The sequence below is a fragment of the Thalassotalea sp. G2M2-11 genome, assembly GCF_017168195.1.
Taxonomy (GTDB): Bacteria; Pseudomonadota; Gammaproteobacteria; order Enterobacterales; family Alteromonadaceae; genus Thalassotalea_E.
Genome location: NZ_JADNYL010000004.1, coordinates 403,699 through 461,369, shown reverse-complemented (window position 1 = coordinate 461,369; position 57,671 = coordinate 403,699). Strand labels below are relative to the sequence as shown.

At 39.5% G+C, this 57,671-nt stretch carries 48 protein-coding genes (2 of these 48 only partly in view); 15 read left to right on the top strand and 33 right to left on the bottom strand.

Annotated elements, in window-relative coordinates; genetic code table 11:
• The 6 genes from purD to prmA all read right to left on the bottom strand — a co-directional run.
• Positions 1–568, bottom strand: the start of a protein-coding gene (purD, locus tag IV514_RS15970) for a phosphoribosylamine--glycine ligase (protein ID WP_206486303.1). The gene continues 719 nt to the left of window position 1, outside the view; 568 of the gene's 1,287 nt are visible here — the first part of the coding sequence; it begins with the start codon at positions 566–568; its stop codon lies beyond the left edge, outside the window.
• 51 nt (positions 569–619) lie between these two features.
• Positions 620–1,405: a class I SAM-dependent methyltransferase gene (locus IV514_RS15965; protein WP_206486327.1), complete on the bottom strand. Its 786-nt coding sequence runs from the start codon at positions 1,403–1,405 to the stop codon at positions 620–622.
• Between the two features lie 243 nt (positions 1,406–1,648).
• The gene (purH, locus tag IV514_RS15960; protein ID WP_206486302.1) at positions 1,649–3,250 is read right to left on the bottom strand and encodes a bifunctional phosphoribosylaminoimidazolecarboxamide formyltransferase/IMP cyclohydrolase; all 1,602 of its coding nucleotides are present in this window, start codon (positions 3,248–3,250) and stop codon (positions 1,649–1,651) included.
• A 210-nt stretch (positions 3,251–3,460) separates the two neighbouring features.
• Positions 3,461–3,748 carry a DNA-binding transcriptional regulator Fis gene (gene fis / locus IV514_RS15955; protein WP_206486301.1) on the bottom strand — a complete coding sequence of 96 codons (288 nt, stop codon included), beginning with the start codon at positions 3,746–3,748 and terminating at the stop codon, positions 3,461–3,463.
• A 17-nt stretch (positions 3,749–3,765) separates the two neighbouring features.
• Positions 3,766–4,731, bottom strand: coding sequence for a tRNA dihydrouridine synthase DusB (dusB, locus tag IV514_RS15950; protein ID WP_206486300.1), 966 nt, complete (start codon positions 4,729–4,731; stop codon positions 3,766–3,768).
• Positions 4,732–4,914: 183 nt separating this feature from the next.
• A complete protein-coding gene (prmA, locus tag IV514_RS15945; RefSeq protein WP_206486299.1) occupies positions 4,915–5,796 on the bottom strand; it encodes a 50S ribosomal protein L11 methyltransferase in 882 nt (293 codons plus the stop codon).
• A gap of 3 nt (positions 5,797–5,799) precedes the next feature.
• Here prmA and IV514_RS15940 point away from each other — a divergent pair, with 3 nt between their 5' ends.
• The gene (locus IV514_RS15940) at positions 5,800–6,672 is read left to right on the top strand and encodes an ABC transporter substrate-binding protein (RefSeq protein WP_206486298.1); all 873 of its coding nucleotides are present in this window, start codon (positions 5,800–5,802) and stop codon (positions 6,670–6,672) included.
• Positions 6,673–6,690: 18 nt separating this feature from the next.
• Positions 6,691–7,656 (top strand): NAD(P)-dependent oxidoreductase, encoded by a 966-nt coding sequence (locus IV514_RS15935; protein ID WP_206486297.1) that lies wholly within the window; start codon positions 6,691–6,693, stop codon positions 7,654–7,656.
• 43 nt (positions 7,657–7,699) lie between these two features.
• Here the strand turns inward: IV514_RS15935 and IV514_RS15930 are convergent, their stop codons facing one another.
• From IV514_RS15930 to IV514_RS15895, 8 genes are all read right to left on the bottom strand, one after another.
• Positions 7,700–9,877, bottom strand: a complete 2,178-nt coding sequence (locus tag IV514_RS15930; RefSeq protein WP_206486296.1) for a TonB-dependent receptor — start codon at positions 9,875–9,877, stop codon at positions 7,700–7,702.
• Positions 9,878–10,092: 215 nt separating this feature from the next.
• Entirely contained in the window at positions 10,093–11,070 is a 978-nt protein-coding gene (locus IV514_RS15925) for a sterol desaturase family protein (protein WP_206486295.1), read from the bottom strand.
• 98 nt (positions 11,071–11,168) lie between these two features.
• Complete coding sequence (locus IV514_RS15920; RefSeq protein WP_206486294.1) at positions 11,169–13,394, bottom strand: TonB-dependent receptor; 2,226 nt, start codon at positions 13,392–13,394, stop codon at positions 11,169–11,171.
• Complete coding sequence (locus IV514_RS15915) at positions 13,394–14,635, bottom strand: imelysin family protein (protein WP_206486293.1); 1,242 nt, start codon at positions 14,633–14,635, stop codon at positions 13,394–13,396. The genes IV514_RS15920 and IV514_RS15915 overlap by 1 nt, the downstream gene beginning before the upstream one ends.
• 93 nt (positions 14,636–14,728) lie before the next feature.
• Positions 14,729–16,462 (bottom strand): DUF4856 domain-containing protein, encoded by a 1,734-nt coding sequence (locus IV514_RS15910; RefSeq protein WP_206486292.1) that lies wholly within the window; start codon positions 16,460–16,462, stop codon positions 14,729–14,731.
• A 322-nt stretch (positions 16,463–16,784) separates the two neighbouring features.
• Entirely contained in the window at positions 16,785–19,541 is a 2,757-nt protein-coding gene (gene prsT, locus IV514_RS15905) for an XrtA/PEP-CTERM system TPR-repeat protein PrsT (RefSeq protein WP_206486291.1), read from the bottom strand.
• Positions 19,542–19,664: 123 nt separating this feature from the next.
• Positions 19,665–21,860: a ferrous iron transport protein B gene (feoB, locus tag IV514_RS15900; protein ID WP_206486290.1), complete on the bottom strand. Its 2,196-nt coding sequence runs from the start codon at positions 21,858–21,860 to the stop codon at positions 19,665–19,667.
• Positions 21,860–22,084 (bottom strand): FeoA family protein, encoded by a 225-nt coding sequence (locus IV514_RS15895; RefSeq protein ID WP_206486289.1) that lies wholly within the window; start codon positions 22,082–22,084, stop codon positions 21,860–21,862. Before IV514_RS15895 ends, feoB begins: the two co-directional genes overlap by 1 nt.
• Positions 22,085–22,286: 202 nt before the next feature.
• Between IV514_RS15895 and IV514_RS15890 the strand changes: the two genes are divergently transcribed.
• The 4 genes from IV514_RS15890 (at position 22,287) to IV514_RS15875 (ending at position 25,804) form a co-directional block, all read left to right on the top strand.
• Positions 22,287–23,048 (top strand): transporter substrate-binding domain-containing protein, encoded by a 762-nt coding sequence (locus tag IV514_RS15890; RefSeq protein WP_206486288.1) that lies wholly within the window; start codon positions 22,287–22,289, stop codon positions 23,046–23,048.
• 114 nt (positions 23,049–23,162) lie between these two features.
• Positions 23,163–24,863: an RluA family pseudouridine synthase gene (locus IV514_RS15885; RefSeq protein ID WP_206486287.1), complete on the top strand. Its 1,701-nt coding sequence runs from the start codon at positions 23,163–23,165 to the stop codon at positions 24,861–24,863.
• 191 nt (positions 24,864–25,054) lie between these two features.
• Positions 25,055–25,273 carry a hypothetical protein gene (locus tag IV514_RS15880; RefSeq protein WP_206486286.1) on the top strand — a complete coding sequence of 73 codons (219 nt, stop codon included), beginning with the start codon at positions 25,055–25,057 and terminating at the stop codon, positions 25,271–25,273.
• A gap of 3 nt (positions 25,274–25,276) precedes the next feature.
• The gene (locus IV514_RS15875; protein ID WP_206486285.1) at positions 25,277–25,804 is read left to right on the top strand and encodes a hypothetical protein; all 528 of its coding nucleotides are present in this window, start codon (positions 25,277–25,279) and stop codon (positions 25,802–25,804) included.
• A 333-nt stretch (positions 25,805–26,137) separates the two neighbouring features.
• Here the strand turns inward: IV514_RS15875 and IV514_RS15870 are convergent, their stop codons facing one another.
• From IV514_RS15870 to IV514_RS15850, 5 genes are all read right to left on the bottom strand, one after another.
• Positions 26,138–27,877 carry a carboxylesterase family protein gene (locus IV514_RS15870; protein WP_206486284.1) on the bottom strand — a complete coding sequence of 580 codons (1,740 nt, stop codon included), beginning with the start codon at positions 27,875–27,877 and terminating at the stop codon, positions 26,138–26,140.
• Between the two features lie 66 nt (positions 27,878–27,943).
• Positions 27,944–30,214, bottom strand: coding sequence for a TonB-dependent receptor (locus IV514_RS15865; RefSeq protein WP_206486283.1), 2,271 nt, complete (start codon positions 30,212–30,214; stop codon positions 27,944–27,946).
• 90 nt (positions 30,215–30,304) lie between these two features.
• On the bottom strand, positions 30,305–31,669 hold the full coding sequence (locus IV514_RS15860; RefSeq protein ID WP_206486282.1) for a hypothetical protein: 1,365 nt from the start codon (positions 31,667–31,669) through the stop codon (positions 30,305–30,307).
• 17 nt (positions 31,670–31,686) lie between these two features.
• Positions 31,687–32,466 carry an enoyl-CoA hydratase-related protein gene (locus tag IV514_RS15855; protein ID WP_206486281.1) on the bottom strand — a complete coding sequence of 260 codons (780 nt, stop codon included), beginning with the start codon at positions 32,464–32,466 and terminating at the stop codon, positions 31,687–31,689.
• Positions 32,467–32,567: 101 nt separating this feature from the next.
• Entirely contained in the window at positions 32,568–33,404 is an 837-nt protein-coding gene (locus IV514_RS15850) for a helix-turn-helix transcriptional regulator (protein ID WP_206486280.1), read from the bottom strand.
• Between the two features lie 281 nt (positions 33,405–33,685).
• Here IV514_RS15850 and IV514_RS15845 point away from each other — a divergent pair, with 281 nt between their 5' ends.
• The gene (locus IV514_RS15845; protein WP_206486279.1) at positions 33,686–35,095 is read left to right on the top strand and encodes a Na+/H+ antiporter NhaC family protein; all 1,410 of its coding nucleotides are present in this window, start codon (positions 33,686–33,688) and stop codon (positions 35,093–35,095) included.
• A 59-nt stretch (positions 35,096–35,154) separates the two neighbouring features.
• Here the strand turns inward: IV514_RS15845 and IV514_RS15840 are convergent, their stop codons facing one another.
• Entirely contained in the window at positions 35,155–36,786 is a 1,632-nt protein-coding gene (locus tag IV514_RS15840) for a Na+/H+ antiporter NhaC family protein (RefSeq protein ID WP_206486278.1), read from the bottom strand.
• A gap of 179 nt (positions 36,787–36,965) precedes the next feature.
• Between IV514_RS15840 and IV514_RS15835 the strand changes: the two genes are divergently transcribed.
• The 3 genes from IV514_RS15835 (at position 36,966) to IV514_RS15825 (ending at position 38,821) form a co-directional block, all read left to right on the top strand.
• Entirely contained in the window at positions 36,966–37,511 is a 546-nt protein-coding gene (locus tag IV514_RS15835) for a hypothetical protein (RefSeq protein WP_206486277.1), read from the top strand.
• Positions 37,512–37,739: 228 nt separating this feature from the next.
• On the top strand, positions 37,740–38,216 hold the full coding sequence (locus IV514_RS15830) for a sigma-70 family RNA polymerase sigma factor (RefSeq protein ID WP_206486276.1): 477 nt from the start codon (positions 37,740–37,742) through the stop codon (positions 38,214–38,216).
• Positions 38,216–38,821 carry a hypothetical protein gene (locus IV514_RS15825; protein WP_206486275.1) on the top strand — a complete coding sequence of 202 codons (606 nt, stop codon included), beginning with the start codon at positions 38,216–38,218 and terminating at the stop codon, positions 38,819–38,821. Before IV514_RS15830 ends, IV514_RS15825 begins: the two co-directional genes overlap by 1 nt.
• Positions 38,822–39,121: 300 nt before the next feature.
• On the opposite strand, the gene IV514_RS15820 is transcribed toward IV514_RS15825, so the two are convergent.
• Positions 39,122–39,514, bottom strand: a complete 393-nt coding sequence (locus tag IV514_RS15820; protein ID WP_206486274.1) for an MmcQ/YjbR family DNA-binding protein — start codon at positions 39,512–39,514, stop codon at positions 39,122–39,124.
• Positions 39,515–39,842: 328 nt separating this feature from the next.
• On the opposite strand from IV514_RS15820, the gene IV514_RS15815 reads away from it, so the two are divergent.
• Positions 39,843–41,477: a methyl-accepting chemotaxis protein gene (locus IV514_RS15815; protein ID WP_206486273.1), complete on the top strand. Its 1,635-nt coding sequence runs from the start codon at positions 39,843–39,845 to the stop codon at positions 41,475–41,477.
• A gap of 84 nt (positions 41,478–41,561) precedes the next feature.
• Here IV514_RS15815 and IV514_RS15810 read toward each other — a convergent pair whose 3' ends face one another.
• Both IV514_RS15810 and IV514_RS15805 read right to left on the bottom strand, forming a co-directional pair.
• Complete coding sequence (locus IV514_RS15810) at positions 41,562–43,688, bottom strand: TonB-dependent receptor (protein WP_206486272.1); 2,127 nt, start codon at positions 43,686–43,688, stop codon at positions 41,562–41,564.
• 152 nt (positions 43,689–43,840) lie between these two features.
• Positions 43,841–44,599, bottom strand: coding sequence for a class D beta-lactamase (locus tag IV514_RS15805; protein WP_206486271.1), 759 nt, complete (start codon positions 44,597–44,599; stop codon positions 43,841–43,843).
• A 267-nt stretch (positions 44,600–44,866) separates the two neighbouring features.
• On the opposite strand from IV514_RS15805, the gene IV514_RS15800 reads away from it, so the two are divergent.
• Positions 44,867–46,120 (top strand): serine protease, encoded by a 1,254-nt coding sequence (locus IV514_RS15800; RefSeq protein WP_206486270.1) that lies wholly within the window; start codon positions 44,867–44,869, stop codon positions 46,118–46,120.
• Entirely contained in the window at positions 46,111–47,076 is a 966-nt protein-coding gene (locus IV514_RS15795; RefSeq protein ID WP_206486269.1) for an FHA domain-containing protein, read from the top strand. Before IV514_RS15800 ends, IV514_RS15795 begins: the two co-directional genes overlap by 10 nt.
• Positions 47,077–47,117: 41 nt before the next feature.
• On the opposite strand, the gene trpS is transcribed toward IV514_RS15795, so the two are convergent.
• Together trpS and rpe are read right to left on the bottom strand one after the other, a co-directional pair.
• A complete protein-coding gene (trpS, locus tag IV514_RS15790) occupies positions 47,118–48,122 on the bottom strand; it encodes a tryptophan--tRNA ligase (RefSeq protein ID WP_206486268.1) in 1,005 nt (334 codons plus the stop codon).
• Between the two features lie 57 nt (positions 48,123–48,179).
• Positions 48,180–48,848 carry a ribulose-phosphate 3-epimerase gene (rpe, locus tag IV514_RS15785; RefSeq protein ID WP_206486267.1) on the bottom strand — a complete coding sequence of 223 codons (669 nt, stop codon included), beginning with the start codon at positions 48,846–48,848 and terminating at the stop codon, positions 48,180–48,182.
• A 269-nt stretch (positions 48,849–49,117) separates the two neighbouring features.
• Between rpe and IV514_RS15780 the strand changes: the two genes are divergently transcribed.
• Positions 49,118–49,780: a TorF family putative porin gene (locus tag IV514_RS15780; protein WP_206486266.1), complete on the top strand. Its 663-nt coding sequence runs from the start codon at positions 49,118–49,120 to the stop codon at positions 49,778–49,780.
• A 138-nt stretch (positions 49,781–49,918) separates the two neighbouring features.
• Positions 49,919–50,110 carry a DUF2970 domain-containing protein gene (locus IV514_RS15775; RefSeq protein ID WP_206486265.1) on the top strand — a complete coding sequence of 64 codons (192 nt, stop codon included), beginning with the start codon at positions 49,919–49,921 and terminating at the stop codon, positions 50,108–50,110.
• Positions 50,111–50,114: 4 nt separating this feature from the next.
• On the opposite strand, the gene IV514_RS15770 is transcribed toward IV514_RS15775, so the two are convergent.
• The 8 genes from IV514_RS15770 to IV514_RS15735 all read right to left on the bottom strand — a co-directional run.
• Positions 50,115–50,930, bottom strand: coding sequence for a Dam family site-specific DNA-(adenine-N6)-methyltransferase (locus IV514_RS15770; RefSeq protein ID WP_206486264.1), 816 nt, complete (start codon positions 50,928–50,930; stop codon positions 50,115–50,117).
• 43 nt (positions 50,931–50,973) lie between these two features.
• Positions 50,974–52,407 carry a hypothetical protein gene (locus IV514_RS15765; protein ID WP_206486263.1) on the bottom strand — a complete coding sequence of 478 codons (1,434 nt, stop codon included), beginning with the start codon at positions 52,405–52,407 and terminating at the stop codon, positions 50,974–50,976.
• A gap of 16 nt (positions 52,408–52,423) precedes the next feature.
• Positions 52,424–53,488 (bottom strand): 3-dehydroquinate synthase, encoded by a 1,065-nt coding sequence (aroB, locus tag IV514_RS15760; RefSeq protein WP_206486262.1) that lies wholly within the window; start codon positions 53,486–53,488, stop codon positions 52,424–52,426.
• A 4-nt stretch (positions 53,489–53,492) separates the two neighbouring features.
• A complete protein-coding gene (aroK, locus tag IV514_RS15755; RefSeq protein ID WP_206486261.1) occupies positions 53,493–54,011 on the bottom strand; it encodes a shikimate kinase AroK in 519 nt (172 codons plus the stop codon).
• 144 nt (positions 54,012–54,155) lie between these two features.
• Complete coding sequence (locus tag IV514_RS15750; protein ID WP_241242412.1) at positions 54,156–56,207, bottom strand: type IV pilus secretin PilQ family protein; 2,052 nt, start codon at positions 56,205–56,207, stop codon at positions 54,156–54,158.
• On the bottom strand, positions 56,207–56,743 hold the full coding sequence (locus IV514_RS15745; protein WP_206486260.1) for a pilus assembly protein PilP: 537 nt from the start codon (positions 56,741–56,743) through the stop codon (positions 56,207–56,209). Before IV514_RS15745 ends, IV514_RS15750 begins: the two co-directional genes overlap by 1 nt.
• A complete protein-coding gene (locus IV514_RS15740) occupies positions 56,740–57,336 on the bottom strand; it encodes a type 4a pilus biogenesis protein PilO (protein WP_206486259.1) in 597 nt (198 codons plus the stop codon). Before IV514_RS15740 ends, IV514_RS15745 begins: the two co-directional genes overlap by 4 nt.
• On the bottom strand, positions 57,333–57,671 hold the 3' portion of the coding sequence (locus IV514_RS15735; RefSeq protein WP_206486258.1) for a PilN domain-containing protein. 237 nt of this gene lie beyond the right edge of the window; the window shows 339 of its 576 coding nt (coding positions 238–576); its start codon lies off the right edge, out of view — the gene reads right to left on this strand; it ends in the stop codon at positions 57,333–57,335. The genes IV514_RS15740 and IV514_RS15735 overlap by 4 nt, the downstream gene beginning before the upstream one ends.

The window sequence follows — 57,671 nt, the reverse complement described above, 5'->3', positions numbered from 1 at the left end:
GGAATTCTTCAATCACCACGCGGTGGCCAGCATCACCAAAGGCATTTCCAGCAAGCATATCTTTAATTGCATCTTCTGCTTCTGCCAGAGTCATTGCGACAATAACCCCTTTACCTGCCGCCAGGCCATCCGCTTTGACAACAATGGGAGCACCTTGTTCTCTGACATAAGCAATTGCAGGTTCTATTTCAGTAAAATTCTGATAAGCGCCGGTGGGAATATGATGACGTGCTAAAAAATCTTTAGTGAACGACTTTGAACCTTCTAATTGAGCAGCTTTAGCTGATGGACCAAAAATATTGAGCCCTTCTTTTTGAAAAGCATCAACCACACCATCCACTAATGGTTGTTCAGGTCCAACGATAGTTAACGCTATGTCATTCGTTTTAGCAAAATCAACAAGTGCAGGTATGTTTCCCACCGCTATATCAACATTTTCTAATTTCGCCTCAGTGGCCGTTCCCGCGTTACCAGGTGCAACAAACACTTGCTCAACTTGTGTTGATTGCGCCGCTTTCCATGCCAATGCATGCTCACGACCACCACTACCAATGACTAATACCTTCATTTTTTAATTCCTAAAAAGTCGAAGTAAATAGCGCTAACTATCCACTATGTTTTATTTTACAAATTTTAACGTCATGCGATCGCTTTCGCCTATCGCTAAATATTTTGCTTTGTCTTGCTCACCCAAGGCTAAACTTGGCGGTAACGTCCAAACACCTTTAGGATGTGTCGCCGTATCTTTTGGATTTGCATTAATTTCACTCGTTGCCGCTAAGGTGAAACCAGCAGCTTGTGCATATTTTACCGCGAGAGCTTGAGGCACATAACCACTCTTTTGGTTTTCTTGCCAAGGTTGTGACGCTGGCATACGGTGTTCAACTACCCCTAATACACCACCTTTTTTTAACGCTTTATAAGCATCTTTGAATACTTGCGCCATGCCTGCTTCGCCCCAGTTATGTAGGTTACGAAACGTTAAGACTAAATCAGCAGTACCAGCAGGAGCTAAGTCACTGCCAGCTTTTGGATCAAAATCAGTTAGCTCAACCTCATTGAACACCATATCACTTGCTAGCTTTTTTTCTAAATTACGACGCGAACGAGTGTAATAGTTGTCTTCACCGGTGTCAGGATAATGAGCACCGTAAAGTTTGCCTGTTCCTTTTAATGCGGGAGCTAATATTTCAGTATACCAGCCACCACCAGGGGTAATTTCTACCACCGTCATATCAGGGCGAAAACCAAAAAAAGCTAAGGTCTCTGCGGGATGACGATATTGATCACGCGCCTTACTTTTTGCACTACGGTGCGCACCTGACATTGCTTTTTTAACTAACGCAAGCTCATGCGCTTTCGCGACTTGTGAAGTTTCATTGACTGGTGTAGCACTTGCGGTCATACCAATTGTTGCCGTTGAAGCAATAATTGCACTGATTAACTTATTTCTTATTGTTTTCATTACACTCTTCCATAAAATTGACACATTGTATTTATAACAGAATATAAGACCGAAAACAGAGGAAACAATATTCATTACCAAGAAAACAATTAAAAAAACGTCAGAAAATATTTCTAACGTTTAAACTCATTGCATCAACTGACCTTTCACGATGTGAAAGGTCAAGCCAAGTCACAGTAGTAATTAATGGCGGAAGTGACGCATCCCTGTGAACACCATAGCAATATTGTGTTCATCGGCCGCGGCAATCACTTCTTCATCACGCATTGAACCACCTGGTTGAATAACCGCAGTAATACCAGCTTCAGCTGCTGCATCTAAACCGTCACGGAATGGGAAAAATGCATCAGATGCCATTACTGAACCTTTCACTTCAAGGTTTTCATCGGCCGCTTTAATACCAGCAACCTTGGCAGAATATACACGGCTCATTTGTCCCGCACCCACGCCGATTGTCATGTTATTCTTCACATAAACAATGGCATTGGATTTGACAAATTTTGCCACTTTCCAACAAAACTTAAGATCACGCATTTCATCTTCAGTTGGTTGACGTTTAGTTACCACTTTTAAATCAGCATCAGCTACACGACCTTGATCTCTGTCTTGTACTAATAGGCCACCATTGACGCGTTTATAATCAACACCTGTAGTTTGAGTATCCCACTGACCACACTCGAGTAAACGTACATTTGGCTTAGCAGCAACAATTTGTGCCGCAGCATCTGAAATAAGTGGTGCAATGATCACTTCAACAAACTGACGAGAAACGATAGCTTCGGCAGTATCTGCATCTAATTCACGGTTAAAGGCGATAATACCGCCAAAAGCAGAAGTAGGATCGGTTTTAAAAGCACTTTCATATGCCGCTAAAATATTCTCAGCAATAGCCACACCACAAGGGTTGGCATGTTTAACAATCACACAAGCTGGCTCGTCGAATTCTTTCACGCACTCTAATGCTGCATCGGTATCAGCAATATTGTTATAAGATAATGCTTTACCTTGAAGTTGGCTGGCGGTTGAAACCGATGCTTCTTCTGGTTGAGCTTCCACATAAAAAGCAGCATCTTGGTGTGAATTCTCACCATAACGTAAATCTTGCTTTTTAATGAACTGACTATTGAAGGTACGTGGGAACTTGTTTTTTTCTTCAAAGCTTACCGTTTGATTGTTATCAGCATGCGCCGATAACATTTTGCCAAAGTAGTTGGCGATCATGCCGTCGTAAGCAGCTGTGTGCTCGTAAGCCGCAATCGCTAAATCGAAACGCGTGTTATAAGTTAATGAATCACCATTATTATTCATTTCTTCTAATACACGATCATAATCACAAGCATTGACAATAATAGTGACGTCTTTATGGTTTTTTGCCGCCGCACGCACCATAGTAGGTCCGCCGATGTCGATATTTTCAATAGCATCTTCTAACGTGCAATCATCGTTAGCAACGGTATTAGCAAATGGATATAAATTCACAACGACCATATCAATAGCATCAATGTTGTTTTCTGCCATCACTGATTCATCAGTACCACGACGCGCTAAAATTCCACCGTGAATTTTTGGATGAAGTGTTTTAACACGACCATCCATAATTTCAGGATGACCCGTATGATCAGAGACTTCTGTCACCTGAATGCCGTTATCAGCTAATAATTTAGCCGTACCACCTGTTGATAAAATATCAACGCCTTTTTGCGCAAGATTGCGAGCAAAATCTACAATACCAGTTTTGTCAGATACACTTAACAGTGCACGTTTGATCGGGCGTGGAGTATCCATTGCTTTATCAGTTACCTTTAAATTTAAAATAATGTCTGGCCTTTGACATATGTCCTTGGCTGATAATACGCCGCGTAACTTAGGGTATTATCTTGTCCTGATTATTTGTAGAGATAATTAAAAGTTTTTATCGCTACAAACATATTCAATCTATCATAAGTAAAAAAGCACCCTAAGGTGCTTTTTCAGTGCAGGCTAACCTGCGTCATTTTAGTTCATACCGTATTTTTTAAGCTTCTTGCGTAAAGTACCACGGTTAATGCCTAATAAATTAGCGGCACGTGTTTGATTACCGCGGGTATACTTCATCACCTCTTCTAACATTGGCGCTTCGATTTCAGATAGGACAAGGTCGTACATATCGTCAACATCGTTACCATTTAATTGAGATAAATAATTGCTAATAGCAATCTTTGCTTGGCTGCGTAAAGGAGATGCCTCAGTTTGAGTTTGCATGTTACCTGTAACGAATGGAGATGAAATATTTTGTTCAAACATAAAGTTCAGACTCTTTCTTAAATTAAATTATCAAAATATCTAGTCAATGCTTCGAGCTGTTGTTGTTCAGACTCTAACGCATTAAAAATAGAACGAAACTGTTTTTCTGGGTCTAGCGTTTGCAAGTACCAAGAAACGTGCTTTCGGGCAAATCGAACACCCATAAAGTCACCATAAAATTTGTGTAACTCTTGTACATGCCCAATTAAAATTGAGCGGATCTCTTCCATTGAGGGTGACGCTAACTGTTGGCCGGTTTTCAAATAATGATTTATTTCCCTAAAAAACCATGGACGCCCTTGAGCCCCCCTACCAACCATAATGGCATCAGCTCCTGTGTAATTAAGCACTTGTGATGCTTTTTCTACGCTGGTGATATCACCATTAGCGACAACAGGAATAGAAACAGCCTGCTTAATTGCTTTGATCGTGTCATATTCAGCATCCCCTTTGTAAAAGTCGCTGCGAGTACGACCGTGAACAACAAGGGACTGTATGCCATTAATTTCTGCAATTTTTGCTATTTCAATACCATTTCGCGAGTTTTCGCACCATCCTGTACGAATTTTCAATGTTACTGGTACATCAACCTTATTAACCACAGCTTGAATTATCTGTTCAACTAAGGCTGGCTCTTTCAATAACGCTGAACCCGCTAATTTTTTATTTACCTTTTTTGCTGGGCAACCCATATTGATATCGATAATTTGTGCACCATTATCAACATTTATCTGGGCGGCAAAGGCTAACTCTTGTGGATCAGACCCTGCTATTTGCACTGAGCGAATACCAGCATCTTCACTATGCACTAAACGGCGTTTAGATTTATTAGTATTCCATACCTTAGGGTTGGCAGATACCATTTCTGATACCGCTAATCCAGCCCCCATCTGGCAACATAATTGCCTAAATGGTTGGTCGGTAATTCCGGCCATTGGGGCAAGCATAGTATTACTTGCTAACGTATAAGAACCTATCTTCACACTGTTGCTTTTTTGAGCTACCTTTCAAAAGGGCGCTAAGTTTACGCGTTTTTTGGGCGATTGAAAAGCATATAAATTGTACAAATGCGGCTTTTTTTCAATATTTTTTTATTGACATTTTGCAAACTATTGATGCGTGCAGATTTTGTACAATTTAGTCTCAAAGTCTGCACAATTTTTAAGTTATTTTTTCTGGCCTGAAAGACGCACCCATTCCTCTTGCACCATGATCGGATCCATATGACACCATTGCCCATATAAGTTTTGTAACTCTTGCGCTTGCACCTCAAGTACCCCTGATAACGCAAGTAATCCATGCTCACCAACAAATGACATAATGGTAGGTGCTAATTCTTTTAATGGGCCAGCCAGAATATTTGCAACCACCACATCAGCCGTTAACGTAGGTTGATCTTTGGGTAAGTACAATTCTAATCTGTCTTCGACACCATTTCGCTTGGCATTTTCCTGACTGGCTTGTAGTGCTTGAGGGTCGATATCAATCCCGATAACTTTTTCTGCCCCCAGTTTTAATGCCGCTAATGATAAAATCCCCGAGCCACAACCAAAATCGACAAGGGTTTTACCGGTTAAATCTAAGCCATCAAGCCATGTAAGGCACAATGCCGTAGTTGGGTGTGTACCTGTACCAAAGGCTAAACCAGGATCTAACATCACGTTGACAGCTTCAGGCTCAGGTACTTCACGCCAACTTGGACAGATCCACAAACGTTTGCCAAATTTCATCGGATGGAAATTGTCCATCCACTCTCGCTCCCAATCTTTATCTTCAAGCTGCTCAAGTTTATAGCACATTTGCTCGCCATCAGGATGGATACTTTTAAGATAAGTTAACACTTTATCCATATCATGCGAGGCATCATAAAGCCCCATCACAATGGTGTTTGACCAATAGGTCACTTCATCGCCCGGTAAAGGTTCATAAATTGGCGTATCTTTCGCGTCAATAAAGGTTACGGCTTGTGCGCCACAAGCGCTTAACCAATCACTGTATTTCTCAGCCGTTTCTTCATCTGCGCTCAATCTTAATTGTATCCAAGGCATTTTTTGTCTCTATCGCTATACTTTAGTGGTAGTTTACCTTGTTCATCAACAAAACTCATTGCAATTTCATGGTTAACACAACAAACTGAATCATCGAAACGAGCAAGAGGGAAAAAAATGCTGAACCTAAGTCGTCAATTGTTCTCGCTATTTATTTTTGTTTGCTTATCCTTTTATGCACATAGCCAACAAGTCATATTTTTCACTGAAGATCTACCGCCATTACAAATAGCAAACGATGAGCAGCACAACACTTCTGGCGCATTAGTTGAACTGATGGAACTTGTCATTAAAGAAAGTCAGATTAATGGCAAAATTCAATTTTATCCATGGGCAAGAAGCTACGGTTTATCACTAGAACAACCCAATACTTTTATATTTTCAATGTTAAGAAGTGAAGAACGCGAACAAAAATTTATCTGGATCGATAAGTTATATACCATTCGCTCTTATTTCGCCGCGTTAAAAACACGAAAAGATATTGCCATTAATTCTATTGATGATGCTAAACAGTATTCGGTAGGCTCAATCCGCCATGATTTAGCGGAGGACTATTTATTGCAAAAAGGCTTTACCCTTAACAAAAATTTATACCTCAGTAGTAAATATTCCATTTTATGGGAAGCCTTATATAGTGGCCGAGTCGACATTGCCTTTACCAACAGCGTAATATGGAAACATGAAATAATAAAAACAGGATTAGATGCTTCAATGTTATCATTAATATTTGATATTCCTGACTTTGCTTCCGATATGTACTTAGCAGCGAACTTACACACTGACCCTGAATTAATAAAAAAAGTGAAAAACAGCTTAACATCAATAAAAGCTGATGGACGTTATGATAAGCTGTTGGAAAAATGGCATTTAAAATAACAAATAAACGACAACGTTATGAATTATTTCCCAATCTTCCTTACTGGCAGCAAACTTAACACCTTAATTATTGGTGGTGGGGATGTCGCTGCACGAAAAATTGAATTGTTATTAAAAACCACCACCAAGATCACTGTGATGTGTGAACAGGTGTCTGAAAGTGTTGAACGCCTGATAGACAGCCACGGGCTCCACCGCTTAGCCCATAACTACCAGCCTGGTTTATTAGCACCCTATAACTTAGTGATAGCGGCCACCGATGATGAACAAGTAAACAAAGCTATTTATCATGAGGCTGATGATCTTAACATTCTGATCAACGTGGTAGACCAACCTGAATTATGCAGCTATATCACACCAGCTATTATCGATCGTTCTCCGATGATCATTGCCATGTCGAGTTCTGGCAGCGCCCCCATTCTATTAAGAATGCTGCGCGAACAAGTTGAAAAAATTCTGCCTGATGGCTATGGCAAATTAGCCGAATTCTCCTTCAAATTTCGTGATCATGTTAAAGCCCGTATTAAAGGGATCAGAAATAGACGGATTTTCTGGGAGAACACTCTGCGAGGTACTATTGGCAATGCCATTTTACAAGATAACACCCAACAAGCAGAGCAACAGTTAATTGCCAGCTTAAAAGAAGAAACACCGCCGCCGCTCGGAGAAATAACCTTTATACATACGTTAGATGGCGATCCTGATAAGTTAACCCTAGCCGCGCATCGAGAAATGCAATTTGCCGATGCGGTTTTTTATGACGAACTTGTCAATGAAAACCTCATTGAATATGTCAGAAGAGACGCTGATAAATTCCCTCAATCGGTTCCTTCGACTATGTTAATAAACTTTCAACACGCACTAGAATTAGCCGAGGCAGGCAACAAAATTATTTACCTTCTCTCGGGGCATCAACCATTACCTCACAACTCAGCGCTATCTCTTAGCCAAATAAATGTACAAGAGTTTGTTAGCGGCGCATAAAAAAAGCGAGGTGATACCTCGCTTTCTCAATACTTAGTTAATCTTAAAAGCTATATTTATAACCTAAGGTGACACTTCTTGGCTTACCCACCATGATTGAGCCATGAGTTCTGGTTGAGATATATTCTTCATCAAGTAAATTATCGACATTTAATGTGATTTCTTGATTGTCAGCAATATTATAATGTGCAGCTAAATCAACCACAGTACGGCTATCGATAGCTTGGGATGAAATAATGCTGCCTTGCCCCGCAGTTGTTCGCATTTCATCCATGTAGCGCACAAGTAAATCACTGCGCCAGTTTTCGCCAACCATGCCAACAGTAAATTGCAACTGATTTTGCGGCACATAAGGTAATTCATCACCTTTTACCACACTACCCCAAGTATCAAGTTTTGAAGAAAAACTATTTAAAAACTCAGTTTCTGTAAAGGTATAAGTCAAATTAACAGGTACAAGCAAGTTACTTACAGCAAATTCATAGCCTGTTTTTACTTCTAAACCAGATACTTCTACTTCACCCGCATTATATTGATTACCTATGTTGTCATCTTCACAACCTTGACTTGCCGTACAGTTACCATGCATATTCTCATAATCTGAATAGAAGAATAAGGCTTCACTGTTGAAGGCTGCACGATTAAAACGCAAACCTAATTCATAGTTAACGCTTTCTTCGTTATCACTGTCTTCATTACCTGGTGCTGGCGGCGCAAAGCCTTTTTGCACACCACCTAAAATAATCAGCTCATCATTGACGCGGTAAGTTAACGCAAGTGAAGGAAGTAAGACATCAACACTATTCTTTTTATGTGTAGGATCATTATCGCGAGCACTATCTGATTTACCCCAGTCATGTCGCTCTATTGTCATATCTTCATAGCGAAGACCAGCATTAATAATAAACTCTCCGATGGTGTATTCGTCATGAACAAATACCGCAAGCGCTTCCGCACTGTCGATACGATTTGAGTCAGAACCAGGCACGCCTGCACTTGTTTGGCTCATTTGATAAGTTGAATCAAGCGCATATTTATCTACCCACTGAAAACGATCCATCTCATCTTTATGTAAACGAACACCGAACTTCACTTGATGATCATTTAAGTCTGCATCCAATGTTGTTTGTAGGCCTTTTGATAAGTAATTACGGTTATTGGCTTTGATATCCACTGAGATTTCATCAAAAGGCAATGCCCCTTCATCAAACGCTGCGGCGTTTTCAATGCCACCTTTGCTTAAGCTATCACCATTGACTTTACTCGTTTTATACCAGTTACGGCTAAAATCGTTGTAATATAAAGAGGTACCTAAAGTGAAGCGCTCAGATAATTGAATATGATGGTTAATTTGTGCTTGTTTATGCTCTGTTGCCATATTATCTAACTGCGATGCAGAATAGCGCGTATACGGAGCAGCTTTAAAATCTGCTTGAGTTAATCCCATGTAGGTTTCATCAGAATCTTCATCAGAAAACTTCAACTTAAATTCAAGCTCCTGATAATATTTTGCACTATTATCACTGTGCACTAGCACTTTTGCTAAAACATCATTTTTCACAAACCCTGTTTCGCGATCACTATGGTTAATATCTTTAAAGCCATCGGCTTGATAACGAAACACTTCAAAAACAGATGAAACATTATCCCCAGAGCCACCTACATACGCATGAGCTTTGGCATAACCATCTTGACCAACATTAACATTGACTTGACCTGCTAATGATTGTTCAGGAATTTGACGAGATAGTAGGTTGACCACACCACCGGTAGTACGTGGACCAAACATTGCACTTGATGTGCCTTTTAACACTTCAATCTGCTGCATACGACCAGCAGTAGGGAAATAATAAGCTGACGGTGCAGCATATGGCGCTGGAGCTGCTAAAACCCCATCTTCCATAATAGTCACTTTTTCACTACGGTTTTGCCCAGTGCCACGCATACCAATATTAGGGCGAAGTCCATAACCATCTTCTTCTAATACATAAACACCAGGTACCGAAGTTAAGGTGCGCATAATATCGGTAAAGTCGAATTTTTCTAACTCATCCTGAGAAATCAAATGAGCACTTCCTGGCACATCATTAACAACGCCATCAGAACCAAAAATGGTCAGATGTTCCATATCATCATTATCGTTTGCATAAGCAATAGAGCTCATTGCACTTAACACCGCAATTGATAACAACGCTGGTTTGAAAGAAGATAAAACGTTCATAGAAAACCTTAATTAAATACTACTGAAATAGAATTGGTGCTATTAAAACACACAACCAAATAAGAATCGTTATTATTTATATTTAAAATACATTTCTTTTGATCATGATCACAAAAATTCAATTGTTGCTTTCAAAAATATTTAAAGTAGATGCCATCAGTAGCAAGCAGATAAAGTTAAATATGTTATTTTTAGCAAGAAACGGCTTGCGCTGATTACTTATTGGTTAAAACAAGCGCACCTTTAATACGCCGCCATGCATGCTTAAAAGGAGCTATATAAATATTGAGCAATTTATCGTGTTCTGCCGTTTGCTCACCGATACCAAATGATAGTTTTTTGACTTGCGAAGCCAAGGTAAAACAGCCTGCCACTCTATCCCAGATAGCTAAGGCGGAGCCGAAATTTGAATGACATAGTTTTGGGTTATCACTGTGGTGGATTTGATGTTGTGCTGGACTGATAAACCAATGCTCTATTTTATCACCCCATGATAGCCAAATGTGGCTATGACGTAAGTTAGATCCCATAATGTTAAAAGCAAAGACAAACATGTTAGCGCCAACAATATCGATCATTTTCAACGTTGGCCCTAAAAAGTAGTAACAAACACCCACCACAAATCCTTGAGTAAGTGCCATGCGACATGCATACAAATAACTTTCGACAGGATGAGAGCGGTAGATGGTAAATGGCGTTAATACTCGCGCTGAGTGATGCACTTTGTGGAATTCCCACAATATTGGGATACGGTGTAAGAGATAGTGAAGATAAAAACGGGTAAAATCATCGACAAGAAATAGTACAAGCGTAAAAACGATCATTACGGAGCTAGCTGATAATTGCAGATGTTCTATTGTACCAAATAAATTCTCCATACTATTTGTCACCCAAAGAGCAATGGGTGCCATCGTGAGAATGATTAACGGAAACAATGCCGCCTTTAACAGTTTATTGACGATAAATAGGAAGTAGTCATTACGTGCAGATTGCGACAAATAGATGCTTTTCGGAAATAAAAAAGAGAGAAAACCAACGACTGACGCCTGTTTCTCTTGTTGCTTCAATTGCAGCAGAAATATTGGTACCGCCAGCATTACTGCCGACAACAAATACCCCCAATAAATTCTCTTATTTGCATCAAACAAGTACATAGAGAGCTCTTGTACATTAGCAAATAAAAAATCGATCACATCACTACCTTCAATTATTTTGAACTGCTTGTTGCCATTATATCGCTAGATAAAGAGGAGTCATTTGAGCTACTCCTCAATACAAAGCTACCTGTCATTTAGAAGCTATATTGATAACCGATAAACACCTGTTGTGGCTTACTAGGTCTTGCTCCATAAGGACGTCGACTGATGATCTCTTGCTCATCTAACACATTATCTATTTTTAAATAAACGTTGCCCATATCGCCCAATTCATAACTTGCCGAAAAGTCTAATACGGTATGAGCTTGCGTCTTAACCCCTGCCAACAACACGCCATCACCAGAGGCTTCCAGCATATCATCAACATATCGAGCAATGAAATTAACCTGCCAGTTATTGGCGACTAAGCCAGCGTTAACCGTCAGTTGATGTTCCGGTTGATAAGGTAAAGTGTCACCCTCTTCTATACTTCCCCACATAGGAAAGTCTGAAGCAAAGCTGGCATCAAATTCGGATTCTGTCAGGGTGTAGGTAAGTGAAAGCGGCATATCAACAATACGGCTTACGGCAAAAGTATGAGCCATAGTAAGTTCTAATCCATACACTGTCGCTGCACCACTGTTAAATTCCGCATCTAAATTATCACCACAACTTGCAGCGGCAGAAAATGAACAGCTTTCTTTGAGGTTATTGATATCATTATAAAAAACCACAGCCTCCGCTTGGCTACCGTTATTTTTATAACGCGCACCTAATTCATAATTAACACTCTTTTCTACCGATACAGACGGATGCTCTTTTGGACTAGTCGGTATAAACCCTTCATGTACACCAAAAAATAGTCCAGAGAGCTCTGATAATTTATAAAACGCACTAAAACTGGGCAACCAAATATCGGTTTGCTTTTTCAACCAATCATCTGCTTTACCTTCAGCCTGATTCTGATATAGCGACTCAAACAGCTCGCCACGCAAACCAAAAGTCATTTCAAGATCATGCCAAAAAATTCGATCTTTAATAAAAATCGACACAGCATCAGTTTCTTCTAAATTCGTCGTAGTCGCTACCGTTGCACTACCATCTGAGACTAATTGCGCACTTTGCATCAAAAATGCATCTTCGGTATGACGACGTTTAATTTGATCCTGATGAAACCTAAAACCGGCATTAAATTCATGCATCAATCCCGCAACTTCAATATCCAAATAAAGCTCCGATTGAATGCCTTGAGAATAATATTCACGAGCATTATCACCTAGCATGATTTTTTCGTATTCTTTTCCAGTATTACGCTCACCAGTTAACAGTTGATAAAAGCTAGCATTGATTTCATCCGTTGGATTAAACAAAATTTCTTGCAAGTCACGATGCACCAAGCCATTTTTAAAACCATTAATTTTAAACCAAGAACGTTCAAAATCGTTACGATATAACCGTGTGGTAATATCGAATGCATCATTACCAATAAAGTGTGTCAGTTGTATTTGTTGGTGTTGCCAGTCCATTTTATCCAGCTGACTGGCGACATAACGACGATTAGCACTGTGTTTAAAATCATCGTCGGTTAATCCTAAATAGGTTTCATCCGAGATTTCATCCGCGTAAGAAAGTTTTAATTCAAAAATTTGGCTATAGTCGTTAGTAGATAAGTCATAATTGAACTTCGCCATGATGTCGTTTTTATCAAAGCCGGTATCACCACCGCCATCGAGCACTTTAAAGCCATCCGATTGAATATGAGTACCTTCGAGTAAATAACCAAAATTGCCATTCGTGTTGCCATAATAGCCTTTAGTTTTCACATAACCGTCGGTGCCAAGCGAAAGATCAATCATTCCTTCACTACCATCGGGTATATGACGAGTGGTCATATTTAATGCCCCTGCAACAGTATTGGGCCCATACTTGACGGCCGCTGGCCCCTTAAACACTTCTAAAGCCGTCATTTTACTCATCATGGGAAAATAATAGGCGGCTGGAGCAGAATAAGGCGCAGGACCAATTAATACACCATCTTCCATAACCGTTATTTTCTTACTACGTTCAGGCGTTGCACCACGAAAGCCAATATTAGGACGTAAACCAAAACCATCTTCTTCACGAATATTAACCCCTGGCACACTGTATAATACTCGGTTAATATCATCGAACTTAAATTTTTCTAATTCCGCTTCACCAATTAAGGTTGCTGAACCTGATTCTGTACGTAACTTTTCATCATGACCTATGATCTGAATACGTTCTAAATAGTCTTTTTCTATATCAAGATCCTTGGCGCTATCATCAGCATTTACATTGAAGCCAACAGATAATACGGCAAGTGCTATTGCGCACTTTTTAAAAGTCGATGGTGCCATCATTAATCATTATCTCCTGCTGAGGTTTTCGGTAATTCAAGGGCAAGGTTATTGATGAAATCCGTTTTTAGTTTATCCGTTATTGCTTTGATATCAGTGTGGGTTTGTACCACTTGCTCACGGTTTTCAATTAAGGTAGTAGATAAACTTTGTTGATACGCTTGGGCACCACTGATAGCTGTTTGCACATCACTGGTCATGTCATCAGCAACCTCACTGGCATCATTGTTGATAAGAAAATCAACAAAACCTGTGCCATTGTCCCCCGTTAACAGGCGATCAAAGCCAATTAAATTATTAATAATGTGTGAAATGGATTGTTGCGCATATCTTGACTCAACCGCTTCGACACAGGCACCGGTTCCACATTCATTAACTAACAAGCCCAAAGGTTCAGCCAATTTACCGTCTTTGGTTGATTTGTCGAGGTAGAACATCGCATCACTTATCCGATTTACCGCTTCATGTTCACTATTAAAAACACTATTGGCGCTACCAGCTGTTTTTAATTGCTCCGCATAGCCTCCAACATTACTCCAAGCGAAGACTAAATCATTAGCATTATTATGAATATCTAGTGCGACTTCCACAGCAAACTGACAGCGCGCAATTTTACGATAACTCTCAGATTGATTATGCCAGCCATCAGGACCTGCCGATTCACAACTCGTTGCGAGATCATCATTAAATAAGAGATATTCTAACGCCGCTAAACCTTTTCGAGATGATGTTCGTTTGGTGATGTCATAGGGAGAGCCGTTCACCTCTCCCGTTTGGAAAAACATTACGTCGTAATCAACCGCACAGGAATTTACAATCGGCCAAGAATAAATGTTATTACGAAGTAAGTTATCATTTTCAAGCAATGGACCTAATAACATGGTTTCGGCTTGTTGCCAGGTACTCATTGCTACTTTCCAGCCTTCACGGGCAGCATCTTTAGCCTGTGCAACCGCAGAAGCATCGCTTAAACCATCAGCAAAACTTTGTTCAGCCTGACAATAAGCATCAACTAGCTGTGTTTGTTCGTTAGATTCGTCAACAAAGCGATCAAATGTCGGGGATATGACATTATCTACCAAATTAGCAATTAATGCTTGCTCGTCAAAACCTGTTTCTATCGGCTGTTGATCAGCATAGCCTTCGCCAGATGAACTACTAGTGCTTTCACCACAGGCACTCACTAACAGGACTGTTGTTATGGCAATGGTGATTAAATGTTTTTGCTTAACGTTTTTTATCATGATGACCTTTTTACTCTTAAAAACAGCAAAGCTTGACTAGTCACAGTCAAGCTTTTTATTCATTGAACACTCATTCAATTGGGGCAAATGAACTTACCAATTTGCAACGTTTTCAGCATCAAAATCAAGCGCTTGTGCTAATATCTCTCTCGCACTAGCAAGTTGAGTCAAGTATTGCTCTACAGTTACTGAGTCTAACACTGGTGCTTCTCCAATATGTTGATGTAATTCAACAAACTGCTCAGCGGAAATAGGTGAGTAAGGGTTAAATTGTAAACCTAAAGCAAAACCTTTTAACTCAGACCAATGCTTAGCAGTAGTTGAATAACTGAAATCGTTGGTGTCTAACGCTGATAAGTCAGCAGTTAGTTCATTAATATAATGAACCGCTGTCGCAGCTACCGCTTTTTCCCATGCTTGAACAGCACTATCACGATAACCTTTCAATGCTTCCATTTGTTCAGCAGTAAGCGCATTACCTGCATTGTCATTGATCAAGGCACGTCCAGCAATTAATGCCGCCATCGCATCAGTAGTGTAGTCAGTCGGATTAGTATTTGATTTAGTACCGCGATCACGTTTAGCGGCATTGGTTGAATTACCAAAGTTATACTCAGCTAATAAATCAATCTCACCATCACCATTGCTGTCATGCTTACCATTCCAGTCTTCGCGTCCATCTTCGGTCGATTTCACTTTACCAGCGATTTCATTATCGTTGTATTCCATATAATCACGAGCTGCACCAAAATAACCAAAACCTTCATCAAATTGATGCTCTAGATTAGTGTACGGTTTGCCTGAAGCGGCGCCGGTATTGTCAGTTGTTAATCCTTTACCTTCGGTTTCATGACCAAAGTAATCATCGGTAGCTTGTGAATAAGCAACACTCATTAATAAGAACTTTTGGATTAGCTGTTTAAGATCGGTACCGTCAGTATTCAAATAAATTGCCGTGATATCATCACCGGTTGCAGATTGGCGAACCACACCATTTAAGTGTTGCTGTGCATTATCCGCTAGCTGCTCAAAGAACATGTCAATCAGGCTTTCAGGTGTGTAACTGCCTTGTGCGCCCCAACCAGCGAAATCACCATTGTTCCAATCTTTATGCTGGCCTTTGGTATCGTTACCTGCAATTTTACCCACCAAATTTTTATGGCTACCTGAAATATCAGCCATGTATTGTTGCTTAGTATTTGCATCAAAAGATTTTAATTCAAAGTTATCGTATTGCAGTTCAGTAGTGCGGAAAAATTTATTTAATCTATCTAAAACATCTTGCTTTGAGGTTAATGTGCCGTCGTCTAATTCGCCTTTTAAGGTGTTGCCAATATAATGATTTAATTCAGCGATTAGTACATGACGCGCAATTTGTCCTGAGTAAGAAACACTGGAACCATCAATAAACTTACTATCAAAGCTATAAGTATCTAGCACATCATTGACATTAACCGTGATTTCTTTGCTATAGGATAAACCACCATTATCAGTCACAGTAACATTGACCGTATGTGATACTGCTTGTTCAAAGTTTGCTTGGGTATCGGCCGCTAATACGAGCTGATCACCATCTACCACAAACATGTCACCATCCACCGTATAAGTGAAGGTGTCACCAGCATCAGCATCTGTTGCTGATAATGTCCCGACGACTGCTGCAACTGCATTTTCGTCAACACTGTCGTTACTGATTGTGATATCTGTTGGCGCAGAGTTTTTGACAACGTCTTCATTTTTATTACTAGAAGAACCACTACCGCCACACGCAGTTAAGGTAAATAATGTTGCTATTGTTGTTGCTAATAAGCTTTTGTTAAAAGTCATACCGATTCCAAGTGTAAAATCTATTGTTATTCATTTAATGGTGAGCATGCTACCATAAAAAAACACTAATGCAAATGCGAATAACTATTATTTAGAATAATATACCCATTTGTTGATTTAGAACAAAAATTGAAGGATAACAATTTGGTATAGACTGAAAAGTTCGATCTAACAGTATGATTTGACTATAAATAACGAAGAAAAACAGCGGTAGTCGATGAAATACAAGTGGTTTAGTTGTCAGAAATTATCGACCATTTGATAACTTGTCACATAACAAGAAGGGCAAAAAAATTTACCCTTCTTTCATTATCAGGTGCTTTTAAGGTAATAAATGATAGGTTTTTCTGAGCTGCTCAGCTCGCGTTTTAGACTTGAGTTCTGCAAATTCTCGTTGGTTTAATTTGCGCTTAGCCAGTGTGACTTCATTATTGAGTAATAATGCTTCAACATAATTTAAATAAATCTCTTCCTTCACCACTCCCGTTGACTGGTTAACGGCTTTGGTCAAATGCTGCAGCGCTTGGGAATACTCTTCTTTAGCCATATAAATTCTACCGGCCGTATCTAACACGTCGGGCATATTAGGGCGAATCGCTAGCGCTCGTTCAACATATTGTTGCGCCTTATCGATATCATTTCGTTGTAAGGAAAAATAGGCGAGATTATTTAACGCAATAAAATTTTTGTCATTGATGGTTAACGCATGTTGATAACTCTTAATTGCACCATCAATATCGGTGGCTAATTGCAATTGTGCAAATTGCATTAAACTTTCACCATCATTAGGGAAGTTGTCGACATGGGCTCTTAAAAAATCATCCGCCGCCTGCTGCTTTGACATACGGTTCAAACAAAGATAAACCAAACGCATATTGCGCGCAGATGGCTGTGCTTTGTAAGCAGTTTCTAAATTGGGTAGTGCCTTGGCATATTGTTTATCAGCCACTTGTAACTGCCCTAATATGCCCTTGGCAAAGGCAGAGTTTTTCGCTTGTTCAGGTAAAGCGGTAAAATTTGCTTTTGCTGATTTCATATCCCCTTTGATCAGCAAGAAATGCGTATAAAACAATCGCACTGCAATATTATTTTTATCTTTTTCGAGAAAACGCTGACTCAATGCTAATCCTTGCTCATACTCTCGCTGGCTGTTTAGCAAGATCAAATTACTGATCACCGCTTCTTTATTATTCGGTCGTTGCTCCAACCATTGTTGATTCAGCTTGGTCAGTTGCTCGAACTGTTTATTTCCGTAATAAGCCTGACTTAGCGTTTTCCAATATACTTGCGGAGCATTCTCTTGAGGAAAATTTGTCAATACTTCAATACTATCTTGGTATTGCTTTTCATGCAGGTACACTTTGGCTAATAACAGCCTCAATCCTTGGTGATCAGGTTGTTCATCAAAGCGCTGTTGAAGCAGTTGCATCGCTTGTTCTGCGCTATTATTTGCCACCGCCAAAAGGTAATATTTCACTAACGCCCCCATATGGTATGGTTGCTGCTTTAAGACAGTGTTCACATAATGCGTGGCGTTAGCATAGTCTTGCTCAGAGATAGCTAATTGAGCCAATGCAAGATAAGCATTCGCATCATCAGGAGCAAAGGTTATCGCACGTTGAAAAGTTTTTTTAGCAAGTGCTAACTTACCCTGATGAGCATAAACGCTCGCCTCTAAGGTGATCGCTTGGATATCTTGCTCATTTTCACTTTGCCACTGTTTGGCTAAAGCCAATGCTTTATCATATTTTTTGCTTGATAAGTAAGCCGTTGCTAACGTTTGACGAGTAAATGGTTGATCGGGTTTTTTATCAAGCGCTTGTTCTAATTTAGCGATACCGGAGACATCATTTAGCGACAATTTCAACAAACCTAGGCGCGTTAAATCTTCTGCCGTTTGAGCAGATAATTCATCTGATTTAGTAAGCATAGAGCGTGCTTTATCTATGTCGCCTTGGCGCATTAACGCTAAGCCAATGGTTGACACTAGTGCATTGTCTTTATCTGATAAACCATCGAGTGCAGCGATGGTGTCACCTGCTTGTTCAGTTAATCCTAGTCTCAGTTGGCTAACCGCTAACATACGTAACGCTTGGTGATCTTGGGGTAAATCTTGCGCTATCATAGATAAATACTGGTTGGCTTTTTCAAAATCATCCAACTGATAGGCCGAATAGCCTGCTAATAATCGTAATGCCGGATCATTTGGGTCAGCGATAATCGCTTTTTCGGTATATGTTAAGGCATTTTCAAGGTCTTTAGCTTTATAACGCACAATACCTTTTAATTGATTGAGCAAGCCATTATCCTCATTCACCGTTAACAAGGTATCAATTAACGGCTCAGCTTCTACTGTTCGATCTAATTCAACTAGTAGCCGAGCGGTAATAAAGCTCACTTCTAAATCATTTGGAAAATAAGAAACATAGGATAAATAAGTATCGGCAGCTGCTGCTAATTCTCCCGAACGAGCTAATAAAATCGCTTTTAATTTTAAGGCATCAGACTGATCCTCATGCGCAGCAATGATGCTATCCAATTGCTCAAGCGCTGCGTCTACTTGTTGATTCATCACCAATGAATAAACAAAAGCAAGCTGCTTAAATACTGAGTCTGTATCTAATAATTGAATTTCTTCGATCAGTGCGTTTACTTTTTCTTTTTGCTCCAAGCGAAACATGGCTTGTAACTTATAAAAAGCCACTTGAGCTGATTGCGCGAGTGATAAGCCTGTATCTTGATGATCTAAGTCGAGCAAGGCCACATCTGAACGAGATTTTTGATACGCTTGCGAGAGCAAAGGCAATACCTGGGCACTTGGGTACTTTAATGCTAATGCCTTATTTAACTCTTTCTCCGCACTTTCATAAGCGCCCTGGCTCAGATAAACCTGACCTAACAGAAAACGCGCTTGTGCCATATCAGGTGACTGTTTGATGGCATTTTTTAGCTCAATGACCGCCGCTTGATAGTCCTGATTTTCCATCAGTTGTTGAGCAGATTGAAGGTAACTTTCACTCGATTGCGGCGAACAAGCCCCTAATAATAACACCACACACAACAGAATAATTCGCTTCATAATATCCTTTTAACCTGTCACTATCATTTGTTTTAATTGATGTTACATCACTTTAACACAATTAAAGCATAGTGCTCATTTTAAGCGAATGCTAATTGCTGTAAACAGCTTGAAAGGCGTTGTTTAGCTATAATAAACTTTCGTTGGGATCGTTAAAATTTTACTACCAGCATTTTTAAGCCAGTAATAAATCAAGGTAAAAATAATCAGTACTACAGCCAATATGATCAGCGAACGCAGCGGTTGAACAGCAATGTTACCGAGCTGAAAACATGCACTGGCAACAAGATAGGCTAACGTAAAACTCCAAAGCGCGGCAAAGCCTGCCCATTTACTACCCACTTCATTCTTTATCGCTCCCATAGCTGCGGCACAGGGCGTATACAGCAGAATAAATAATAAATAACTAAAAGCACCTAACTGACCTGCAAATGCCACTTGCATGGTTGTTAATGTGGTCACTTCAACCGCTTGCTCTTGTGCGGCTACTTCAACACTTGAGACATCACCAATATCAGTACCTAAAGGATCATCAGGCGCAATGCCTAATAAATTTTCCCGAATACTATTCGTTGCTTGCTGCCATCTATCCAACAGTGTTACTTGTTCAACGTCCCCTTGTTCTTTTGGTGAATAAAGACTATTAAAGGTGGCGACTAACGCTTCTTTAGCAAAAATACCCGTGATAATGCCGACGCTTGCCTGCCAATTATCTTCTTTCACACCTATTGGTGCTAGCAACGGCGTCACTATCTGCGCTCCCTGACTTAAGATAGAAGAGTCGGTATCGTGATGACCAAATTCACCATCCATACCTAAAGAGTTTAAAAAGTTTAAACAACAAACTACTATCACTATAGTTTTACCCGCGCCAGTAATAAACGAATAAGTACGCCTAGAGACACGCTGTATCAAGTAAGACACTTTAGGCAGCTCATATAATGGCAATTCCATAATATTATATGAACTTTTGCCTTGCAGTACGGTTGCCTTTAATAACAGGCCGGTAAATATCGCCGCAAAAATACCTATCAGATACAATAAAAATACCAGATTTTGCCCTGATTCAGGGAAAAACGCCGCGGCAAATAAGGCATAAACAGGTAATCTGGCACCACAAGACATAAATGGTGACATCATCACAGTGGTTAAACGCTCACGTTCACTATCGAGAATTCGAGCGGACATGACCGCCGGTACCGTACAACCGAAACCAACTATCAAAGGCACAAATGCTTTACCCGGCAAGCCAATTTTTTGCATTAAACTATCCACAACAAAAGCCGCTCGCGCAAGATAACCACTGCTTTCCAATAATGATAAGCCAATAAATAAACTCACAATAATAGGAATGAAAGTCGCCACGGTTTGCATACCAATGCCAATACCTTCAATCAAAGTTAACAGCCATTGAGGCCAACCAAACTGACTAATAAATTGTGTCGGATAATCAACAAAAATTGCGCCTGCCAAAATATCAAAAAAGTCAATAAATGCGCCGCCAACATTGATGGCAAACATAAAGAGTAAATACATCATGCCAAGAAAGATTGGTAAGCCAAGTAACGGATGCAAAATAACACGATCTATTTTGTCACTGATCCGATTGACATCACTATCACTGATATTCGCTTTATCAAGCAGCTGGTGAATAAACTGATGGCGGGCATGCATAATAGCGGCAACATCGCCTGAACAACGGCATTGGTTTTCTTGGCTACTTTGTAACGTTTGTTCATATGCAAGTAATGACGATGCATTATCTGTCAATGTTTGTTGTAACTTGGCGGGTAGTGGTAGCTTTATCGGATACTGCGTATGCTGTTTTAACCCAGCAAGTGCTTGTTTGACTTGCTCTTTGGTCTGTTTATCAAAATTATTAACTTGTATAACTGGACACCCTAACTCTTGCGCTAAGTTATCCACATTCAACGTTTGAGCTTCTTTGCGATCTGCTTTAGTTAACACCACTAGCATAGGTATCGCCAGCTCTCTAAGTTGGGTTGTTAAATAAAGCTGACGTTTTACCTGAGTGGCATCTACAACATTAATAAGATAGTCAACCTGATGTTCTTGCAAAAAAGACTGGCTAATAGATAAATCTTTGCTCTGTTGCTCGCGTTTGGCTAACGAAGAAATTCCCGGCAAATCAGATAGTTGTACCTGTTCATTATCAAGTGACAGTGGCGCCTGCTTAATATCTACGGTAACACCGGTCCAATTGCCCGTTTTTTGCTTTTGTCCAGTTAAGGTATTAAAAAACGTTGTTTTTCCTGCATTAGCAAAGCCCACTAATGCGATTTGACTAGCTTGTTTCATTAAATGATTTGCACACCAACTTGCTTGGCAACGTCGCTAGGCACACAGACTTTTGTACCATGTAAATAAAAGGCTAACGGCCCATTAAAAGGCGCTTTGTGCGCTAAGGTGACCTCTGACGATAAAAAAAAGCCCTGTTCAATCAATTTAGTAGACAATTCAAGACTATCTGGTAAATAGTTTATCTTTGCTCGTTGCGCTTTCGCTAGCTGATGTAATGTCATACCAAACTCGCTAAGTGATAATGATTATCATTTATTCTACGATAGTTCTTTTAGTTGGGCAATACAAAACTGACAATTCATTGATTTATATCATGAGTAAACAGTGTTGCCGTTACAACATAATTTACCGTTATCATTGATAAACATCATAAAAATTTAACTGTGCTATAGTTAATGCATTGTCGTATTTTTGTTGTTGGCTATGCTAGGTAGGCATTCTCTTATTATTTTGTTGATCTTATTGTTTTTGCCTAGTGTAACTTGGGCAATAACTTCGCCAGTGTTTCTCCATATCGTTACCGAGCACTCTCCTCCTTACCAAGAACAAAAGAGAAATAGACCAGTTCAAGGATTAACCACCGAATTAGTGAAGGCCGTGTTAGCAGGAACACCTTATCATTACCAGATCAACATTTATCCTTGGTCACGCGCATTTATGATGGCAAAAGAGCGACCTAATACCTGTATCTATTTAATGTCTCGAAATGAACAACGAGAAAAACATTTTCAGTGGATTGCCCCTATTTTATCGGTCAATGACTACTTAATTGGTTTAGCTGATCGTGATGGTATTGCGCTAAATTCTCTTGAAGATGCAAAAAATTATAATGTTGCGGTGTTAAAAGATGACAGAACCTATTATATGTTGCTTGATCAAGGCTTCGAAGAGCACAAAAATCTTTATGTGATCAACAATACCTACTCTTTATTAAAACTTTTACTGACCAGAAAAAATATCGACTTTATCATTGCAGATACCATTAATGTTGAATATCGAGCAAAATACAACGGCATGGACCCAAATCTGTTCCGTGCTTACTATAAAATAACGGAAAACCCTGTCGATCTATATTTAGCTTGCAGCTTAACAACCCCAAAACCCATTATTGAAACATTGAAAAAAAGCTTAGCCACAATAAAACATAACGGCGTGTATGACCAAATAATGAATTACGTTAAATAAGTACTTACTTTTATTGCTCGTAATAAACAAAACCACGATTTATTCAAGCAAACCGTGTAAAATACTCCGAGTTCACTGGCCCAATATCATATTATTTTACATTAAACCTTCACTATGTCTGCATCCACACAAGTTCCACATTTCACGGCTTTTGAGCACAACGAGTACTTAGCACAATTACCTAAACAATTTACCTTTCCATTTTATTATCAGCCTCATCCCCTTGCCAAAAGGGCAGCTCAGGTATTACAGCAACATTTATCCAACCAGCAACCAGTAAGCACAAATGAACAAGGAAGAATGTACGGTGTATTAGTGGTTAAAAACGCTCAACAACAGCTTGGTTTTATTAGTGCTGTATCGGGCACTGAACTTGCCAAAAATGCTAACAATACAAACAACCTATTGGTACCACCAGTGTTTACTGGCTTTGAACCAAGCCATGAATTTTTTGAAAAACAACGCTTGGTTAATCAAATCAATGATGAAATAAGCCAGCTTCAAACCAGCTTAGTCTACCAACAACAAAAACAACTCTTAGTCAGTGAACAGTCAGCGGCACAGTTTCAAATAAGCCAGGCGCAAGCTGTCATGGCCAACAATAGACAATTACGCAAACAAGTACGCCAAAAGCTGGCTCCATTACTTGAGCCAATCAATGAGCAGGATAGCCCCTTCCAATTTGCACAAGCGACCAAACAAAGCATTGAACTTGCCCGTCAAAGTGTTGCCGATAAAAAGCAATTAGCGCAACTAAAAGCCTACTGGCAACAAAGAATTAATCAGGCAGAGCAATGCTTGAGCAAATATGAACACGCGATTAAACAGTTAAAAAAATCAAGACAGAAAATCTCCCACCGCTTACAAAAACAATTGTTTCGCCAATACCGTTTATTAAATGCCAAGGGCGAAGTGAAAAACGTAATGGATATCTTCCATGAATTCGCTCAAATAACGCCGCCAGCAGGAGCTGGAGATTGCGCGGCCCCCAAACTATTGCATTATGCCTATACTCATCAGTTAATACCTATTTGTATGGCCGAATTTTGGTGGGGCCAACCAGCGCAGTCAGAAGTAAGAAAACATTTACATTATTACCCCGCTTGTCAGGGCAAGTGTCAGGCTATTTTAAATCATATGTTAACTGGGCTTGAGGTTGAAGAAAATCCATTATTAATAAATCCGGCACAAGATAAGCAGCTAGAGATTATTTATCAAGATCAACACCTTGTCGTGGTCAATAAACCCGCAGGCATGCTCTCGGTACCTGGTAAGCATATTAAAGATTCAGCCTATACTCGGATAAAATCCATGTGCCCAAATGCCCAAGGCAGTTTAGTATTGCATCGTCTTGATATGGCGACTTCGGGCTTATTATTATTTTCATTGAATGAACGCGCGCATAAACACTTACAGCAGCAATTTATCAATAAAGACATTCGCAAACGCTATATTGCTGTAATTGAAGGTCAGTTATCACAACCAACGGGAGTGATCGCTTTACCCCTGATCACAGACATTAATGATCGCCCCCGACAAAAAGTGTGCTACCAACATGGCAAGCCTGCAGAGACCCGCTGGCAAGTGTTATCAAGCACAGAAAATACCACGCGTGTCCAATTAAACCCGGTCACCGGTAGAACACATCAGCTAAGGGTGCATTGCGCACATCCGCACGGCTTAAACAGCGCAATTGTCGGGGATGGCCTCTATGGTAAAAGTGCTGACAGATTACACCTGCACGCAGAGCAGCTGAGTTTTATGCACCCTGTAACAAAAAAACTCATGTCTTTTCAAGTTGCTGCCGAATTCTAGCCATTTGAAATATTACCTATTGTAAGCTCTGACAATTGACTTTGTTTACCTTTCACCCTAGGATAACTGCCAGGTTGCAGAGACGCCTATTCCGCTAAAGATGAATTCACTCTGATATCAACATATTAATCAGTTCAGTACGAACTAAGTAGGCTTTGCGGAGTGCCAAATTTACTTAGAGGTTATTGAATATGATCCTTATCAAACGACAGCTGGCAAACAGTCGCTTCCCAACACCCAAGCTAAAACATTGTGTTTATACAAAATCCACACAACTCACGTTATTGTTCGGTTGTATATTTGTACTCACTTATTTTAGCCCGAGTGTGACCACGCAAATTCATGCATCACTGTCATTCTCATTAGATAGTGCACATGTGCAGTTACAACTAGATATCAAACAGGGGTAACTGATGAACTTGGCATTAAATGAAAGTAAAACACAAGCAAAACGGTTATTGAAATCGCTTAAGAGTACAGAGATTCTGCCAAATGAAATCGCAGGTATGCTAAAAAAGTTAGGAGTAACATCAATTACACAGTTACAACTTAAACACTGTTTAGCGCTGATTGCTCAACGATTAGGCTTTGCAAGTTGGCATCATGCGCAGGAATTATTTTCAGGTAAAGCATCTATTGCCGATCAGCCTGATATGGGAACACTCTTCTATAAAGGGACATGTAGCACCTTTTTGAATTTGTGGTTTTCTGATTATCAAGAAGCAAAACAAGCATTAACCACTAACCCAGAAAACACTTGGTTAGTGCCTTATAAAAAACAATTTATCGTGGTAAAACGTGAATACTTAACGGCCTTACAGTTAACGGAAGAAAATATCGCATTACTTAATAAAGTGCAGCATGATCTCTATCACAGTTATAACACTGAGTGTTGGGATCGCACCGCATGTGCGGTAATTCGTAAACAACCTTTATTTTAATCATTAAGCCGTGTGTTTTCGCCCAAGCGAGTATTTGCTAGCTTGGGCTTTTCAATCAGCTTTTTGCCGCTCACTTTCAACACTAACCAACACGCAGTAACTGATACGAAAAAGCGCTTATCCACAACAAAAACTGATAATAAAAAATATAAAATAGAGTGACCCCAGATACCTAACGCCGCGTATAAGTATTCATAGTCCAAGCTTAATTTCACAAGACACATTAATCAAAAGTTCAATTAAGCACTGTTCATCATTGGACTAGGCAATTTGCTTAGAGCTAGAATCAATCTCGGATCATGTATAAATGCTAAATCATTAAATATGATTAAATTAATTTTGACTCGCGTGTAAACTTAATAAAGCGTGTTCAGGCCCCTGAAATTGACTAACAAAGGCATTGATCAAAGGAAACAGTGTTTTTTTCTGTTCTAGCGAAAATGTTTGGTCAATTTCTGCTTTTATTTCCGCAATACTTTTTAGCCTGTCGATACTTTTCGCTTTTACAGCACTCGTTTCGACGTCTACATCAAATAACAGCCTATTTATTTTACTTCCAGTAGAAATTTTCGGCCATACAACTGCGCCTTTATAGTTAGGGTGCGAGTGATTGGCAAAATGAACGAAGCGTAACATCATCTCTTTACTAAGGTTTTTTCGTGCAATGTCATTATTATCCGAGAAGGTTAACTGTTGCCAAAAGCTTTGTACCATATGTTGCCACCGGCCAAAGTGAAATGAGGTATCTATTGTATGGAAAGCGCCGATACAATCGCCAAGTTCATCAGGTAAAGGAGAGCGACCTTGTTCATCAGGCGAACCGTAGCCCATTTCATAAAAGTATATCGGCCACGATGACGAGTGTTGACTTGCATGATAAAAAGTCTCAACCGTTAACGCTGTCAGCAATTCTGTTGCATATTGCCCCACTAAGCTTGCATCTGCCGGACTGAGCCAATTAAAAACATTATAGGCTCGATCACAAGTCCAAGCTTTAGCTTCGTCCTTGGTTAACCCTACCATTATTGGCACTTTATTTATCAGGTTACCATCACTAATGAGTTGTGCTGTTGGCGTCAATGGCATGACGACACCATCTCTTACGGCATTAAAATCTGGGTTTATCTTCATACCAGCATCTACTATTGCCTTGGCAGGGATATCTAGCATTTGTTTATCAATATCTTTAGCACTCATTTGAAGATATTTCTTGCCAAGCAGGGTCTGTTCTAATTTCACAGATGCCTGCTTTGCTTGTTCTTTAGAATAGTCGATCGGAATACCCGATTGAATAAAGGCTTTGTGAAATAAACCACTAGCCATATTTGTCGCCAGCAGGTTAAAAATGTTTTGTGCCCCTGCGGATAAGCCGCCAAGCGTGATATTATTAGGATCCCCACCAAAAGAGTGAATATTATTTTTGACCCATTTTAAACTTTCAATAATATCTAATAAACCTAAGTTACCTGAGTTATCTAACTCATCGATTGACTTATCTTCATGGCTATAAAGCCAACCTAAAAAACCTAATCGATACTGCATGGTAACAACGACCATATCCCCTTCCTGAGCTAGTACATCGCCCAAACGTGCAGGATTGTTTATCATTCCCTGCTCATTTGAGCCACCATGGATATAAACATGCACAGGAAGTTGGGGTTGGTTGTTATTTGGTCGCCAAATATTTAAGAACAAACAATCTTCAGTGCCTATGTATCTTTTCGAATCAAGTTCATCGGTATATTGGGGACAAGCTTGAGGGTGTTGCGTTGCTGAACGAACACCTTTCCATGGTATGACAGGTTGAGGTGCTTTCCAGCGTAAATTTCCAATTGGCGCTTGAGCATAAGGAACCCCAAGCCAAGTAATAACCGCATTATCCTTTATTAGTTTCCCGCTAATTTGGCCTGCGGTTGTTACCCTAAGTTCTGCCTTATCTAACGAGGCTTGGTTTAGTTGTGTTTTATTGTGCGCACTACTGACGGGGCTAAAAATTAAGAAAATAGCGCTGAACACAATGGCGACAATGGATTTACTATTCATCAAATGAAGGTAGGGTATACATATGTTCATATAATATCAGCCTAATAAATAATTAAGCTCCAAAAGCAGTTTTGGAGCTTATTTGCTATATGAGCATTAGTCGAACTTATACTCAACACCAAACGAAATAGTGCGTGGTGTGTTTACCGTTGTTACTACCGTGTCATCAAAAAATACCGGGCTCTGCATCAGGGTCGGCACTCGTTCGTCGGTTAAATTTCTAGCTGAAATTTTAAAAATCCAATCTTCATTGGCCGTAGTAAAACTCATGCTTGCATCAACTGTGGTATAACCTGATACTAAAGAGTACTCAGGTAGAGAATCTTTTACATATTGCTCATCGGTATAATTAACCGAGATACCTGACACCATATATGCACCATTGCTAAAATCCACTTCATGCGTTAAACCAACATTCATCTGAAATTCAGGCGCTCTTATGAAAGAACGACCACTTAAGTCTTGTGTACACGCCCCTTCAGCACCAGATGCATTGTGTTGCGTTAGCTGTTCATAGGTGCAACTACCACCTTGGTAGTCGTCGTAAACAGCATCAAGCAAAGCAAAAGAAGTATTTAAAGATAAACTTTCAGTTAATTTTGCTCTTAAATCAACCTCTAAACCTTTTGCAGTCGCTTCAGCGGCATTGGTGGTTAAAAACCTAACTCCCGACATAGAATAAACTTGCAAGTCCTGATATTCAGAGTAGAACATCGCTGCATTTAATGCCGCTCTGCCTTGCCAAAATAGCAATTTAGTACCTAGCTCATAGTTATCCACTTGTTCTTCATTGAAGTCCCCTGCACTACCATTTAGGTCGCTAGAGTCGAAACCGCCCCCTTTAAAGCCTCTGGTATATTTAGCGTATGTCATCGCTTTATCATTGATATTGTATTGCAATGCAAACATAGGAGACCAATGTTTCTCACTGCGGCTGCCTTTATCGGCATAATTCTCTATACCTAATCCATAGGCATTAATAAACAGAGTCGTTGGATCCATCTCTGGGATATCAGTATTAAATTCCTGAATTTCAAGTGCACGTTTTACGTCCTTTTTCTCATCGTTATAACGTAAACCACCTTGTAGTTGCCATTTGTCCGAGATATTCCATACTACTTGAGCAAATGCGCTCCAGGTAGTGGTATCTTGTGCAAACGAACGCTCATTTTCTGTATCAGGGTAACCCACAATACTGAGCTCTGCAGCCAATCTTGGTGTTGTTAGGTATTCACTGTTTTGGAAATAGAATCCCCCAATATATTCTAGATTGCCAGTATTTAACAATTCAAAACGGAGCTCCTGACTGAACTGTTCAAATTCATCATTGGTATCAAACCAAATTAAAGGCACAGGGGTGAAGTCACTGTCTTCATTCTCAATTTCTGCATCGTACTGAGAATAGCCAGTTACCGATACGATACGTAAATTTTCCATTTCATAAGATGCTTCAACGACGCCATTTATCGCTTCGGTAATAACGTGGTGTTCAACTCCCAGACGACCGGTTGAAGTTTGCAAATCCACCTTATTTTCAGCGTCAGGGTCGACCATTTTCATGAAACCTTCATAACTTCCAAAGTCAAAAAGTTGGTAAAGCCCACCTTGTAAATCCTGCTTCGAGTACTCTAATTTAGAGTAGAGTTCTAACTCGTCCGTTGGATTCCAATCTAATGACAAACGAATAATTTTTTCATCTCTTAGGCGTTCATCTTTACCGGTTATGGTATTTTCTAAATAACCTTTATCTTGCTGTCTAACCTTTGTCGCCAATCTTGCGTTTAAATTATCAGAAAGAGCGCCATTCACTATGGCTGTGACTTGTAGATCTTGATACTCGGCATCGTAATCCGCACCAAATTTTCCGCTAAAATGATCATTTGGCCTCGCCGAAACAATATTTACGGCACCTGCTGTGGTGTTTTTACCAAATAATACGCCTTGTGGTCCGCGTAATATTTCGACTCGCTCCACGTCAAAAAATGGCATCGCAAATTGTTTAGATCTACTGCTATAAATTCCATCAATGAACATTCCAACCGACTGCTCAAATCCCTTATTAGTGCCGGAACCTAAACCACGCATAGCGATATTCATACCACTTGCGCCTTCAGTAATATTAAAGTTAGGTACATAGGAAGATAGGTCGTCTAATTGACTTATGTTCATAGCTTCAACAAACTCACTTCCTACCACAGCTACAGAAATAGGTACTTCATTTAGGTTTTGGGATTTCTTCTGCGCAGTAACTTCTATTACTTCTAACTCAAGTTGCTCTACTTTCTTTTCTTCAGCGGCGTAGGTAGACGTTACACTGAGCATGGTAATGCCTGCTATAATAGCCGTATGTAATGGATGACGCTTCATATTCACTTCTCCAATTCCTGTTGTAATTTTATGTTATATTTTTAGTTTTAATTGTTGTTTTAATATCTTGTTATGATGTTCAGTCGATATTTAATTGTTAATATTTTCAATCAGTTTGACCTTGCCAGTAGGACCATATTCCATAACCAACTCACCTTCATCGAACAGTTCAAGCTTCGCTTGGAAACGCAGCACTCGTTTTATTTCTTCACAGATTTTTTCGTCTAGTTGCTGTTTGCTTGCTAAACTTAATGAGCCTTTACATTCAACTTTTATATGAAGTGGAGGGGCTACGACAGGTGATTCTGATGTTTTCATCACCTTAATATTACCGGTTACTTGGTCGGCAAAACGCATGATTAAATCTCGAATTGCCGAAGGAAAAACGTTTACACCTTTCACTAACAACATGTCATCAACACGACCTAAAATTTTAATTCGAATTCCAGGAAAACCGCATTTACATGGTTTAGTGTTTATTTGAATTAAATCACCGTCCTTAAATCGAATAAGCGGTCCTACTTCACGCTCCAATGCGGTATAGACAAACTCTCCTGTAGCACCATCTTGCCATGGCAATACAGTGTTAGTTTCACGATCGTATAATTCAATAAATGTGGAATCTTGGGCGATAAAATGTAGACCGTCATGTTCCGTGCACGAGGTAAATATTGGATTTAAGGCTCCGGTGCCTCCAGCCATATCAAATAAGGTCGCGCCACCAAACCCCTCTTCTATTTCTTTAATGATTTGGGCTTCACTGCCCCCCGGTTCACCATAAACAAAGACTTTTTTTATGCCCATGGAAGGTAAGTCTATATTTAACTCGTTTTTACATTTCTTAATCAAAATGCGGGCAAATGAAGGCGTGCAGATAATGACATCAGGATGAGTTAATTCAATCATCTCTGCTACTTTTGCTGTTCCGACAAGACCACCTATTGGGATCACGTTGGCACCAAAATCTAATAGCGCATCAACCGTAGGAATGCCAGCTACCCACATGCTCATAACGCCGGCCATCAGTACTTTATCGCCTGGCTGAATACCTGCGATATCCGCCAAACGTGCCATATGCTTAAAAATAATTTGACGATCTGTATAACTATGGCCTTGGAAACTTGGCGTACCTGTGGTGCCGGAAGACGCACTCATACGATTTACTTTTTTTTCATCGCATGTGATATGCATACCCAACGGGTGACCTAAGTGTTCTTTGGACTGAGCCTGACTCTCTCGCTCTTCGTATTTATCGAAAGTAGGGTACTGGCTAAGTTGTGTTACATCATCAAATTCATAAGGATTCACATTCGCTTTATCAAACTTTTCTTTATAATACGGCGAGTCCTCATAACATCTGATGAGTAATTGTTTTAATTTACTTGCTTGATATTTTTTCAGCTCATCTGAATCAATTGGTAATTTGGTCCATTCTGACCATAACTCGTCATTCATCACTTATACCTTTGCTATTACTCGCCGATAAATTTGGGCTTACGCTTTTCGATAAAGGCCTGTCGACCTTCGATTGCATCTTTAGAGTTCAGAATTGTCTTTCGCTTGATCGCCATTTCAGCACAGATATCAGCGAAGCTCATAAAATGACTTTTTACGGCTGCGGATTTAGTTGCTTGAATTGCCAGCGGACTTAAAGCGGCAATTTTCTCTGCCCAGGCGAGCGCTGTGTCATAGACGTCATCGTCATTTACCATGCAATTTACTAAGCCGGTTTTAGCAGCCCAGTTGGCATCTTTATGCTCACCCGTAAGCAACAACTCCAACATATAGGCGGAACCAATTAATCTGGTGCCATGTATTGCGGCATTAAGTGTTGGCAACCCTACTTTTGCTTCTGGTAAACAAAAGCTCGCGTTTTTACCACAGATTCTAATATCAGCACCTAATACCAGACTAAGTCCTTCGCCCACACAATAACCGTTAATTGCCGCGATAATAGGTTTGTCACAAAAATATTCTTCTTCTAAATCAATTGTGTAGATGGCTTCTAATGCTTTAATATCAGTGGTGGTAGACATAGCGGCGTCAAGTGCTTTAACGTCAACACCTGCAGAAAATGCTTTTTCAGAGCTAGATGTAATTACTGCAACCCATGCATTGTTGTCATTTTTGAAGCGATTTGTCGCCGCATTAAATGCGAGATACATGTCGGGGTTAAACGCGTTCATCGCATCTGGACGGTTTAACGTAATGGTGGCGATATTATCTTTGCACGTATATTCAACCAAAGACATGGATACCCCTAAAGTGTTTTAATTCTAATCAGGTTATCCAATATATGAGGCAATTTTGTCGCTCACCACGACTTAACAAGTCCGGTTGCTAGAAATATTCGTTAATAAAAAAGTAACGGGTGTGTTTGATCTTTACTTAATATAGATAAATCTACGGTTTTATCTTCAGGGTATAAAATGACACTGATCATGTCGGGTAATGAAGAAAATGTTAGTGGCCCTCTTAAGCCAATACTTTGTGAAAATGTCTCAAATTTAACAGGTTTACCATTGAGGAGAACATGAATACTCCAAAGACCAGCAGCTGGTTGACTGGCAGCGATTTGTTGCCAATTTTTCGGAACAAATTTTGAAGAGATTAATTTTTCAAACCATGCTTTCCTTTGTTCATTTTCATCGTACAGAGTGGTTTGATAAATGGACAACAAGATATTACATAACGATGATTGCCAAGCTTGTGGCAAAAGCTCTTTCTCTTCGTAGCTGAACAAACAATCAAACATATTCATGATCTTCGTTTGATCTCTATCTGGTAGCATAATACTTTGAAGCCCCAACCAAGATTTGTTAATCGCGATAAAGTTGGCCGTCATTAAATCAATAATAAAGGAAGGGTAAGGATCGTTATGGGACAGAAAGCGAATGATTTCCGCTTTTCTAGAGGCATACTCAGGTAAATGAATATTTTCAGCCACTCGTCCTGTGGCATAACCCGCCGAAAATAAAAGATTAACCTGATCTCGATCGCTGAGCTGCAAAGCTTCAGAAATTTTTTCAACCATTATTTTAGTTGGTCGTGCGTCACCTTTTTCTAATCGGCTGATATGTCTAGCTGCTGACTCGATTCGAAAAGCAAGTTCTTCCTGACTAACGCTTTTCACCTTACGCCAAAACTTTAACGTTTTACCAAAGCCATTATCATGTCGGCTATCGCTCATATCACGCTTCTCATATTAAATTACACTTTAGATTTTTAGTTACTGGTAGTAAAGTGCGTACTTGTCGACCCGGACTTATCACGTCATGGTGCTCATCAAATTCCTAACACACAATCAGTAATCGTATTTTTGCAGACTACTACATACTGTTTAGTGAAGACAAATACTCGTTAACAGTAACAAAAGCTAAACAATAAGGGTAAGACTTAATAAATATTTATTCAACTGCAACGAACGCCAAGTCAATTAAGCAATAATGAGTATTAACAAGAGAGGTAGTGATGTCTAATTCTAGTAAGAGGGAATATGGGTTTTATTTGACTCGCTATGTATCCTTATTGCCCTTGCTAACAATGATGTTACCAACTATTTATTTTAGTACTCAAGGAATATTATCGACTAAAATCATGATGGTTAGTGGCGTTATTGGGTTAATGCTGGCGTCACTTTTAGCAAAGGATAAAACGCAATATTGGAAAACTACGGTTAACGCTCTAGGAGACTACACAGGACTTCTGGTATTCAAGTTGTTTTTGCTCGTCGGAATTTATGGTGAGCTTTTAAACGAGGGGCAATTGCCTGAAGGGATCGTTTGGTTATCAGAGACTTTAGCCTTAGGTCCCGAGTTTTATGCGGTTTTCGTTTATTTCGTCTGTAGTATTTTAGGTACCGCGATGGGCACATCTGTAGGTACGATTATGGTGATGACACCTGTCCTTTATCCTACGGCCTATGTTATTGGCGCAGATCCAGCGTTAGTATTAGGTGCAATATTAAGTGGAGCGGCGACTGGAGATCATTTTGCCCCAGTCTCTGACACCACCATTATTTCATCAAGTACTCAGCACTATTACAAAAAAAATGAATGTGCCCAAGTAGGTGAGGTAGTAAAAGGAAGGTTAATTTATGCCATTCCAGCATTTTTAATTTCCTGTATTCTTTATATTGTCGCAAGCTTTTTATATAGCAATGATGGGCAAACCAAAGTCGTCATCGAAAACTCTTCCAACGCATTAGGACTGATAATGCTACTTCCTATGTTAGTCGTAGTTTATTACGCCGTTCGTGGCAAAAGTATATTTGAAGCACTTACCTGGGGCATAGTTCTGGCTCTAGCTTTGGGACTGGGGTTTGAACTTTTCACACTACAACAACTATTTCATATTAAAGGCTCTGAGCCTGAAGGAATTTTAATCACAGGCGTGATTAAGAACCTTGAGACCATCATAATGATCATTTTAATGATGGGAGCCTATGGCATATTAAAAAGTTATGGCCTATTAGATTGTTTAGTAAGCAAGCTTGGACAAGTATTTGGCAAAACAACCAGACAATCAGAGCTGTCAATGTTCGGCATCACTTGGATGTTTAATTTCTTATTCATTGGATTGGTTGCCAGAATTACAGTTATTGCCGGACCAATTGTTAATGCATTAGGTAAAGCACAAAATATTCATCCTGTTCGACGAGCCAACATATTAGATGCTACCGCCAATAGCTTTAGTTTTTTTATGCCCTGGCACATTTGGCCTATGTTAATGATAATTACCACTAAGTCACTTAAAGAGAAGTACCCGTTTGTCGAATTACCCGATCCTGCGGCTTTTCTTACCACAACCTTTTACCCCCTTATCATTTGGTTCGTTGTATTAACGTTTATTATCAAAGGGGTTGGTCGACGATTCGAGTAAACCAGATATTATCGGCTGTTATCAGTGAATAGTTAACCCCACATTTGGGGGGAATTCGACTAAGTTTTAATCAGCTTTTTGCCGATCACTTTCAATACTAACCACAAAATAAAAGCTGACATAAGAAAGCACAACCACCAAGGTTGTCCAAAGCCTACAGGTAGAGTGCCAAAAATAATGCAGACACTACCAACAACCAAAGCATAAGGCATTTGCGTTCTCACATGCTCGACATGATCACACTGAGAGGCCAATGACGATAAGATAGTAGTATCAGAAATAGGTGAACAATGATCTCCCCAAACAGCCCCTGCTAACACAGCAGCAATAGATGCATATAAAATATGTATATCCATTAAAGCTGCTGAATTTTCGGGATTAGAGATCAAGCTCCAGCTGAGTGGAACAACTAGAGGCATTAAAATCGCCATCACTCCCCATGAGGTACCTGTGCCTAATGCAATGATGCCGGCTAAAATAAAAATAATACTAGGTAAAAGAGCAGGCGAAATATCATTGCCAATGATACTTATTAAGTAATTTGCAGATTGCATTTCAGTTGTCACCTCAGCTAATGACCAACTGAGCACTAACACAACAACAGCCCCCATCACCGAATTAACACCTGACAACCACGCATCGAATACCTGAGTTAGTGTCAGTGATGTTGTCAATACTGACAGTAAAATAGCCACTATAGATCCTAAAAACCCCCCAAACGCTAGAGCAGCTAAAGAATCAGAACTGCCAATAATATCTTGAAGCGTTTCACCACTACCTGAAAACCACATTCCTAAAATCACCGTAAGGATCAAAGTCGCAATCGGGATCAGCGCAATGTGAACAGATCCTTTGACGACATTATTTTCACTATTTGCTGCATCATTATCACTTTCATTTGACACTGACGAATGAGATGAAAATGCCTTTTGTTCGGCGCGATACATAGGACCAAAATCTTTTCCCGTTAAGATAACAATCAAGACAAAAATAATGGCTAAAAAAGGATAAAAACTATAAAACAATGATTGAATAAACATGGCATAAGGCTCTGTTAATTCTTCAATCGAGGAGATAGATTGCTCAATTAAACTGACTAAATACCCAATCCATAAAGAAATAACTGCAACCGATGCCACTGGCGCTGCGGTAGAATCAACTATATACGCTAGTTTCTCTCTCGAAATTTTCATTTTATCCGTCACTGGTCGCATGGTGTTACCAGTCACTAACGTATTGGCATAGTCATCAAAAAATATAACAAGTCCCATCACCACGGTTGCCAGTTGCACTTGCTTTATCGATTTAACTTTACGTGAAATAGCTTTAACAACACACCTCATGCCACCATTAAAGGAAATGACATTCATTAATCCACCGATAAAAAGAGAAGCTAAAATAATGACAATGTGGCTTTCATTGACAAGCACATTCACGGCATATTTATTTGAGACATCTATCAGAGCTAAAATAACTGCTTGTAGATCACCACCATTAATTAACCATGCACCAAACCAAATCCCCATGAATAATGCGACCACAACCTGTTTCAAAATGAATGCTGCTAAAATTGCGATAATAGGAGGAAAAATAGCCACTATAGAGTCGCTATAAGACGTTTTATCAAAGACGGCAATCATAATGAACAAAAGAAAAATTGAGGTAAATCCAACGACAGGTAAGTGACGCATAACGGCGTTCCTTCATCATATTTCCTCATTTCACTATAGGCGTGTTTTATCATTTAAACGAATTAATAAGATGTATAACGCAGCTTACAGTCAAAGAATAAAACCAAAAAATAAAATGAACCCAATCACCTAATGCTACGTATAACAATTAATTATCAATAAGAAGGTGTGACATTAATATGCGATTACTAATGATAACTATCACGGTATTAATACTCACTGGCTGTAGTAGCCACTATCCAAACCAGAATGTCGTAGGAAAAGTGTTCCCATCCGTTAGCGGTCAAAGTTTAGCCCAAAAAAGCGTTGATATTCCTAAAGATTTCAACACTGAACTTACGCTATTATTAATTGGCTACAAACAAAATTCACAGTTTGACATTGATCGCTGGCTAATTGGCTTAGATATGACTCAGACCAACATTCCGGTTTACGAATTACCTACTATTGGCGGCATGTTTCCACGTATGTTTAGCACCATGATCGATAATGGCATGCGCGCAGGCATTCCTAAAGAGCTGTGGAAAGGTGTCATTACTATCTATCAACATGGTGAACAAGTTCAAGCTTTTACCGGTAACGAAAACCCAAATAACACACGCGTTGTGCTTATAAATGATAGTGGCAAAATACTGTATTTTTATGATCGAGGATTTTCTGTCGGAGCATTAAATCAGCTAAAAGAGACGATTTCAGCGCATCAGTCACCCATTACCGTGCAATAGTGATCGAAGGGGTTAAATTATCCAACAAGATAACGAACGTTGTACAACGGCAGCCAGCATTCATTATTTAGCCCAGTTTCCTTTAATATTCTTCTTGTGACATCAAACTCAGTTCAATAATCTGATCATCTATCTCTTCACAATTCATTTTTTATCCGCGATGACACAATCGTATTTTACTAACGACTAATATAATAGCTAATACATAACGTTGAACTGGGTTTTTACATGCATAAAGAATTTGAACAGGTGATTATCAATAACCAAGGGCGGATACATTACATCGCTTCACGTTATTGCCACGATGGTGAGTTCGACGATATGTATCAAGAAATATTACTACAACTTTGGCGCAGTTTTGAGTCTTTTCAAGGGAATGCAAGCCGAGAAACCTGGGTGTATAAAGTCGCATTAAATACGGCTTGTTCTTTTGTGAAAAAAACCATTAAACACGAAGAACTAAAACAAGTTATATCGAAAGTGATGACCAACTTGATTGAGCCAGCACAAAATAACTGTCAGGCCGAAATATTAAACAACTTCATGAACCAGTTAAGTGATACTGACGCAAATATCTTAATGATGTATTTAGATGGTTTATCTTCCGAAGAAAGTGCCGATGTGATTGGCATTAGTGCTAATGCCGTGCGATCACGGGTGAAACGAATTAAAAATGAATTTGAACGTCAGTTCGTAGGAGAATAATGATGAAACTTGATGACTTAAAACAAGACTGGCAAGAGAGCATTACAACGCCGACTACTGCCACTGATTTAACAAAAGTGATTGCTGCGTTAGAAACACAAACAACTAAGATAAACAAAGAAGTTAAGCGTCGAGATATGCTTGAAATATCTATCGCTTTACTGTTAATTCCTGTTTGGCTGTATGGCTTATTTATCAGTGCAGGCGTATTACAATCCACTGGCTACTTTATCGCAATATTATCCTGCCTGTTTATCCCTTATCGTTTAATCAAAGCAAAGAAAGTCAAAGCTCCTAAAGATACGAGTATCAAAGCTTTTTTACAAAACGAACAGCAAAAGATTTTACAGCAAAAGCTTTTACTTGAATCTATTGTAAGCTGGTATATAGCCCCACTAACGGTCAGTATTATATTGATCACACTTGGGGGAACCGTTGACTCAAAGGGTATCCCACATCTCAACTACTCTTTGATTATTTATTATAGCTTTTTAACACTGCTAGTTTTGGGTATTTATTTTTTAAATAAACGCGCGGCAAAGAAAAAATTCACGCCGTTATTAGCGAAAATAAACCAACAACTATTAGAAATTGGCCAACACTAGCCTTATTACATTGCTCATTAATCAATCACTTTGCTCACCTTATGATAATTTAGCTTACATTTATCGCTAGACCGAATATCGCTAGACCGAAAAAATTACACATAAACTTAAAAAAGAGAAATAAAATGAACACTAATCAAAAACAAAAACACACCTTAATTACTGTATTGATTACCGTCTTTATATGTCTAATTAGTGCTGCAAATAGCCATGCTAGCTCTGATATCAATTCGCTCACTCAAATTGTTTCACACAAAATGATTCTAGAAAAAATAGCCGAATAACACTCTCTTAGATTTATTACAAATGCATCAAAATAGATTGCTGGTCTTTCTTAGGCATTTTATCAACAACTAACTTAAATGAATTATCTATCATGCGCTCAATTTCCCCTTGTGGAATTGAGCCATCAAGGATCACTGTGTTCCACTGTGCTTTTCCCATGTGATAACCCGGTATCACTGCTTCAAAAATATCTCGTAGCATCACAGCTTCATCAGGATCACATTTTAAATTGATGCAATAATAACCTGCCATCTTACCATCAGTGCCTTTCTCATTACCTTTACCTAGAGAAAGCGTGGCAAACATCTTTTTTTTCACACGAAAGACTTTAACGTCTTCACCAAACGGGTAATACAATGAAGACTCTGGTTTTGCTAATAGGTAAGCTTCTACTGCTGTTTCATCCATAATAATCACTTCCTTTACACAATAAAACATTCACTTAAGTGATAGTAACATTCTATAGCAAGCAATAGAGTAAGCTAGCTAAATATTAACCTTAAACTGTGCAGGTAAGTAGTTCAGTATTTAGTCAGAACGTTGAGTGAAATCAACAAAATGGTTAAATATTAAGCTTATCATCTGTAATCAACGAGTTTTAGTCTCTTCACCCAACAAGTACGCTCTGTCAGTTAGCAAAATTAACACTAATAAAAAGTGGCTAAGTATTCGTCAATTAATTGAAAATGACAATTTTATTCTATACTGAAGTCATTACATCAAACAGGGGTTAGTTATGCAGTATTTACGATCGATCTCCATCAAGTATCGCTTAATTGCCATGATTGCAATATTAGTAGTTGGGTTAATCACCATCAGTACTATGAGCCTTATTAATGTCAAAAAAGTGCTTTACTCTCAGCAACAAGAAAAAGTCCAAAAGGTTGTTCAAGCAGCGCAAAGTATTGTTGATCATTACCATAAACTTCAAACTGAAGGTCAGCTCACAGAGCAACAAGCAAAAGCTCAGGCTCTCGAAATATTAACTAACTTTCGCTATGACAATAGCAATTATGTTTGGGTCAATGACTTCGAGCCTAGAATGATCATGCATCCCTTTAAACCACAATTGAATGGTAAGTCGTTAGCTGCATCGAAAGATCCAGATGGAACGCCTTTATTTGTCAACATGGTTAAAGTAGTCAAAGCTCAACAAGCAGGCTTTGTGCCCTATAAATGGCCGAAACCTGGTGCTGATGAACCCGTTGATAAAATTTCATATGTCACAAGTGTTCCCTATTGGGGATGGATTTTAGGCTCAGGCATGTATGTTGATAATGTTGAGCAATTATATGCCAGCCAACGTAACACCATCGTCTCACTGTCATTACTAGTATTAATCATTCTTAGTTTAATCACGTATTTCATTGGTTTAAGCATACGCCGTCCAGCGCAGGCAGCGTCCGAGATGATGGAAGATGTTGCTGAAGGTGAAAGTGATTTGACCAAGCAACTCAATGCAGATGGCAAAGATGAAATTGCCGATATCTCACACTTTTTCAACCGATTTATTGGCAAAATTCGTGATTCATTAACGCAGGTTTCAACACAAGCCAACGATGTTTTAAATTATGCGAAAGAATTAGAAATAGCCAGTGATAAGAGCGCTGCATTCATTCAACAACAAAGCGATAACACCACCCAAGTCGCTGCCGCAATGGAACAAATGACAGCCAATATTCGTGAGGTCACTCATAATGCGGAATCTGCTGAGTCTGCGGCGCGCGAGGCGCAAAATAACACGACTTCGGGTAAAGAAGTGCTCTCGACCACCATTCAAGAAGTAGAAAGCCTGTCTCAAGCCATCGATACGGTTAATGGTGTGATTAATGAGCTGGCACAAGAAAGCCAAAACATTGGAGCTGTATTAGATGTTATCCGAGGTATCGCCGAGCAAACCAACCTACTAGCACTCAATGCCGCGATTGAAGCTGCCCGAGCAGGCGAACAAGGCAGAGGATTTGCAGTGGTCGCTGATGAAGTTAGAACATTGGCCAGTAAAACAGCGCAAAGTACCGATGAAATAGATCAAATGATCCAACGTCTACAAACCGAAGCAAATAAAGCGGTTCAGGCGGTATTGTCCAGTAAAGAACTGTCAGTCCATACGGTTGAAAGCACAAACGAGGCAGATAAAGTGCTTAGCTCAATCAATGAACAGATAAAAGTAATCTTTGATATGAATTCACAAATTGCCCGAGCAACAGAGCAACAAGCAGATGCGGCAAGTGAGGTGAATTTACGTGCCAATGAACTCGCCACTATGACTAATGAATCCTTAGCGAATGCAGAAGGAATTGCCCAAATTGGTCATCACTTAACCCAAAGCAGTCATAATGCATCAACCATAGTGAATCGCTTTAAACTCTGATCTACTCGGTACAAAGGATACAGCCAGCATTTGCTGGCTGTATCCTGTACACCATTTACCTCACCGCCAGTTGGCGATAACTCATTAAAAACGATAAGTGACTTCTGCCCAAGCACTGATGCCTTCTGCGGGTAAACGTTTCATAAGTGCAATATCACTGCCTTCGACTCGGTTATATCCCCCTAAATGACGCTGATAATTTTTGTCCAGCACATTATCAACACCAGCACGCACAGTAAGCGCTGAGTTAATGAAATATTGTAAATCAACATTAAACACGCCGTAACCTGCCGTTGTTTGCTCCTCATTGGTTTTGGCGACATTGCCCTGACGAGCCGCCGCTGCGAACATTGAATTCACTAACCAGTTTTCACCACTGTAGGTAACTTTAATATGACCATTTAGCGGTGCGACTCGATACAAGTGATCATTGATATCACGGCGTTCCCCCTGCACATGACTGGCAACACCTGTTATAGACCACTCATCGTTTACTTGATAACGCCAATTCACATCTGCGCCATATAACTTGGCATCAACATTGGTAAACTGTAGCGGGTTATCATCACCTGACATCATAGATGCCATCATCTTAGCTGACATCTGTGACATACCTAATGGCGTGCCCTGAATGTAATCATCGATACGCTGATAAAACACATGTGGCGCAATTGAAAAGTCTTGTGTTTGATAATTAGCACCTAAATCCACTTGATAAGCCGTTTCTTCATTAAGCCCGATATTACCTATATAGTTATTGCCATCGGCTAAGCCCCCTGTTGCTTCCATCGGAGTCCATAAGTAACGCTCTTGATAGGAAGGCGCACGCGTTTTCACCCCTAAACCGAGATTAAGTGACAACCAATCAGCCATACGATGATCAATATTAAGTGCAACATCGACTAAATCATCCGATACCGAACGATCCGCATGATTAAAACCATCTCTTAATTCAGTCGCAAGTTGTGCCATTTTCGGCATTGCCATCATCGTCATTGATGTGGCAACAGTACCAGCATCGGCAACGATATGCTTTAAACGAGTACCGAGCTGCACACTGGTCTTGTCATATTGCTGTTGCCACTGAACATAAACACTGATCCTATCATCCTGCACATGATTAAAATTAACCACTTCAAACATGGCATTATTGGGATTGGATATCACAGAGTGGTGATCCGCTAAATAACCATCAACACCTAAATCGATTTCACCTAATGAAAATTCACGCGTGATTGAGCCACTAAAGTCAACCGTTTCAGCCGTTGCATGATTGCGGCGATACTTGGTTGGATTATTATTCTGGCGCATTAAAAAGTTGGTCATGCCATGATCTGCATCGACAAAACCTAACGTCCATTCACCTTGCCAGTCTAACCAATTGAACGCCCCATCAATACTGGCTCTATGACTAAAAATATATTCAATATCCATCGGTAGTGCTGGGGTGCCGGAGTGTTGCGTGTCGGTATAATGATAACTAATACCTAATTCACTCTCTGATGAAATATAGCGAAGATCACCGCCAAATTGACGTTTTTCAAATTCGCTAGGTAATACATGACGACCATCACCAGTTTCAATATCATCTCCCGATTGCAAATTACCGTATAGCATAAAGGCGTAGTCGCCTTGCGCTATATTCATCACGGTAGATAAGGTTTTTGCCTGATTATTACTGCGGTAGCCCGCTTGTAAATCACCAAACGTATTTAAACGGCTTTGATGCGACACTTCTGCTTTGCGCATATTGACTTCAATTGAACCAGCTAAGGTATCAACGCCGGCTGAAACAGGTGCTACACCTCGGTAAACCGTCATCGAATCAACAATTAATGGCGTTGAATAGCTTAACGGGGTATCCATGGCATTCGGCCCCGCGCCGATCACTGGGTGACCATCAAGAGAAATCGCCAGTCGGTCACCATATAAACCACGATATTGTGCGACTCCTGTTACCGGCCCATTGGCATTAATATTTGCCCCCGGCACTGACACTAACCAATTGGCTAAATCAGGTTCACTGGTTTTACCTTGCGCATATTCATGATTATTTTCTAGCCCTTGTAAGCGCTGATTGGTAATGGTGATCACTTCAAAATCCATCGTAGGATCACCTGAATCATTGGCCGTAGCAACGAGAGAATATCCTGCTAACGCCAATGTCATTAATTTTACGGCATACGCACAGGGTTTAAGAGAAAAAGACATAGTACCAACTTACTTAACTATTAAAATTAGCTTTATTTTCAGTGAAATAAGTAAGTTGAACAAAAGGAAAGTGACGAACTGCGACAATATGTCGCAACTCATCCTAACTGAGTTTGACCTAAGTCAAAAAGCGCTGCTATCGACACAGTAGCTTAATCAATCACGCCAGCTTGTTTTAAATGATTCATTGCTAACGCGATACGATCAGCTTTCATCTGCTGATAAGTAGGACGATTAAAATTGAGCGCAAAGTAATAACTTTCGTCGGCAGTTTCAACAATGCCAACATACCAACCTAACATACTGCCATCATCAACCTTACCTGCCCCTGTTTTTGCATAAATACGATAATCATCCGTCATTTTAGCTAACATGACTTTACGTAATTCCTGTTGCGTTTTCTCGGATAACGCCAATTGATTTTGATGTAGTTGCTGTAAAAATTTCACTTGCTCAAGGGCAGAAATTTTCATACTGCCATTGAGCCAAAAGTTATCCAGACCCGAACTAATATCTTGATTACCATAATTAAACGTTTTCAAATAATGGCGCATCTGTTTATCACCAATATCTTTCGCTAACTGACGATAAATAGCCACCATGGAAAACTTATAAGCACTGGTTAAGTTATATTTAGGCAGTTTCCATACGCTTGGCCACCAAGCTTGGGGCGGGTAAGCTGTATCATCGTAAGATAAGGTCTGCCCTGCATCGTTAATCACCCCAGTCTCTAAACCAATTGCCGAGTTGGCAATTTTAAACGTAGAGAAAGGCGATAATGCCTGTTCAGCTCTTGCTTGATTAACTATGACTAATTCATTGCTCGAATGGGTCAATAACACAAAAGTACAATCATTATCTTCGGCTAAACAAAGATTATTATCCGCGGCACTAATATTTAGCGACATCATAGTTGTCACCATAACCATTATTGAAATTAAGCGCTTCACTGCATTTCCTTTTTAATCATCATTCTAGAAGTTATATCTTAGCTGAAACCTTAGCGTATTTTTTTATAATAATTAATGACAGATATCAGTTTTTATACATTCTTTTACAAAAAGTAGTGAAAGTTCAAATGCTTTGTTACACACTATGTGAGCATTTTTTCTGATTAATTGATGACAATTAATCACGCGATGGCACAATAGCGGAATAAAGAATTAAAAGGATAGTAAATGAAACGTTTTATCGGCGTTTGGCTGATCATCATAAGTAGTATCGCTTCAGCAGCCGAACAAGCTGAAACCCTATTCAAACAACTTGCCCCATCTTTATATCAAATTCGGTTAATTGATAAAGCAAGTGGTGAAAAATCTTCCATTGGATCGGGCTTTCAAATCAGCGGCGATGGCTTAATCGCCACTAATTATCATGTTGTTTCAAGTTATGCACGTCACCCTGAAAAATACCGCATTGAGTTTTTAGATAATCAAGGTAAAAAATCAACGCTAACACTTGAAAGCATCGACGTGATTAATGATTTAGCGCTAGTAAAGCGTGAGGTGCAACAGCCTATGGCGTATTTCACCATTTCAGATTCTGTCCCTGCAAAAGGGGAAGAGTTGTTTTCTCTGGGTAATCCTCATGATCTCGGCATGATTGTTGTGCCAGGCACATACAATGGACTCAAGAAAGAGTCATTTAATGATCGTATTCATTTTACTGGTTCGGTCAACTCCGGCATGAGTGGTGGGCCGGTAGTCAATAAAGATGCCCAAGTTGTTGGTATTAATGTCGCGACATCTGGCAATCAAATCGGTTTTTTAGTGCCTCATGATAAATTAATCGATTTAGTTAACAACTATCACCAAGATAACTCACTCACTATAGATCAACAAATGAGCAAGCAGCTCAATGAATATCAAGCCAATTTAATCGATCGCTTACTTAAAAGTGACTGGCAACTAAAAAAACTTGGCCAAGGAATTATCCCCACCATCGATGTGCCATTTATCCGCTGCTGGGGTGAGTCAAATGCTGATAAATCAGACGCGTTAATGATGCTAGCCGTCGCTAATTGCTCCTTAGAAGAAAACACTTATATTACCAGTGATTTTTTTACTGGTTCCTTAGAAATGGAATTTAGATACCTACAAGCAAAAAAACTCAGCAACACTAAGTTTTATCGTTTATTCCAGCGACAAATTGCTCGTGTTATGCCCGGAAATAAAGCGGGCAAGGACGATGTAACCGAGTTTCAATGTCAACATGATATCGTCATGCCAAGCCATCAATTAATGACCACTAAATCGATTTTCTGTACCCGTGCCTATAAAGATTTTGATGGGCTCTATGACGCTTTATACCTCAGTATTTCGGTAGATAGAAACGACCAGGCGTTATTAAGTCACTTTACCTTAGCAGGTGTTTCACAAAAGAGTGCTCAAGCGTTCACTAAGCAATTTATGGAGTCGGTATCATGGAAGTAATCATTGAAGAAATCAGCCGAGGTCATAAGTTAATTGGACGCCACAAATTTGCTCAACAAACAGTCAGTATTGGCAGGGGCTACCACAGTGATATTATTTTATCGGATCCCCATGTTTGTGCTGAGCATTTAACCATAGAATTTGATGGTGAGAACTGGCGTATTATCGATCAAGACAGTATCAATGGCTGCTTTTTAGATGAGGGTAAAAAACCAGCCGATGGTCACATCGTCCGCTCAGGAGATATTATCACCCTAGGCAAAAGCCAAATACGTGTGGTGTTTCCCTATCATCCCGTGGCAACCAGTATCACCTTAAGCCCATTTGAAAACTTAATTAATTTAGCAAAACACCCTGTGGTGTTAAGCGTTAATATTTTAATTTTCGCTTTATTAACGGGTTGGATATTCTATTTGAATAATCCGAAAGAAGTTAACTTTACCCAGTTATTAGTACCTGCGGTTGGCTTGAGCTTAATTTTTGCTATTTGGCCAGCCATTGTTTCGCTGGTCTCCCATTTAACCAAACATGATGCTCGTATATTTACTCAATTAGGCATCTGCTTTATTTTTTATAATTTAACTTGGGTCAGTGATTTTTTAGAAGCATTTCTTCAGTTCAACACCTCAAGTGCTTCTGTTTTACCCACATTAAGTAAATTACTACCGATAGTGATCGCTTTCTGTTTATTCTGGCTTAATGGTTATATTGGTTTTCATCTATCAAAAACAAGAAGAATAGTAATAGCTGCCAGTTTAACAGGATTGCTCTTTGGCGGAGGCTTCTTAGTTCAGCTCAGTAAAAAGCCAGAATTTAGTATTAGACCTAAATTTGATTCTACCTTATTAACGCCTGACTTTCTTATTGCCAAAAGCAGTACGGTAGAAGCATTTATCGAAGATTCAAATAAACTCTTTGACAAAGTAGAAAAAAAAGCAAAGAAAGATAAAGAATAAAGCCAAAAGGCTAACCATTCGGTTAGCCTTTTCAGTTAAGCTTAAGGCTTCGCAATAAAACCTACCGCATCGTAGACAGATGACAAAACTTTGCTAGCACGCTCAGAAGCTTTGTCTGCGCCATTACGCATCACTTGTTCCATGTAAGCTTTATCTTCACGATATTGATGAAAACGCTCTTGAATAGGCTCAAGCATAGCAACCACAGCGTCAGCAACATCACCTTTTAAATGGCCATACATTTTATCTTCATATTGCGGCACTAACTCAGCTATCGATTGACCTGTGGCACACGACAGCATGGATAACAAATTAGAAACACCTGGCTTTTCAGCAACATCAAAGTATATGCGCGCTTGCTCATCAGAGTCTGTGACTGCGCGTTTGATTTTCTTAGTGATTTTTTTCGGATCTTCTAATAAACCAATAAAATTACCTGGGTTGGTATCTGACTTTGACATTTTCTTTAATGGGTCTTGTAAACTCATAATACGTGCACCATGCTCCGGTATATGAGGCTCAGGTACCACAAAAATATCACCGTAAATATTGTTAAACCGTGTTGCAATATCACGAGCAAGTTCTAAGTGCTGCTTTTGATCATCGCCAACGGGTACTTGATTCGCACGATACAATAAGATATCCGCCGCCATTAACACTGGATAGGTAAACAAACCTGAGTTCATATTGGCTTCAGATTTTTTCGACTTGTCCTTATATTGTGTCATGCGGTTTAATTCGCCCATTTGGGTATAACAATTTAACACCCAGCTTAACTGTGCATGCTCTGGCACTTGCGATTGAATAAAGATAGTACTTTGTTCAGGGTCGACTCCACAGGCCAGATATAATGCTAAACCGTCTAAGGTCGCATTTCTTAAAGCTTCTGCTTCAGGACGTACCGTAATTGCATGTTGATCAACCAACATATAATAGCAATTATGGCTAGTTTGCATATTAACCCACTGCTTAATCGCCCCTAAATAATTTCCAATCGTTAATTCACCTGATGGCTGACAGCCACTTAAAACAACAGGTTTTGACATTATCTTTTACCTAATTAAATTCACACACCAAGCAACCTTATCGGTTACCGTTAAATTTTATACTTTGCTTAACTCTGCACGCATAGCGTCGATCGCTTGCTTATAATCTGGTTGAGAAAAGATTGCCGAACCAGCAACAAACATATCAGCACCAGCTGATGCAATGTCTGCAATATTATCGGCTTTGACACCACCATCAACTTCTAGACGAATATCGCGTCCACTGTCATCAATTAGCTGACGAACTTTCTTAAGTTTATCTAACGTGGTTGGAATAAACGATTGACCGCCAAAGCCAGGGTTTACCGACATCAATAAAATGATATCTAACTTATCCATAATAAATTCCAAGCAATGCAATGGGGTTGCAGGGTTGAGCACGACACCCGCTTTACAGCCATGATCTTTGATCAATTGTAATGTTCTATCAATATGATCACTGGCTTCAGGATGAAAAGTAATAATATCAGCGCCAGCTTTAGCAAAATCGGGAATTAAACGATCCACTGGCTTTACCATTAAATGCACATCGATAGGAGCTGTGATGCCATAATCGCGTAATGATTGACATATCATAGGGCCAAACGTTAGGTTAGGGACAAAGTGATTGTCCATTACGTCAAAATGAACAACATCAGCACCTGCAGCGATAACTTTCGCAACATCATCACCTAATCGAGCAAAATCTGCTGACAAAATTGAAGGAGCAATTAAATATGAAGACATGGAATAATCCGACCAAATTAAAAACTGCGCCACTTTACCCTAAATTGGCTAAATAATCGACCTGAAAACGCTGCACTCAGATCGCACATCTGTAGATAATAATGCACCATTTTTGTTCAAATCAGTCTGTTCCTCTTTTAAAGAAATCTCACTAAATCAACATATCCTATTGTATTTAAAGTAAATAACCCTATTTATTCACCTCTAATACAATGGGGCACTTTACTTGCAGATTAGTGAATAACAATAATTAACTAAGTGAGTAACACATGAAAAAAACACTTTTATCAATCGCACTCTCATCTACATTATTAACAACACCTATGCTTGCATCTGCCGCTAGTGAATTATCTGCTAATGTGGCAGCAACCAGTAACTATTTATGGCGTGGTTTCGAACAAACAGGTGGCAAAGCTGCGATATCAGGCGGTATTGATTACGCTAATGATTCAGGCTTCTACTTAGGTACCTGGGCATCAAATGCTGATTGGGCAGAAGGCATGACTTATGAGCTGGATTTTTATGGCGGCTTTGCTGGTCAAATCAATGATAACCTCGCTTACGACATCGGCTATATTTATTATGCTTACCCTGATGAACTTACTGGTGATGCAGATTTTTCTGAAGTGTATGCCAACATCTCATTTGGTGCATTAACCTTAGGAGTTGCCGTATTAGCCGAAGGTGAAGGAGCAGACGCGGGTGACACCATTTATGCATCAGCAGATTATGCAATTGCACTGGCAAATGATGCTGAAGTTGCATTGCACTTAGGCTCTTATTCTGGTGATTGGCTGGCAGAAGACTCGATTGATTATGGCATTAGCCTGAGCAAAAGTGGTTTTACTCTTGGAGCATCAGCAACGGATCTAGATGGTGCAGCAGGCGATGTTAAAGTTTATGTCTCATACGCAGTAGATATTGACTTGTAATCACACCAGAGAGGGGTTCACCTACTAGTACTTGGTGTAAACGCTGAATTACTAACAAAAATCCAAGTAACTGCTTGGATTTTTGCTTTCTAGGCTTTTGCCATGCTAAGTTAGCTTTAACATTTAGGGAGTTAACATATGGCTGACAAACAACCCATTTCACAAACGATTAAAAGCGTAGCCTTTGCCTTTTTAGGGGTTCAGAGTGAAAAAAATCGTGAAAGAGACTTTACTCAAGGCAAATTTTCTCACTTTGTAGTGATTGGATTAATTGCCGTTATCCTCTTTATTTTAGGCTTAGTCAGTATTGTTTCAATGGTACTCGCTTAACCAATTAGTAAAGCGCTAATAACTCTGCCACTTTTTTTCGCTTGGTCGCTTTCTGACTGATAGTTCGGGCAACTTGAATCGACTTACGCTTACTGGCACCTTGATAAATTTTACGCGTCCAAATCGTATCATGGTTACTGATCAACACATTCACTTTATGTTCCTTCACAGCTTCTTCTGCAGCATTAGCTAAGTCAGCTTGTTCATCTAAACCAAAACCATTACCTGCATAACTGGTGAAACTCGCGGTTTTACTTAAAGGCACATAAGGAGGATCGCAATAGATAACATCGCCATCTTGCGCCCGATGAAAGGTTTGGCGATAGCCTTCACAAATAAAAATCGCTTTTTGCGCTTTTTCAGCAAAAAATAACAGCTCTTCTTCGGGAAAATATGGCTTTTTATACTTACCAAACGGGACGTTATAACCACCAGATTTATTGTAACGGCACAGACCGTTATAACCATGACGATTTAAATAAAGAAAAAGTAACGAACGGTAGTATTTGTCCACGCTGGCATTGAATTCTGCTCGTAAATGATAATATGCGTTTGCTTCATTATTGGCTTGGCAAAAAAGCTTTTTAGCATCATCAATAAAGCGTTGCGGCTTCATTTGAATGATTTGATAAAGATTGATCAGATCTTTATTAATATCATTGAGTATATAATTCTGATAATCGCTATTAAGAAAAACTGAGCCAGCACCAACGAAAGGTTCGATTAATCGCTCACCTTTCGGTAGCATTTGATTAATCACATCACATAAGCCGTATTTTCCGCCAGCCCACTTTAAAAATGCACGGTGCTTTTTTACCATCGAGTTTGTAATCCAACTGCAGTGAACTCACCGCTTACTTTTATTAGTTGGCAATTGTAACGTTATTTCCCTTTGATTGGGAGAGCTTAAACTCGTTGATTTCCTGATTAATTACAGAAATATCTTTGATCATTGGTGATCGTTGTTTGATCGTATTTGGTAGAGTAACTATCACTTGTTCTGCAACTGCTTGCGTATCAAAAATCCCTGTCGTGACGATTGTCATCACGCTACCATTAACATTCTTTTGATATTGCTCAAAGCTCAGCGACGGATATTCAGCAATAAATTCTGCTAGCACCTGCTGCTGGCTAAATGCGGCAATTTGAATAACAAAACCTTGTGTACGATCTAAAAATTTACTGGCTTTTATGACTTGTGGTTTAGTTATCTTATCAGCAAGCGCTTGGCTTACAGCCTCGTTTTTGCTTAGCTGAAGTATTGGCGTAACTTTTAACTCATCAGTATGTTGTGCTGTTGGGGTATTCGTTGTGTGAGTTTTTTCACTCACTGTATCGCGTTGTGATTCGCCAGTGTTAACCGGTAACTCAACAGCAGTATCGAGTTGTAATGCCCCAAGAATATCGATGGGTTGCGCCTTAACTGGCGCTTTTTCTTTAGTATTTTGTTCTGTACCAAGCGCAGTCAACGCTAATAAAACGTCTTTGCTTGAAGCAAAGTGCTCAATGTTAGTTTCTAACACTTCACTGACAAACTTTGGTGCTGTCGCTTTTGCTAAACTGGCACTATTAGTATCAATGGCTTCAATAGGCACAGAGTTTAGCTGACTAAAGCTTAGGCTATCTTGCTGGTATAAATAATAAATAACGGCTGCAGACAGTACTGAAAGCACCGTAAAAAAAGCGAACCATTTTTTAAAAGGCGTGATGCTGAACAATGAAGAGTCTACCTTAAACTCTTTCGCGTTAAGCGGTACTAATTGACCATTTTCAGCTGATAAGATAGTTAATTTCTTTTCAAACAGTACTTGGTTTTGATAGACAAGCTGCGCTAATTTTCGCGTTGCTAATAGTAATACACTAATTTGATAATTCGCTTTTTTGGCAATTTCTGCCAACTGTGTCAGCTCATGTAAAATTTGCAAGGATAAGTAATCGCCATTATCAATAACAATGGTAACTGGCTGTTGCTGCTGTTTAACAATATTAATAATACTGACAGCAATTGATTGCTCAGGATCAAATAGGATATTGCCAAATAACTGCTCAATTAAACGACAACGCACTTGCACGTCATTGAGCTTGGATGACATAGTGACGTAGGCGGCATTTTGTTCGCTGGTAAGATTGCTAAGAAACTGACGACCAACATCTGAGCTTATCGAGATGTCATCATCAACAACTAATACGGCTTGTTTAGAAAAGCGTAGAATATAATCAACACGTGCAGTTGCACTAATGGCCGTTACACTTTCCGAAGATACCTGATTGTTAATATTTTGCGCGAGCGCAGACATGAATCACCTTTCTGTTTTACAGAATTTGCTGAAGCATGTCCTCACTAATATCATCTCGCATCACAGCATGGCCAATCACGGTCGGGATAATTAAACGTAGTTTTCCACCTATGTTTTTCTTATCACGGCGCATATGTTTAATAAACTGCTCAAAGCCCATATCACTAGGCGCTTCAAGTGGTAAATCAAACGCAGCCAATAAATGCTCAATACGACGAAGTTCTGACACTTCCAACAAATTCATTGCTACTGCTAGCTTTGCAGCAAGAACCATACCAGTCGCAACGGCTTCACCATGTAACCAATTACCATAGCCTTGTTCCGCTTCAATAGCATGACCAAAAGTGTGACCTAAATTCAATAATGCCCGAACACCTGCTTCTGTTTCATCAGCTGAAACAATGTCAGCCTTGCACTGACAACAACGCTCAATCATTTCAATCAATACGTTGGGCTGTGCAGATTTAATTTGCGCCAAGTTTTGTTCTAACCAAACAAAAAACTCTCTATCACCTAAAATTCCGTATTTGATCACTTCAGCCATGCCAGCAGAAAACTCTCGGGCCGGTAAGGTGTGTAAACTATCAATATCAATAACAACGGCTTTTGGTTGGTAAAATGCACCTATCATGTTTTTACCAAGAGGATGATTAACCGCAGTTTTACCACCAACAGAAGAGTCTACTTGAGACAATAATGTGGTAGGAATTTGAATAAAATCGACGCCACGTTGATAACACGCGGCAGCAAAGCCAGTAATATCACCAATAACCCCACCACCTAGTGCGATCAATGTGGTATCTCTGCCATGGGTATTCGCAAGTAAATGCGACATGATTTTATCAAAGTTACTGAGATTTTTCTCAGCTTCCCCATCAGCTAAAATCACTTCGTCCACTTGAAAATCGACTAATTGCTGCTTCACAGTCGCTAAATAAAGAGGAGCGACTGTCGTATTAGTCACAATACAAACACGTTTAGCGCGGATATGTTGCGATAGTAAATTATTATCTGCTAATAATTTACTATCGATATAAATAGGATAACTACGCTCAGCTAAATCGAGCTTAAGAGTGGACATAAGATTAAAAATCTAATGAATCGACAATTTTTTTCGCAACGATTTTCGCACTTTGATCATCAGTTTGAACGATTACGTCAGCCACTTCTTCGTATAATGGATTTCTTTCTACTGCTAATTTTTCTAACACAGTACGCGGATCTTCCGATGTTTGAAGTAGAGGACGTCGACGATCACGTTGAGTACGTGCAACTTGTTTATCAATAGTCGTTTCGAGGTATACCACTATACCGCGAGCCGATAGACGGTTTCTAACCTGACTACTAATAACAGAACCACCACCTGTCGCCAGTACAATACCTTGCTTTTCAGATAAGTCTTCAATTACCGCTTCTTCTCTTTTGCGGAAGCCTTCTTCACCTTCTAGATCGAACACCCAAGCAATATCAGCACCTGTGCGACGCTCTATTTCTTGATCTGAATCGAAGAATTCTAAATGTAGCTTATCTGCTAATTCTCTACCTATGGTGCTTTTGCCTGCGCCCATAGGGCCAACTAGGAAAATGTTACGTTTTTCTGCCATGAGATTAACTTATATACTCGTTTAAATTGCGTTTACAGGTAAGAGGGAACCTCCCTCGAAAATTTTAAGGGCGTAATTATCGCAATTGTTGGGTATAGATTGCAAGTAAGCGATGCTGGAAAATACGGCTTACTTGCAAATTATTTAAAATCGCTCAGTTACAATACGTGGTGTAACGAAAATTAATAGCTCTTTTTTCTCATTGAAGTTGTTGTTATTTCTAAACATCCAACCAAAATAAGGAATATCACCAAGTACTGGTACTTTAGAAACACTACTAATAATAGATTGTTGATATATACCACCTAAGACAATGGTTTCACCATTATTTACCAATACTTGCGTACCAATACGTTGTGTATCAATCGCAGGAGCGGAACCACTTTGCACATCTGAAACGGTATCTTGGGTGACCACAAGATCTAAAATAATACGATCATCTGGCGTAATATGTGGTGTTACCGTTAAGCTTAATACCGCTTTTTTGAACTGTGTTGCAGTAGCACCACTTGATGCGGCTTCTTGATAAGGTATTTCAACACCTTGTTCAATATAGGCTTCTTTTTGGTTAGCAGTGGTAATACGAGGACTGGCAATAATTTCACCTTTGTTCTCTTTTTCCATGGCACTTAACTCAAGATCTAAGATGGTACCGTCTGCTAATCGAGCTACTTGAAAGGCAATACTACCTGCTGGATTAGTCGCAGGAAGGTTTACATTGAGCTGATCAGCTAACCCTGGTACTACACCAGCATTGGCAGAATTTGCACCTTGTAACGAACCTGATGTTGCATATTCACCATCAGTATCTGTCACTCCCCAACGAATGCCCAGCTCTTCATTGATGTTATCTTTGACTGTGACCATACGAGATTCAATGATCACCTGACGCACAGGAATATCAAGCACACTGACCATTCGCTTAATATCTTCAATACTGTCAGCAGTATCTCTGATCAGCAGAGTGTTGGTACGTTCATCAACGCTTACACTACCACGCTCTGATAAAATAGAATTCTCTTCACTCTTGATTAACGCGGCAAATTCGGTTGCTTTAGCATAATTAATTTGTACATATTCAGAATATAACGGCGCTAAATCCGCCACTTGTTGTTTAGCTTGCAACTCTTTCGCTTCTCGGGCAGCCAATTCATCACTTGGAGCAACCATTAAAATATTGCCTTCCATGCGCTTATCTAGCCCTTTCACTTTCAGAATAATATCGAGCGCCTGATCCCAAGGAACGCCATCTAAACGTAATGTGATATTGCCAGTAACGGTGTCACTGGTGACTAAGTTGAAACCATTATAGTCAGCAATGATCTGTAGCACGGTTCGCACAGGGATATCTTGGAAGTTAAGCGAAATAGCACGCCCACTGAAATCTTCCGCATCACCTAAATAACCTGGTTCAATCTCTTTTTTGACTACGGTTAATGAGAATACATTATTGAGTTGTTGATGCTCAAAGGTGAACTCACCGTCAATATCAACCACTAATCTGGCGTTTTGACCTTCTCTAAAGGTTTCAATACTGTTAACAATAGTGCCAAAATCCTTCACATCTAAGGTATACAGTAAATCTTCGATGATTTGTGTATTGTGAAACTCGATATAAAGCTTGCCTAGACGATCACTCACATCTACAGCAACCATGCTGTCATCAAGGTTAACAATGACCTGACCTGCGTCTGCCTGCCCTTTTCGAAAATCTATCGACGCAATATTATTAATAAAGCTGCCGCCAACGGGGGTTAATTTGTTGATCACCGCTGGTGAAACCCCTTTGTTCAACGTTAACGAAAATTCATTATCTTGCTGGCTAACATCAAACACCGATAGTTGATCTAAATTAACCGATGCCTGCACTTTTCCTGCTAATTTTTGCACAGTAACATCATTAACGCCGGCATGTGACACCACGGTTTTAACGAGTTGATCCGAAAATTCAGTGGCATCAAAGGTGATATCAATTCGTGCAGGAGACATTGATGTCTTTACTTCAGGCTGAGTGGTAATGTCTTCTGAAAGTGTGAACACTAACTGTATTTCATCATTCTGAATAGTGTTATAACTTACCCCAGTTAATTCATTACTTAATGACGATAATGAAAATACTGATGTAACGACCCCTAATATTAATGACCATTTCATGCGGTAAAAAATATTTTTATTCATTTTATTAAATTGCAACATTACTTCCTTTGCCCCTCTGCATTTGAATCTACCATAGCGACAACTGTTTCTCGCTCTACCCAGCACCCAGCACCATCAGGGATCAGCTCTATGACTTTGACATTATTTTGATTAACTTCAGTAATTCGACCATTGTATAGCCCTAAATAATTACCCACGGCTACTCGATGCAAGGTTGCATCAGATGCTTCAACCAATGCCCACGTAATACCTAATTCCCCCAGCGTACCTCTCATCACCAAATCACTTAATGAGAATTTTTCTAACGGTTGTTTTCTGCGCCGTGGATCTGGACTTAAACAGCCAGACATCTGCTGTACTTTTTCCTGTATAGCTTCTGGCCTAGGGGCATCAAACGGGCTACGTAATGAACCAGCAGAATAATCAAAATGATTAAACTCTGGAATGCTCGGAATAGGCTCAATATGCCTTGGTGTATCCGCTTGCACTTTCGCAATATGCGCCTTGATATCAGCTGTATCATCAAAGCATCCCGACAGAGATAATATCATAAAAATACTGGCTAATTTCTTCATTGTTCACTAGCCTCGCGATAACGATAAGTTTTAGCTTCTAATTTAAAGTTTAATAACCCTTTGATATCTTCTTGAATATCAATATCAAAATCATGTAGGGTCACAATCCGAGGCAAACCTGCAATTTTACTGACAAAGTTACCAAATTCATGATATGAGCCAACCACCTCAATATCGATGGGTAGTTCAATATATATTTCTTGAGTAATTTCTGGTTGCCAGTTCAATTTAACAAAATCTAAACCACTTGTTGTGCCAACAAAGGTAATATCGTCAAGTAAGCCTGGAGTTTCATGACTCTCTGGCAAACTTTTCAATTGCTCCGCAAACAGCGTTTCTGCTTCAATCATTTGTTGTTTAAATAAATCTAAATTAGCCACCAAATGATATTTTGCTTGGTATTGGTTTTTTAACGTTGCTTCCTCGGCAGTCACCGTATCAAGTCGTTTGATTTTGTCACTGACAATAGCAACATAACCTAATCCTAGCACAACAATAGCAAGAAAAGCGGCAAATACGCCTTTGGCCAAGGGTGGCCAGTTGCCAATATTATTTAATTCTAAATTATCAAATTGAGATAAATCTATATTCACGGAGTGGCTCCTTGAGCAGTTTTATGTTCAATTATGCCTTTTATGCGCACCCGCATTTTAAAATCACTTAATAATTTACTTTGAGCATCATTAGAGGTGATAGATTCAAGCACTGCATCTAGTAAAAAGTCTGAATTTTCAATATTACGGATCATGTTCGCTAAATGGTTATTTGACTCACTTTTTCCCATTAGCTGTAAGGTATTGCCTTTCTTTTCTAATTTAGTCAAATAAATACCTGCAGGTACAATTTTAGTGATTTCATCCAAGACCTGAGTGCCAACATTACGGCTACGCTGTAATTGCTCAACAACGGCTGTACGTTTAAGCAATTC

Coding starts and splice junctions, on each gene's coding strand:
- IV514_RS15965 (WP_206486327.1), bottom strand. CDS start 1,405: ATGACCGCAAGTGCTACACCAGTCAATGAAACTTCACAAGTCGCGAAA.
- purH (WP_206486302.1), bottom strand. CDS start 3,250: ATGGATACTCCACGCCCGATCAAACGTGCACTGTTAAGTGTATCTGAC.
- fis (WP_206486301.1), bottom strand. CDS start 3,748: ATGTTTGAACAAAATATTTCATCTCCATTCGTTACAGGTAACATGCAA.
- prmA (WP_206486299.1), bottom strand. CDS start 5,796: ATGCCTTGGATACAATTAAGATTGAGCGCAGATGAAGAAACGGCTGAG.
- IV514_RS15935 (WP_206486297.1), top strand. CDS start 6,691: ATGAATTATTTCCCAATCTTCCTTACTGGCAGCAAACTTAACACCTTA.
- IV514_RS15930 (WP_206486296.1), bottom strand. CDS start 9,877: ATGAACGTTTTATCTTCTTTCAAACCAGCGTTGTTATCAATTGCGGTG.
- IV514_RS15920 (WP_206486294.1), bottom strand. CDS start 13,394: ATGATGGCACCATCGACTTTTAAAAAGTGCGCAATAGCACTTGCCGTA.
- IV514_RS15915 (WP_206486293.1), bottom strand. CDS start 14,635: ATGATAAAAAACGTTAAGCAAAAACATTTAATCACCATTGCCATAACA.
- IV514_RS15910 (WP_206486292.1), bottom strand. CDS start 16,462: ATGACTTTTAACAAAAGCTTATTAGCAACAACAATAGCAACATTATTT.
- prsT (WP_206486291.1), bottom strand. CDS start 19,541: ATGAAGCGAATTATTCTGTTGTGTGTGGTGTTATTATTAGGGGCTTGT.
- feoB (WP_206486290.1), bottom strand. CDS start 21,860: ATGAAACAAGCTAGTCAAATCGCATTAGTGGGCTTTGCTAATGCAGGA.
- IV514_RS15895 (WP_206486289.1), bottom strand. CDS start 22,084: ATGACATTACATCAGCTAGCGAAAGCGCAACGAGCAAAGATAAACTAT.
- IV514_RS15890 (WP_206486288.1), top strand. CDS start 22,287: ATGCTAGGTAGGCATTCTCTTATTATTTTGTTGATCTTATTGTTTTTG.
- IV514_RS15885 (WP_206486287.1), top strand. CDS start 23,163: ATGTCTGCATCCACACAAGTTCCACATTTCACGGCTTTTGAGCACAAC.
- IV514_RS15880 (WP_206486286.1), top strand. CDS start 25,055: ATGATCCTTATCAAACGACAGCTGGCAAACAGTCGCTTCCCAACACCC.
- IV514_RS15875 (WP_206486285.1), top strand. CDS start 25,277: ATGAACTTGGCATTAAATGAAAGTAAAACACAAGCAAAACGGTTATTG.
- IV514_RS15870 (WP_206486284.1), bottom strand. CDS start 27,877: ATGAACATATGTATACCCTACCTTCATTTGATGAATAGTAAATCCATT.
- IV514_RS15865 (WP_206486283.1), bottom strand. CDS start 30,214: ATGAAGCGTCATCCATTACATACGGCTATTATAGCAGGCATTACCATG.
- IV514_RS15860 (WP_206486282.1), bottom strand. CDS start 31,669: ATGAATGACGAGTTATGGTCAGAATGGACCAAATTACCAATTGATTCA.
- IV514_RS15855 (WP_206486281.1), bottom strand. CDS start 32,466: ATGTCTTTGGTTGAATATACGTGCAAAGATAATATCGCCACCATTACG.
- IV514_RS15850 (WP_206486280.1), bottom strand. CDS start 33,404: ATGAGCGATAGCCGACATGATAATGGCTTTGGTAAAACGTTAAAGTTT.
- IV514_RS15845 (WP_206486279.1), top strand. CDS start 33,686: ATGTCTAATTCTAGTAAGAGGGAATATGGGTTTTATTTGACTCGCTAT.
- IV514_RS15840 (WP_206486278.1), bottom strand. CDS start 36,786: ATGCGTCACTTACCTGTCGTTGGATTTACCTCAATTTTTCTTTTGTTC.
- IV514_RS15835 (WP_206486277.1), top strand. CDS start 36,966: ATGCGATTACTAATGATAACTATCACGGTATTAATACTCACTGGCTGT.
- IV514_RS15830 (WP_206486276.1), top strand. CDS start 37,740: ATGCATAAAGAATTTGAACAGGTGATTATCAATAACCAAGGGCGGATA.
- IV514_RS15825 (WP_206486275.1), top strand. CDS start 38,216: ATGATGAAACTTGATGACTTAAAACAAGACTGGCAAGAGAGCATTACA.
- IV514_RS15820 (WP_206486274.1), bottom strand. CDS start 39,514: ATGGATGAAACAGCAGTAGAAGCTTACCTATTAGCAAAACCAGAGTCT.
- IV514_RS15815 (WP_206486273.1), top strand. CDS start 39,843: ATGCAGTATTTACGATCGATCTCCATCAAGTATCGCTTAATTGCCATG.
- IV514_RS15810 (WP_206486272.1), bottom strand. CDS start 43,688: ATGTCTTTTTCTCTTAAACCCTGTGCGTATGCCGTAAAATTAATGACA.
- IV514_RS15805 (WP_206486271.1), bottom strand. CDS start 44,599: ATGATGTCGCTAAATATTAGTGCCGCGGATAATAATCTTTGTTTAGCC.
- IV514_RS15800 (WP_206486270.1), top strand. CDS start 44,867: ATGAAACGTTTTATCGGCGTTTGGCTGATCATCATAAGTAGTATCGCT.
- IV514_RS15795 (WP_206486269.1), top strand. CDS start 46,111: ATGGAAGTAATCATTGAAGAAATCAGCCGAGGTCATAAGTTAATTGGA.
- trpS (WP_206486268.1), bottom strand. CDS start 48,122: ATGTCAAAACCTGTTGTTTTAAGTGGCTGTCAGCCATCAGGTGAATTA.
- rpe (WP_206486267.1), bottom strand. CDS start 48,848: ATGTCTTCATATTTAATTGCTCCTTCAATTTTGTCAGCAGATTTTGCT.
- IV514_RS15780 (WP_206486266.1), top strand. CDS start 49,118: ATGAAAAAAACACTTTTATCAATCGCACTCTCATCTACATTATTAACA.
- IV514_RS15775 (WP_206486265.1), top strand. CDS start 49,919: ATGGCTGACAAACAACCCATTTCACAAACGATTAAAAGCGTAGCCTTT.
- IV514_RS15770 (WP_206486264.1), bottom strand. CDS start 50,930: ATGGTAAAAAAGCACCGTGCATTTTTAAAGTGGGCTGGCGGAAAATAC.
- IV514_RS15765 (WP_206486263.1), bottom strand. CDS start 52,407: ATGTCTGCGCTCGCGCAAAATATTAACAATCAGGTATCTTCGGAAAGT.
- aroB (WP_206486262.1), bottom strand. CDS start 53,488: ATGTCCACTCTTAAGCTCGATTTAGCTGAGCGTAGTTATCCTATTTAT.
- aroK (WP_206486261.1), bottom strand. CDS start 54,011: ATGGCAGAAAAACGTAACATTTTCCTAGTTGGCCCTATGGGCGCAGGC.
- IV514_RS15750 (WP_241242412.1), bottom strand. CDS start 56,207: ATGTTGCAATTTAATAAAATGAATAAAAATATTTTTTACCGCATGAAA.
- IV514_RS15745 (WP_206486260.1), bottom strand. CDS start 56,743: ATGAAGAAATTAGCCAGTATTTTTATGATATTATCTCTGTCGGGATGC.